At 46.2% G+C, this 57,671-nt stretch carries 55 protein-coding genes and 1 tRNA gene (2 of these 56 only partly in view); 29 read left to right on the top strand and 27 right to left on the bottom strand.

Going from position 1 to position 57,671, the window contains the following annotated elements; all coding sequences use genetic code 11:
* Positions 1 to 379, top strand: the 3' end of a protein-coding gene (aceE, locus tag MY523_RS13035) for a pyruvate dehydrogenase (acetyl-transferring), homodimeric type (protein ID WP_250655131.1). It extends 2,288 nt beyond the left edge of the window; 379 of the gene's 2,667 nt are visible here — the last part of the coding sequence; its start codon lies beyond the left edge, outside the window; the stop codon is at positions 377 to 379.
* 31 nt (positions 380 to 410) lie between these two features.
* Positions 411 to 2,093, top strand: coding sequence for a dihydrolipoyllysine-residue acetyltransferase (aceF, locus tag MY523_RS13030; protein WP_250655130.1), 1,683 nt, complete (start codon positions 411 to 413; stop codon positions 2,091 to 2,093).
* Positions 2,094 to 2,244: 151 nt separating this feature from the next.
* Here the strand turns inward: aceF and MY523_RS13025 are convergent, their stop codons facing one another.
* Positions 2,245 to 3,042, bottom strand: coding sequence for a hypothetical protein (locus MY523_RS13025; protein WP_250655129.1), 798 nt, complete (start codon positions 3,040 to 3,042; stop codon positions 2,245 to 2,247).
* Between the two features lie 271 nt (positions 3,043 to 3,313).
* Positions 3,314 to 4,204 (bottom strand): LysR family transcriptional regulator, encoded by an 891-nt coding sequence (locus tag MY523_RS13020; protein ID WP_250655128.1) that lies wholly within the window; start codon positions 4,202 to 4,204, stop codon positions 3,314 to 3,316.
* A 200-nt stretch (positions 4,205 to 4,404) separates the two neighbouring features.
* On the opposite strand from MY523_RS13020, the gene MY523_RS13015 reads away from it, so the two are divergent.
* The 5 genes from MY523_RS13015 (at position 4,405) to MY523_RS12995 (ending at position 8,619) form a co-directional block, all read left to right on the top strand.
* Complete coding sequence (locus tag MY523_RS13015) at positions 4,405 to 5,286, top strand: glutathione S-transferase C-terminal domain-containing protein (RefSeq protein ID WP_250655127.1); 882 nt, start codon at positions 4,405 to 4,407, stop codon at positions 5,284 to 5,286.
* Between the two features lie 354 nt (positions 5,287 to 5,640).
* Positions 5,641 to 5,925: a BrnT family toxin gene (locus MY523_RS13010; protein WP_250655126.1), complete on the top strand. Its 285-nt coding sequence runs from the start codon at positions 5,641 to 5,643 to the stop codon at positions 5,923 to 5,925.
* A 1-nt stretch (position 5,926) separates the two neighbouring features.
* Positions 5,927 to 6,151: a BrnA antitoxin family protein gene (locus tag MY523_RS13005; RefSeq protein WP_250655125.1), complete on the top strand. Its 225-nt coding sequence runs from the start codon at positions 5,927 to 5,929 to the stop codon at positions 6,149 to 6,151.
* Positions 6,152 to 6,868: 717 nt separating this feature from the next.
* Complete coding sequence (locus MY523_RS13000) at positions 6,869 to 7,825, top strand: abortive infection family protein (protein ID WP_250655124.1); 957 nt, start codon at positions 6,869 to 6,871, stop codon at positions 7,823 to 7,825.
* A 233-nt stretch (positions 7,826 to 8,058) separates the two neighbouring features.
* The gene (locus MY523_RS12995; protein ID WP_250655123.1) at positions 8,059 to 8,619 is read left to right on the top strand and encodes an acyl-CoA thioesterase; all 561 of its coding nucleotides are present in this window, start codon (positions 8,059 to 8,061) and stop codon (positions 8,617 to 8,619) included.
* Between the two features lie 40 nt (positions 8,620 to 8,659).
* On the opposite strand, the gene tnpC is transcribed toward MY523_RS12995, so the two are convergent.
* The 13 genes from tnpC to MY523_RS12930 form a co-directional block, all read right to left on the bottom strand.
* Positions 8,660 to 10,234 carry an IS66 family transposase gene (tnpC, locus tag MY523_RS12990; protein ID WP_250655122.1) on the bottom strand — a complete coding sequence of 525 codons (1,575 nt, stop codon included), beginning with the start codon at positions 10,232 to 10,234 and terminating at the stop codon, positions 8,660 to 8,662.
* A 24-nt stretch (positions 10,235 to 10,258) separates the two neighbouring features.
* Positions 10,259 to 10,618, bottom strand: coding sequence for an IS66 family insertion sequence element accessory protein TnpB (gene tnpB, locus MY523_RS12985; RefSeq protein WP_250655121.1), 360 nt, complete (start codon positions 10,616 to 10,618; stop codon positions 10,259 to 10,261).
* On the bottom strand, positions 10,615 to 10,929 hold the full coding sequence (gene tnpA, locus MY523_RS12980; RefSeq protein ID WP_250655120.1) for an IS66 family insertion sequence element accessory protein TnpA: 315 nt from the start codon (positions 10,927 to 10,929) through the stop codon (positions 10,615 to 10,617). Before tnpA ends, tnpB begins: the two co-directional genes overlap by 4 nt.
* Before the next feature lie 201 nt (positions 10,930 to 11,130).
* On the bottom strand, positions 11,131 to 11,397 hold the full coding sequence (locus MY523_RS12975; protein ID WP_250655119.1) for a hypothetical protein: 267 nt from the start codon (positions 11,395 to 11,397) through the stop codon (positions 11,131 to 11,133).
* A 734-nt stretch (positions 11,398 to 12,131) separates the two neighbouring features.
* On the bottom strand, positions 12,132 to 12,773 hold the full coding sequence (locus tag MY523_RS12970) for a hypothetical protein (protein WP_250655118.1): 642 nt from the start codon (positions 12,771 to 12,773) through the stop codon (positions 12,132 to 12,134).
* 176 nt (positions 12,774 to 12,949) lie between these two features.
* A complete protein-coding gene (locus tag MY523_RS12965) occupies positions 12,950 to 14,215 on the bottom strand; it encodes a hypothetical protein (RefSeq protein WP_250655117.1) in 1,266 nt (421 codons plus the stop codon).
* 11 nt (positions 14,216 to 14,226) lie between these two features.
* A complete protein-coding gene (locus MY523_RS12960; protein WP_250655116.1) occupies positions 14,227 to 14,937 on the bottom strand; it encodes an ABC transporter ATP-binding protein in 711 nt (236 codons plus the stop codon).
* Positions 14,938 to 14,946: 9 nt separating this feature from the next.
* Positions 14,947 to 16,194 (bottom strand): ABC transporter permease, encoded by a 1,248-nt coding sequence (locus MY523_RS12955; RefSeq protein ID WP_250655115.1) that lies wholly within the window; start codon positions 16,192 to 16,194, stop codon positions 14,947 to 14,949.
* Position 16,195: 1 nt separating this feature from the next.
* Positions 16,196 to 17,440, bottom strand: coding sequence for an ABC transporter permease (locus MY523_RS12950; RefSeq protein ID WP_250655114.1), 1,245 nt, complete (start codon positions 17,438 to 17,440; stop codon positions 16,196 to 16,198).
* The gene (locus MY523_RS12945; protein WP_250655113.1) at positions 17,440 to 18,186 is read right to left on the bottom strand and encodes an outer membrane lipoprotein-sorting protein; all 747 of its coding nucleotides are present in this window, start codon (positions 18,184 to 18,186) and stop codon (positions 17,440 to 17,442) included. Before MY523_RS12945 ends, MY523_RS12950 begins: the two co-directional genes overlap by 1 nt.
* 39 nt (positions 18,187 to 18,225) lie before the next feature.
* The gene (locus MY523_RS12940; RefSeq protein WP_250655112.1) at positions 18,226 to 18,945 is read right to left on the bottom strand and encodes a substrate-binding periplasmic protein; all 720 of its coding nucleotides are present in this window, start codon (positions 18,943 to 18,945) and stop codon (positions 18,226 to 18,228) included.
* Positions 18,946 to 19,131: 186 nt separating this feature from the next.
* Positions 19,132 to 20,190 carry a hypothetical protein gene (locus tag MY523_RS12935; RefSeq protein ID WP_250655111.1) on the bottom strand — a complete coding sequence of 353 codons (1,059 nt, stop codon included), beginning with the start codon at positions 20,188 to 20,190 and terminating at the stop codon, positions 19,132 to 19,134.
* Between the two features lie 153 nt (positions 20,191 to 20,343).
* The gene (locus MY523_RS12930; RefSeq protein WP_250655110.1) at positions 20,344 to 21,126 is read right to left on the bottom strand and encodes an SGNH/GDSL hydrolase family protein; all 783 of its coding nucleotides are present in this window, start codon (positions 21,124 to 21,126) and stop codon (positions 20,344 to 20,346) included.
* Between the two features lie 316 nt (positions 21,127 to 21,442).
* On the opposite strand from MY523_RS12930, the gene MY523_RS12925 reads away from it, so the two are divergent.
* The 4 genes from MY523_RS12925 to MY523_RS12910 all read left to right on the top strand — a co-directional run bounded on the left by MY523_RS12925 (position 21,443) and on the right by MY523_RS12910 (position 26,574).
* Positions 21,443 to 21,913, top strand: a complete 471-nt coding sequence (locus tag MY523_RS12925) for a hypothetical protein (protein ID WP_250655109.1) — start codon at positions 21,443 to 21,445, stop codon at positions 21,911 to 21,913.
* A 25-nt stretch (positions 21,914 to 21,938) separates the two neighbouring features.
* Positions 21,939 to 23,366 (top strand): exonuclease domain-containing protein, encoded by a 1,428-nt coding sequence (locus MY523_RS12920; RefSeq protein WP_250655108.1) that lies wholly within the window; start codon positions 21,939 to 21,941, stop codon positions 23,364 to 23,366.
* 221 nt (positions 23,367 to 23,587) lie between these two features.
* On the top strand, positions 23,588 to 26,251 hold the full coding sequence (locus tag MY523_RS12915) for an EAL domain-containing protein (RefSeq protein WP_250655107.1): 2,664 nt from the start codon (positions 23,588 to 23,590) through the stop codon (positions 26,249 to 26,251).
* A gap of 59 nt (positions 26,252 to 26,310) precedes the next feature.
* Positions 26,311 to 26,574 carry a DUF5062 family protein gene (locus MY523_RS12910; RefSeq protein WP_250655106.1) on the top strand — a complete coding sequence of 88 codons (264 nt, stop codon included), beginning with the start codon at positions 26,311 to 26,313 and terminating at the stop codon, positions 26,572 to 26,574.
* Positions 26,575 to 26,611: 37 nt separating this feature from the next.
* Here the strand turns inward: MY523_RS12910 and MY523_RS12905 are convergent, their stop codons facing one another.
* Positions 26,612 to 27,079 (bottom strand): hypothetical protein, encoded by a 468-nt coding sequence (locus tag MY523_RS12905; protein ID WP_250655105.1) that lies wholly within the window; start codon positions 27,077 to 27,079, stop codon positions 26,612 to 26,614.
* A 42-nt stretch (positions 27,080 to 27,121) separates the two neighbouring features.
* Between MY523_RS12905 and MY523_RS12900 the strand changes: the two genes are divergently transcribed.
* The 4 genes from MY523_RS12900 to MY523_RS12885 all read left to right on the top strand — a co-directional run bounded on the left by MY523_RS12900 (position 27,122) and on the right by MY523_RS12885 (position 31,171).
* Positions 27,122 to 27,262, top strand: a complete 141-nt coding sequence (locus MY523_RS12900) for a hypothetical protein (RefSeq protein WP_250655104.1) — start codon at positions 27,122 to 27,124, stop codon at positions 27,260 to 27,262.
* A 124-nt stretch (positions 27,263 to 27,386) separates the two neighbouring features.
* On the top strand, positions 27,387 to 27,848 hold the full coding sequence (locus MY523_RS12895; RefSeq protein ID WP_250655103.1) for a (2Fe-2S)-binding protein: 462 nt from the start codon (positions 27,387 to 27,389) through the stop codon (positions 27,846 to 27,848).
* Positions 27,849 to 27,863: 15 nt separating this feature from the next.
* On the top strand, positions 27,864 to 30,089 hold the full coding sequence (locus MY523_RS12890) for a xanthine dehydrogenase family protein molybdopterin-binding subunit (RefSeq protein ID WP_250655102.1): 2,226 nt from the start codon (positions 27,864 to 27,866) through the stop codon (positions 30,087 to 30,089).
* Positions 30,089 to 31,171, top strand: coding sequence for an XdhC family protein (locus tag MY523_RS12885; protein ID WP_250655101.1), 1,083 nt, complete (start codon positions 30,089 to 30,091; stop codon positions 31,169 to 31,171). Before MY523_RS12890 ends, MY523_RS12885 begins: the two co-directional genes overlap by 1 nt.
* Here MY523_RS12885 and MY523_RS12880 read toward each other — a convergent pair whose 3' ends face one another.
* On the bottom strand, positions 31,172 to 31,747 hold the full coding sequence (locus MY523_RS12880; RefSeq protein ID WP_250655100.1) for a nucleotidyltransferase family protein: 576 nt from the start codon (positions 31,745 to 31,747) through the stop codon (positions 31,172 to 31,174).
* A 149-nt stretch (positions 31,748 to 31,896) separates the two neighbouring features.
* Here MY523_RS12880 and MY523_RS12875 point away from each other — a divergent pair, with 149 nt between their 5' ends.
* Together MY523_RS12875 and creD are read left to right on the top strand one after the other, a co-directional pair.
* Positions 31,897 to 32,937, top strand: coding sequence for an endonuclease/exonuclease/phosphatase family protein (locus MY523_RS12875; protein WP_250655099.1), 1,041 nt, complete (start codon positions 31,897 to 31,899; stop codon positions 32,935 to 32,937).
* 116 nt (positions 32,938 to 33,053) lie between these two features.
* On the top strand, positions 33,054 to 34,406 hold the full coding sequence (gene creD / locus MY523_RS12870) for a cell envelope integrity protein CreD (protein WP_250655098.1): 1,353 nt from the start codon (positions 33,054 to 33,056) through the stop codon (positions 34,404 to 34,406).
* Positions 34,407 to 34,436: 30 nt separating this feature from the next.
* On the opposite strand, the gene MY523_RS12865 is transcribed toward creD, so the two are convergent.
* The 4 genes from MY523_RS12865 to MY523_RS12850 form a co-directional block, all read right to left on the bottom strand.
* Positions 34,437 to 34,820, bottom strand: coding sequence for a DoxX-like family protein (locus MY523_RS12865; protein WP_250655097.1), 384 nt, complete (start codon positions 34,818 to 34,820; stop codon positions 34,437 to 34,439).
* A gap of 3 nt (positions 34,821 to 34,823) precedes the next feature.
* Positions 34,824 to 35,297 (bottom strand): DUF2269 family protein, encoded by a 474-nt coding sequence (locus MY523_RS12860; protein WP_250655096.1) that lies wholly within the window; start codon positions 35,295 to 35,297, stop codon positions 34,824 to 34,826.
* Positions 35,290 to 36,417, bottom strand: a complete 1,128-nt coding sequence (locus MY523_RS12855; RefSeq protein ID WP_250655095.1) for a saccharopine dehydrogenase family protein — start codon at positions 36,415 to 36,417, stop codon at positions 35,290 to 35,292. The genes MY523_RS12860 and MY523_RS12855 overlap by 8 nt, the downstream gene beginning before the upstream one ends.
* Before the next feature lie 129 nt (positions 36,418 to 36,546).
* A tRNA-Leu gene (locus MY523_RS12850) sits at positions 36,547 to 36,633 on the bottom strand.
* A 241-nt stretch (positions 36,634 to 36,874) separates the two neighbouring features.
* Between MY523_RS12850 and rnr the strand changes: the two genes are divergently transcribed.
* The 9 genes from rnr to MY523_RS12805 all read left to right on the top strand — a co-directional run bounded on the left by rnr (position 36,875) and on the right by MY523_RS12805 (position 45,784).
* Positions 36,875 to 39,361, top strand: coding sequence for a ribonuclease R (rnr, locus tag MY523_RS12845; protein ID WP_250655094.1), 2,487 nt, complete (start codon positions 36,875 to 36,877; stop codon positions 39,359 to 39,361).
* Between the two features lie 152 nt (positions 39,362 to 39,513).
* The gene (rlmB, locus tag MY523_RS12840) at positions 39,514 to 40,260 is read left to right on the top strand and encodes a 23S rRNA (guanosine(2251)-2'-O)-methyltransferase RlmB (RefSeq protein WP_370300998.1); all 747 of its coding nucleotides are present in this window, start codon (positions 39,514 to 39,516) and stop codon (positions 40,258 to 40,260) included.
* Between the two features lie 181 nt (positions 40,261 to 40,441).
* Complete coding sequence (gene rpsF / locus MY523_RS12835) at positions 40,442 to 40,882, top strand: 30S ribosomal protein S6 (RefSeq protein WP_250655093.1); 441 nt, start codon at positions 40,442 to 40,444, stop codon at positions 40,880 to 40,882.
* Positions 40,883 to 40,942: 60 nt separating this feature from the next.
* Positions 40,943 to 41,173 (top strand): 30S ribosomal protein S18, encoded by a 231-nt coding sequence (gene rpsR / locus MY523_RS12830; RefSeq protein ID WP_250655092.1) that lies wholly within the window; start codon positions 40,943 to 40,945, stop codon positions 41,171 to 41,173.
* Between the two features lie 48 nt (positions 41,174 to 41,221).
* Positions 41,222 to 42,064, top strand: coding sequence for a hypothetical protein (locus tag MY523_RS12825; RefSeq protein ID WP_250655091.1), 843 nt, complete (start codon positions 41,222 to 41,224; stop codon positions 42,062 to 42,064).
* Between the two features lie 41 nt (positions 42,065 to 42,105).
* Complete coding sequence (rplI, locus tag MY523_RS12820; protein ID WP_250655090.1) at positions 42,106 to 42,552, top strand: 50S ribosomal protein L9; 447 nt, start codon at positions 42,106 to 42,108, stop codon at positions 42,550 to 42,552.
* A 261-nt stretch (positions 42,553 to 42,813) separates the two neighbouring features.
* Positions 42,814 to 44,193 (top strand): replicative DNA helicase, encoded by a 1,380-nt coding sequence (gene dnaB / locus MY523_RS12815; protein WP_250655089.1) that lies wholly within the window; start codon positions 42,814 to 42,816, stop codon positions 44,191 to 44,193.
* A complete protein-coding gene (gene alr, locus MY523_RS12810) occupies positions 44,193 to 45,287 on the top strand; it encodes an alanine racemase (RefSeq protein ID WP_250655088.1) in 1,095 nt (364 codons plus the stop codon). Before dnaB ends, alr begins: the two co-directional genes overlap by 1 nt.
* A gap of 98 nt (positions 45,288 to 45,385) precedes the next feature.
* A complete protein-coding gene (locus MY523_RS12805; RefSeq protein ID WP_250655087.1) occupies positions 45,386 to 45,784 on the top strand; it encodes a hypothetical protein in 399 nt (132 codons plus the stop codon).
* A 103-nt stretch (positions 45,785 to 45,887) separates the two neighbouring features.
* Here the strand turns inward: MY523_RS12805 and MY523_RS12800 are convergent, their stop codons facing one another.
* The 4 genes from MY523_RS12800 to fabB all read right to left on the bottom strand — a co-directional run bounded on the left by MY523_RS12800 (position 45,888) and on the right by fabB (position 50,438).
* A complete protein-coding gene (locus MY523_RS12800) occupies positions 45,888 to 46,625 on the bottom strand; it encodes an OmpW/AlkL family protein (RefSeq protein WP_250655086.1) in 738 nt (245 codons plus the stop codon).
* 265 nt (positions 46,626 to 46,890) lie between these two features.
* The gene (gene fnr, locus MY523_RS12795; RefSeq protein ID WP_250655085.1) at positions 46,891 to 47,652 is read right to left on the bottom strand and encodes a fumarate/nitrate reduction transcriptional regulator Fnr; all 762 of its coding nucleotides are present in this window, start codon (positions 47,650 to 47,652) and stop codon (positions 46,891 to 46,893) included.
* 155 nt (positions 47,653 to 47,807) lie between these two features.
* A complete protein-coding gene (locus tag MY523_RS12790; protein WP_250655084.1) occupies positions 47,808 to 48,920 on the bottom strand; it encodes a hypothetical protein in 1,113 nt (370 codons plus the stop codon).
* Between the two features lie 300 nt (positions 48,921 to 49,220).
* Positions 49,221 to 50,438 carry a beta-ketoacyl-ACP synthase I gene (gene fabB, locus MY523_RS12785; RefSeq protein WP_250655083.1) on the bottom strand — a complete coding sequence of 406 codons (1,218 nt, stop codon included), beginning with the start codon at positions 50,436 to 50,438 and terminating at the stop codon, positions 49,221 to 49,223.
* Positions 50,439 to 50,692: 254 nt separating this feature from the next.
* Here fabB and MY523_RS12780 point away from each other — a divergent pair, with 254 nt between their 5' ends.
* Together MY523_RS12780 and MY523_RS12775 are read left to right on the top strand one after the other, a co-directional pair.
* On the top strand, positions 50,693 to 54,052 hold the full coding sequence (locus MY523_RS12780; protein WP_250655082.1) for an efflux RND transporter permease subunit: 3,360 nt from the start codon (positions 50,693 to 50,695) through the stop codon (positions 54,050 to 54,052).
* Positions 54,039 to 55,148, top strand: a complete 1,110-nt coding sequence (locus MY523_RS12775; protein ID WP_250655081.1) for an efflux RND transporter periplasmic adaptor subunit — start codon at positions 54,039 to 54,041, stop codon at positions 55,146 to 55,148. The genes MY523_RS12780 and MY523_RS12775 overlap by 14 nt, the downstream gene beginning before the upstream one ends.
* A gap of 71 nt (positions 55,149 to 55,219) precedes the next feature.
* Here MY523_RS12775 and MY523_RS12770 read toward each other — a convergent pair whose 3' ends face one another.
* Both MY523_RS12770 and MY523_RS12765 read right to left on the bottom strand, forming a co-directional pair.
* Positions 55,220 to 55,723 (bottom strand): DUF302 domain-containing protein, encoded by a 504-nt coding sequence (locus tag MY523_RS12770; RefSeq protein WP_250655080.1) that lies wholly within the window; start codon positions 55,721 to 55,723, stop codon positions 55,220 to 55,222.
* Between the two features lie 9 nt (positions 55,724 to 55,732).
* Positions 55,733 to 57,121: a PilZ domain-containing protein gene (locus MY523_RS12765; RefSeq protein ID WP_250655079.1), complete on the bottom strand. Its 1,389-nt coding sequence runs from the start codon at positions 57,119 to 57,121 to the stop codon at positions 55,733 to 55,735.
* 214 nt (positions 57,122 to 57,335) lie between these two features.
* Between MY523_RS12765 and MY523_RS12760 the strand changes: the two genes are divergently transcribed.
* Positions 57,336 to 57,671 carry the start of an EAL domain-containing protein gene (locus MY523_RS12760; RefSeq protein WP_250655078.1) on the top strand. Its footprint extends 2,283 nt past the window's final position, so the window shows 336 of its 2,619 coding nt (coding positions 1-336); its start codon is at positions 57,336 to 57,338; its stop codon lies off the right edge, out of view.

Raw genomic sequence — 57,671 nt, 5'->3', positions numbered from 1 at the left:
TGAGCTGGCTAGAGAAGGGCAGCATATTCGCAGATGGAACATGCTACACCCGGAAGAGAAAGCAAAAGAGAGCTATGTTGCAAGCTGTTTGAAGGACAGGAAAGGCCCAGTGATTGCTTCCAGTGACTATATCAAACTGTACGGCGAACAAATCAGGGCGATGGTGCCGACCGACTACACCGTGTTGGGGACTGATGGTTTCGGGCGCAGTGATACGCGCGAAAAACTGCGGCACTTCTTTGAAGTGGATCGGTTCTTTGTTGTCGTCGCTGCTCTGGAAGCGCTGTCTAAACGCGGCGAGATTGAACAGAAGCATGTGATTGAGGCGATGAGAAAATATAACATCGATCGAAACCTGCCTAACCCGGCAACACGCTAATGAGTACTGACCCTATATTGAGGAGCTTGAGATGAGTAAGAGTGATATCAAGGTTCCCGACATTGGTGGCAGTACCGATGTCGAGGTAATTGAATTATGTGTCGCCCCGGGTGACACGATAGCTGTCGATGATGTGCTTATCGTACTGGAATCAGATAAAGCCACGATGGAAATTCCTGCGCCAGAAGCGGGAGACGTGCTGGAAATGAAACTGGCAGTGGGAGATAAAGTCTCTGAAGGCGATGTGATTTTGTTGATTGAATCGGCAGATTCATCAAACCAGACTGAATCTGCACCGGACAATGACGCCGCAGAAGAAGCGAAAGCAGAGACCAAAGCAGAGGCAGAAAGTGTAGAGGGAGAAACCGAGTCACCTGACGCCTCTTCGGGGGAAGCGTCGGAAGCAAAAACTGAAACCGTGACTGTGCCCGATACCGGAGGTTCAGACAAAGTCACGGTAGTGGAAGTATCCGTGAAGGCCGGTGACAACGTGGCCGAAGAAGACACGTTGATAGTGTTGGAATCAGACAAGGCTACAATGGAAATACCATCACCATTCGCCGGAATCATCGAAAAACTGCTGGTTAAAGAAGGGGACACCGTTGGGACAGGTGACCCGATTGCCGAACTCGCTACCGAGGCAGGCCAAGTCACACAGGCCTCAGCGCAATCAACTCCATCGACAGAGCCACCCGCAGCAGAGTCTAAAGCGGCAGCAGCTAAAAAGAGTGCACCTAAAGCGGCAGCGAGCAACTCAAATGCAGAGCTTCGAAAAGAGCCAAGCCCTGCTGTAGAGCCGGGTATTGATCATAAGGTTCATGCCGGGCCAGCCGTTCGTAAAGTGGCTAGAGAGTTTGGCGTTGAGCTGACTCAAGTGCAGGGTAGTGGGCCTAAAGGGCGCATTTTAAAAGAGGATGTTCAGTCATTTGTTAAAGCCCGGCTGAAGCAAGGCCCGGTTACAGCCGGTTCGGTTGGACATGGTATACCGACCGTCACACTGCCTGACTTTAGCCAATTTGGACCTGTTGAGCGCTCGCCATTAAGCCGCATTCATAAGCTGACCGCAGAGAACATGCACACCAGTTGGTTGAATGTACCTCATGTGACCCAGTTCGATGAGGCTGATATCACCGATATGGAGGCATTCAGAAAGTCACAGAAATCGGTGGCAGAAGCCAAAGGTACCAAACTGACACCGCTACCGTTTATTCTAAAAGCCTGTGCCTATGCAATGAACCGTTATCCGCAGTTCAATGTGTCGATTGATATGGATTCTCATGAGCTGATTCAGAAGCGCTATGTCAATATCGGCATGGCGGTCGATACACCGGCGGGGCTTGTGGTGCCGGTGATTCGAGATGTTGATAAAAAGAGTCTGTGGGAGTTGGCGGAAGAGTGCATCGAGCTGGCGGGCAAGGCAAAAGATAAAAAGCTAAAACCGGCAGAGATGCAGGGCGGTTGCTTTACCATTTCGAGCTTGGGTAGCGTGGGTGGTACCGCGTTTACACCGATCGTCAATACACCAGAGGTGGCGATCTTGGGGGTGTCGAAAGCATCGATGAAACCGGTATGGGATGGACGTGAATTCATCCCTCGGTTGATGCTCCCGTTATCACTCTCTTATGACCATCGAGCGGTAAATGGTGCAGATGCTGCCCGGTTTACCTCGCTGCTGGGGGTGTTGCTCGGAGACCTGAGGCAGTTGCTGTTATAGCACGGCTTTATAACGGCTGTTGTAAATGTGTTTAAAGGCGTTGTATGGGCATTGCAGCGATGCCAAACTAATAAAAAGGCGCAACCAAATGGCTGCGCCTTTTTGTTTACTGTGTAAGTAACGCTTAAAATATTCCAATACAGAGAATAAATTAATCCAGTAGTTTGGGTGTTTTACCGGTAAAATCTATCCAAGAGTTTGTTCCCAAAAGCTCAGCGCCATTAACGCTGGGCTCTTCATAGCGCATCACAAAGTGTTCAGGCCCGTGGGCATAAGCGACGACTAAACCATAATCGGCGTCTAAATATCCTCCATGTGGCACTAACCCCGGGTAACTTATACGCCAAGCCTGGCCGCCAACATCAACGTGCCCCAACGTTAACTTACCAATAACGTTATCCTCCAATAAGAAAAACCACGTCCATGATCCACCAGAAACAATCGTCATGACTTCATCAATACCTACACCATTATCGGCGCTATTGACATGTAACTTGCCAAATTTGTCTTGAAGAAAGGCTTTCACTTCAGGTGTCATCGCCTGCATGTCATAAACCTTGGGGTAGGGGGCTACACCTACTTCAGAGGTCGATAAAAAGCCGCCTCGGTGAGCTTCAGGTTTGCGACCAGCCAGACTTATTTGCTCTAGCAACTGCCCTCGATGTAAAGAAAACATCGAGATGAGTTGAGCGCTTTCATCGGGGGTAATGGCCCTAACTTTAGACGCTTCAAGTATCGGTGTGGCAACTTCAGGCAGTGGTACAGTACTGACTCGAACCCCTACCGAACGTAGTACTTTATTCACTTCGGTGACGCCTGTTGTTACGGCCCTTCCGTCGCTATACGAAAGGGTTAGCTTACCCGCGTCCTCTTCGGGGCTGGCATGGCTGTGTGTTGCTGATAATGCTAATAGCACTGCATACAGTGCCAAGTTTAACCACTTAGTCATAACGTGTTCTCCTCATTTGGCAATCAACGTGGTGCAACTGCTTACAAGGCCAAGTCTAAGACAGGCGACATAGTGGAAAAACAGCATTTCAGTGAATTAGCTATTTACTATGGGTAAACTTAGCCGGGTTTTTGTTGTGATGATTTTACTTTAGGTTAACTGTTTGCGGTGCAAAGGGGGGGGAATTCGTCCAGTAACGAGAGATGGTTTTATCAGCAGTCAGGCTAAGTGATAGTAAATATTAAGTCGCTTATCTGGTGCTTGCTAGCAATCACTTTCTGAAATAATCAATCAAAAAATCGATAAAGGAGCGTACCTTCTGAGACTGTTCTTTGTGATAGGGGTAAATGGCATAAAGCGCGTGTTTATCGGCCTCCCAGCAGGGTAATAGTTTTGTGAGCTGCCCCGACTTTAGCTCCTTATCTATAAACAGTTCTGGCATAAGCATGACTCCTAACCCTGCGAGAGCCGCTTGCTTTACCGCCAAGCCATTGTTTACGGCGTAAGAGCCAGGCGGCAGGTCAACGGCATGTGTCTGACCATTATTGTGAAACACCCAGTGCCGGGGAGATGAAGACAAGGTATAGGTCAGGCAGTTGTGGTAAATCAGATCGCTTGGGGCCGTGAGTGGTTTGGCACGCTCAATATACTCAGGCGAAGCACAAAGGATACGATTTAACTCCAGTAGCTTGCGGGACTTAAAGCTGGAGCTTTTTAGCTCTCCACCTCCTCGAATGGCGATATCTATGCCTTTTTCAACGAGATCTACATATTGATCACTCATGATCACTTCGATAGATATTTCAGGATTAAGGCGCATAAACGCGCAGACAGCAGGGTTTATCTCAAGCAGCCCGACAGACATCGGGACGCTAACCTTAATTGTGCCCCTCAGGTGATTAGAAGACTCAATGATGGATAAGTCCGCATGTGATAAGTCATCCAAAATAGCGCATACGTGGTTGTAGTAGGTCTGCCCATGTTCCGTAATGTGCATTTTTCTGGTTGTGCGGTTGATTAATGGGCTTTTAAGGTAGTCCTCCAGTTCATTGATATTTTTGCTTATAGCCGCTTTGGACAAATCTAAATCTTCGGCGGCTGCTTTAAAACTCCCTAACTCTATAACGCGCCTAAATACTGTAATTGCCCTTAGTTTGTCCATTTTTGAAATGCCCACGTGTTTACTGTTGGTAAATTATCATATCACCAGAATGATGTTTATTCACTTTGATGGTGTGGCTATATTGCTATTCAGTCAAACAGGAGCAGCTTGGTTTCTGACCGTATGAGAGTTCATGAAAAACGGCTTGGGTGCTTTGATCAATGCTTTAACTATTTAGCAGGTATTTGCGGGAGCATAGTATGGCGATATTAGACAATGGGATATGGTATCCCGACGGTGATATAAACCAGATATCGAAACCAGACCGCTTTGAATTTCCGAACACACCTGAAGCGGGTCGATATCACTTGTATATGTCTCTGGCTTGCCCGTTCGCCCATCGACCCTATTTGGTCATTAATTATTTAGGGTTGGAGCATACGGTCTCAGTTTCTACTGTTGCCTCAAAACGCGGCTCAGATGGCTGGGTATTTGACGATGAACACCCTGATACCGTAAACGGAACTCAGGGTTTGGTAGACCTATATCTAAAATCAAATCCGCACTACTCGGGAAGGGTTACCGTGCCTGTTCTCTGGGATAAACATAAGAACGTTATTGTAGGGGATGACTCATCATTTATGGCAATGGCGCTTGCTACAAAATGGCTACCGTTGGCAAAGAATCCGGTTGAGCTAGTACCTGCGCATTTGGCCGCTGAAATATCAACGCTAAATGATTGGCTGCACCAGCAGGTTAATCGAAAGGTATATCATGTTGGTTTTGCTTCCGAACAGGATGCGTACAATATCGCGAGCGATGAGCTGTTTACGGCATTAGAACAGCTTAATGACCGGTTGGGTCAATCATCTTATTTGCACGGAGATGAAATCACGCTATCCGACCTCTTTTTATTACCAACATTGGTGCGTTTTGAAGCCGTGTATGCGCTTCATTTTAAGGCCAACAAGAGAGCCCTTTGTTCGTTAGTTCATTTGTATGAGTATATGTTAAGGCTAGTTCGCTTGCCTCGCATCAGGGAGACAATCGATCTGGGCTACATGAAACTTCACTATTACTTCTCCCATAAACAGATCAACCCAACGGGGATTGTGCCAGCAGGGCCTGAAATTATCTGGTAGTTTGTAATACGCTGTTTTGGCAGTTTAGTTAAGCTAAACATATCCTGCTACACGAAGAAGAGCTGTGTTACGCAGCTCATCCCACAGAATGTCGTAGTAGCCATCTTCATTGTTGGTAAAAAGAACGCTTAATATGGCGTTAAGTAAATATGGCTATATTGCTGTTTAATAAAGGTTTATTTGCTCCGAGTTGCAGAACCTGGGTTATACAAACCCTCTTTGAGTTAGTGCGAATTATGGTAGTAGTTGAATATGTAATACAGCAGCTGTCTAATACGGTAAATTACAGTAGCTGGATAAGACACTGTTAAGACTAAAAATTGACATCTCGCCATATGTACATACAATGTACATATGATTAAGTTCGAATGGGATGAAGCCAAGGCTAAATTCAATATTAAAAAACATGGCATAAACTTCGAAGAAGCTAAATCTGTTTTCTTTGATGAGTACGCCATCCAGTTTTACGATGACGAAAGCTCACAGCTTGAAGAAGACCGCTTTTTAATGCTTGGTACAAGCAATGAGGCAAATGTTCTTCTGGTTTGTCATTGTGAACGCGAAGACGGTGAAACCATTCGAATAATATCCGCAAGGAAAGCTACTAAATCAGAACGTAAATATTATGAAGGTGGCTAACATGAAAGCAGAATACGACCTTTCAAAAATGAAGTCGCGTAAAAACCCTTACGCTTCAAAGCTTAAAAAGCCTGTGACTATTAGGTTAAGCGAAGATGTCGTGGCATATTTTAAAGATATGTCAGAAGAAAATGGCGTTCCATATCAGAGCCTTATCAATCTATATCTAAGAGATTGTGTTGCTCAACATCGAACTCTCAATTTAACCTGGAACAAAAGACCTTAACCAACAGCTCAAACGGACTCCGTACAAGTCGCACCTTTTTTGTTCCAAAAAAGTCGCCACTTGTACTCCGCCGTTTAGCAGGGCGTTGAGGCTGTAGAATAACTAAATTGGATTTTGTTCAAGTGATATTGAACATAAAATAGACAAAAAATGGCGCGGTTACGTGAAAAGTAGATAGGTTTTACCTCTACTTTTCATTTTAAATTAACGTACGCGCGCTTCATTGAAAGCCGGGCAGGTTTTTCTACAAGCTCGTTAGAAGTTTTCATCATCACAAGGAATTACAGTGAGTTATCAAAAGAAAAAGTTATTATTTCTTATCGCAGTACTTGTCATACTTGGTGCAACTCATAAATTATTGAGTGTACCGTCAACATCAATTGAAGCTGCTTTTGACGATGCAGGTTGGCACTACTGGTTGTTCATGGCTTACATGATTTACCTCTTATACTATGTAGTAACACTTAAGTGTAAGTATTGCGGCAAAAAACAAATAATAAGAGGCTTGTTTATACATGAGTGGTACTGGCCAAAAGATAAGTGCTGGAACTGCCTTCACGAACTCAAAAAATAACAGTGACTTCTAACCAGCAGCTGCAACGGATTCCGTATTTTTGCTCTTTTATTGCAAAAGACCCGCAATAAGGTGGGCCAAAATACTCCACCGTTGAGCCGGACGTTAAATGGCCAACGAGCTTGAGAGTATGAGCCAGACTTATGGAAAAGATTCTTAAAGATTTGAAAAATCTGGATATTGATCTCAATTGGTATTTTGAAGATTCAAAATATCAGCATCTAATCGACTCTCAATTTTCTTCAATCTTAGAGAGGTTGAAGTTTCTACTTCGTAAAGACGGACTTGACTCGATTGGCTTTGAGATAGATGCTTCCTTAAAAAACATAGATAATATAACTGGTCAGGCATCTTACTTAGTGAACGTACTTGAGTACGAACTAGGTACTTCGCTTAAAGCAAGCCTAACCCCCAGCGAGAGAGTTTCAGCAATAAATGATATAGCTTATCACCTTCAAGATATGATGGTCACATCTGAGATAAATGCCTATTTGTCTGCATTTGGAATTCAAACTGACGATGTATCAATTGTTCCGAGTAAGAGAGTCTATGTTCAAGACCTCCTGAAGCAGGTTAACTCGAATGTTATATCGCAAATAATTTGCGACCTAAAGCTCGATAAACAAGGGACTGTATGTTCTAAAACACTTATCGAAATGATCAAAGGCAATGATCTATATTCAGTCATCTCTGATTTTGATAGAGCAATAAAATCTATTGATTCGGACCCAGATCAGGCAATTGCAAGTTCTTCCTCAACACTTGAAAGCATTTGCAAATGCATACTTGAACTAGAAGGTGAGCAGATCCCAAAAAAGCAGAATATTTCTAATCTACTGAGCACTACTTCTAAGGTGCTTAACCTGTCTCCAGAAGACTATGATAACGCCGAAATTAAAAGGGTGCTCGGAGGGATTCACAATGTAATAGTTGGTATCGGGGCGCTCAGAACGGGCTATAGTTCAGCTCATGGTCACGGGGTAAAAAGGTACGCCTTGTCGGCAAGGCATGTAAGGATGTTGGTAAACAGCATGGTTACGTATGGTACGTTTATGCTAGAAACTTACTTGGAACAAGTAGAGCGTGCAAAAAATATTTAACATCTATATGACCGGTGCTTGTCAAGGGCACAAATGCCTGAAGGCCCGCAAGGATAGGGACTCGAAAATTTAAATTTTCCCTATTTTTCGTTTGGTTCACCACTGCCGATTTTTTCATCTACGTAGTCGGTTCAGAAGAACAACTGTTAATATGGGTGTCTTGTTTATCGGCAGTCTTCAGTTAAACTATCGGCCTTTTAACCCCCCCCTTGAAGTTTAACAAGAGTGAAACTATGGCCGATACACAATTTGGTTCAAACGAGCCCGTCATTTTTACCATGCTAATGACGCCAGATATGGCTAACTTCTCAGGTAATGTACACGGCGGTAACCTTTTAAAATTATTGGATCAAGTGGCTTATACCTGTGCAGCACGCTACAGCGGTAAATATGCAGTCACCCTGTCAGTCGATCAGGTTGTCTTTAAACAGGCGATTAAAATAGGCGAGGTCGTGACGTTTTATAGTTCGGTTAACTATGTCGGCAACACGTCTATGGAGGTCGGCGTGAAGGTTGTCGCGGAAGATATTCATACACACGAGAAAAGACACACAAATAGCTGCTATTTCACGATGGTCGCTGTTGATGAGACGGGAAAACCCTGCACAGTACCGCCGTTAGATTTCCAAGGGGATCGCCAAAAGGGTCGTTATATAGCAGCAAAGCTACGCAAAGAGCTTAGAAAAGAGCACGACAAAAGGCTCAAAGAGGTTCATGACACATGGATTGGAAACTACGATACGATGACTGAAGAAGAAATTGACGCCGAGTTTCAAAAGTACCGAAACTCCTGATTATTTTCTCATCTCAGGTCTGCATCATTGTAAGCGGTAATTAATTCACACCTTGCGGTAACGTTTCGTTCATGAGCAAAGTCGTTAGGTCCTGATTCCATGGCAGCAGTGCCTCCACGTCATTGACGTTTGCGACTAACGGTAACTGGGTAAACAGCTGCTTGAGATAAGCATAAGGCTCCAGTCCATTCGCTTTGGCTGTTTCGATAACACTATAAATTCGGGCGCTGGTATGGGCTCCTTTCGGGGTATCACTAAACAACCAGTTTTTACGCCCCACTACGAACGGGCGAATAGCATTTTCCGCAACATTGTTATCGATCTGTAGTTGGCCATCGTCTAAATATATGGTCAAGCGCGACCAGTATTTATCCATATAATGCAGGGCCTTTCCCAGTAAAGTGGTCGGTGGCACCGTCGAGACAGTTTTGTCTAACCATTTTCGAAGCTTGTCTATTACCGGTTTCGCTTTTTCCTGTCGCATTTGATAGCGGGTTTCCGGTTTCGCACTTTTATAAGCCCGTTCAAGTCCATACAGTTTACCGATCATGTCGATGGCAACATCAGCTTTTCCTCTGGTCTTGACTTTATTTTTAGGTTGCGCTTTTTTTGCTTCCATAAACTTGCGCCTAGCATGCGCCATACAGCAGAGCTGGGTAATACCTGGTTGTGACGCGACGGCATTATAGCCCTCATAACCATCGGTATGCAGGTAGCCTTGATAGCCGGACAACAGGCGCAGAGGTACCTGACCGGAACGACTCTGATCATAATCAAACAGGACAATACGTTGTTGTGGTGGCCCCGCAACCTGGACCCACATATAGGATTGACTACTGGCAGGTTTGTCCGGTTCTTTAAGAACCTTAACCACCGTTTCATCGCAATGAATGACGGGGCTCTCAAGCAATCGGTCACGCATTAGATTGATCAGTGGTTGCAGTAACTCACTGACACGGGTCATCCAGTTCGCTAGTGTCTGCCGAGGAAGGTGAATGCCTACACGATTGAACATGCCTTCTTGTCTGTAAAGCGGTAACGCATCCTGATACTTTGAGACCGCAACATGAGCCAACAATCCCGCACTGGCGTTGCTCTTTGGGATTGGTTGAGCTGGCTTGGTGGCTATTTTGATATTCCCCTCGCAGGCCTTGCAGGCATACTTTTTCTGAATATGCTGCAGTACGCGGATTTTGGCAGGAATGATATCAAGCTGTTCCGATGTTTCTTCACCCATTTCCGTGAGTTGACAGCCACAAGGACATTGAAGCTCAGATTCAGGAAGATCATAGATTACTTTAACGCGAGGCAGTTCAGACGGTAATGGTTTACGGCCACGAGTCTTGGCTTTAGTTTTAGTTTCAGAACTTGGGGTAGCTTCCGCATCGAGTTCAATAATAGGATCTTCTGCGGCTGCTTCAGCCTCATCAAAGAGTTCACCCTGACCCGGCGCTTTCTCGCTTTGCGAGGCAAATTTACGATGTAGGAACAGACGCCACTGCTCCTCTAGATGCTCCACACGAGCCTGCTTTTTATCCAACAGCACTTGTTGCTCTTGTACTAAAGCCTTAAGGCTTTCAACGTCGTCAGGTAGGTTGTCCGGGGTGATTTTCATGCCTGGTATTATACCCAAAATCGCTTAGATAACCGACTGATAATTCAGGGTTTGGTGAGGTCTATTGTTCCAAAGATCAAAGCCGTCCAGCAGCCAATTTAGCTCCTGGCCTGTCAGGTTAATAACATCTTCCCCCAGTTTTTTAGGCCACTTAAATCGCTCTTTATCCAAGCGCTTGTACCAGAGACAGAATCCATTACGCTCCCAGTACAGTATCTTAATTTTATCTCGCTGACGATTGCAGAACACAAATAGGGCTTCCTCGAATGGGTTCAGGTTCATCTCAGCCTCCACCAAAACTGCCAACCCATTGATTGATTTACGGAAGTCCACTGGCTCTCTATGCAGATAGACGGTAACCGACGAGTTATCAGGTCTCATCATAACAGCGGGCTACCCATCGTCATTTGTAATCTGAACTTGCCCCAGACAACAGAGCAAGAAAAAACGGGGGGTGGTTGCTTGCGAGGGACAGACTTTTGCGGAAGCGTGACGGTGGCTTTTGCAAAAGCAGCTGATGACGGCTCTGTTCGAATAACGCCCTTGCGTCGAAGCTCGTGTTTATAGCTATGAAACTGTGATACTTTTAAGTCATGTTGATCACAGTAGACCGGAGCTGTTAGTTTCTGCTGCTCACATTGTTGGATGTGATTGAGCCAGTAAGTTTGTTTCTCTGTTAATGCTGGTTTGCTCATGGTTTACCCCATCATTGGTGAGGTTTGAGCGTAATTGAACATCTGAGCTGATGTTAGATGGGGTTTATTGATCGCTTACGCATCATTCTGCACAAAAATTAAGAAGTATTGGTATAAGTTAGGCAGTGATATTGGCTTGGCAACAAAAAGGCGCGACTCAATAGTCACGCCTTTGTTGTTTGATGAAGAATAACCCTTAACTTATACAATATGGTCAGTAGAGAAGTAGTTAGTCTTGCTCCACTTGCGGCTGTGGTGCTTACGAATCTTGGAGCGAAGCTTACCGTTTTTGTATACATACCCTAAAAAGGTGGTGCCGCGGAATTTGTACTGGGTTGACCAGCCTGTCCAGTAGCTATAACCCCCTGCGATAGCTTTAAGGGCTTTGCTGTCTAATTCGTTGCTCGTGGCAAGGTCTGCAATGTTCAGGTTTGTGATATTCGAAGTGTTAAGGGCTAACGTTGTCATAGTCGTATCCTCTGAGTCGTGCTTTTAAGTGTTTTGAGTTTAAGTAGTAGAACCTTTTGTATTACTTTGTTGGTTCGTACTTAAGGTATTGCAGAGGGCGTGCCAACCGTTTCAAATGAACAGTTAATTCGTTTTAACGTGTTGATAGTTAAGCGTTTAAAATTATAGTGATTGGTTTTTAGTTATTTTATGTCGCATTGACTCTGCGAAAAATGTTGCGTATTAAACAACTAAAAATGAACAGCTGTTAGGCGAGGTAAAACTTTTCTGGTTCCGCCTAATACCGTGAAATACGGAATCGTTTTAATAAACGGTTAGACTAAAACAAAGAACCACTAACAGACACTCAAGCTATAAAAATCAACAACTGTTAATATGGGTGTCTTGTTTATCGGCGCGAAGATTGTCGCGGAAGATAGAATCGGGCGCGGGGCACCTACAAAGACCTTGGAAATGTGTGGCTACAAAGAAGTATGAGGGTGCCCCGCGCCCGATAAAATGAACGTTAATAAGCAGATGAGTAATATTAAGCTCGTAGCGGGAGAGTGCTTACTTGAGAAGTAGTTTATTGGAATAAATGATGTTCTATAGGATGGGGGCTTGCTAAAGATTGCAATTATGGCAGTAACGTGGAATGAGCATCCGTCCGAGCCATAGTCGCAGTGTTTTAAGTGATAACGACAAACGAATAAACACCAGAGGAAATTAGCTTCCTCTGGTGATGAAAGATAAAACTACATAAACGACAAGTAGCTGTTTAGCTTTTGAGAGGATGCATTATTCGGGTTTAGCTTGTCTGCGATTTTTAGTGTCAGGCTTAACTCATCCATCATTTTTTTCTCTGCGTCTGCTAACTTGTCTGCATCGCTACTCCCCATATAGGCATTCAATTCAGCACTCACCGTTTTTATGTCGCCTGTTAAAGGCGACGGTTTTGAACCATCCAGGTTATTAATGATTGCGTCTGCTCGGGTCAGGATACCTATCAGACTGTCATCGGGGGATTCGCTTGTTAAACGATCACTCAGGCTGTCAATTTTTTTCGATAGTTCGCCTAACGTGCCGGAAGGTTTCTGCTCTTCTGACTTTGCGACATCTAACTTTTCTAACTCTGTGTCAGAGATAAAACCATACTCATGAAGGCGTTGGATAAAGCCTGGTGTTATCGCCACACTTGCCGGGCCGCCTGGGAAAAACTCTTCGTTAAGCATCTGAATCTTATGAGCTCGGCTTGAAAGCTTTATATCGCTCTCTTTATTTGCCGCCTTTTCATCCGTTGAGCCCTTATTCTCAACATTAGCGGTGGATTGAACTTTAGTGCTGTCGTTATTTGTCGTGGGCGTAAGTAGGGTTGGGTTGTTTATTTGCATAGACATGAGGTCACTGTTTAGTCTAAATATAAGTAGTACTAGAACTGAGCAAGTTGCACGCCATAGTACTAATAGCTTGTATTATCAACGAGTTATGGGTTTTTATTTTGGTCGGAGGTTTTAGAAAGGCAACTCTGTTCCGGTTATGTTACGCGACATGGTTTAGTGTTTACCGTAGGCCCTCAAAAATAATACCGAAGGCTGGCATAGAGGCTAAGTGGGTAGGCCCCAAACTCAGAGCCAAATTGGGGGCGTTGGGTTAATGCATCGTATTCCAGATTGTCCCCATAGCTAATATATGTGCCGAAGTCAGAGTATAGATTGTCGCTCCAGCTCACTTCGCTGCTCAGGTTAATAAAAACGGATTGATCACTTAAGTTGAAAAAGCCGTTGGCGTTAACAGACACGAGTGGTGTGGCGATCCATGAAATAGCAGGTATCAGATAGTGCTGGCCGAGAAGGAATATACCTGCTTTTTGATAAGGCTCTGCTGAGAGCAATTCAACGTAATTGGACGGGTCATTGCTGCCGGCACCGTTGTAGTGGTACTCAAGCATGACGATGACATTATCATCAACCGCATAGTCTGTACCGATTGATGATCGCCAATAGCTATCCGCTGAGTTGTTACCCAGATGCATATAGGCCGTTTCAAACCAAAAGCCATAGTCACCCAGTGCGCGTTCTACCCCTCCGCCAATCAGCCAGGCATTGTCGAGCTTAATAAACATGCCTTCGATGTCGTTACCCTCGACTGAATTCTTTCCACGTAAGAATAGCGCGCTATTTTCACTTTCCGCATTCTCCCCAATGATCAGGCCGGTGTCTAGCAAGGCAAAATCCCCCAAGTCTGCTTGATAACGAATGGCATCGATACCGACACGGTACTCCTGGTTAAGTGTTGAAATAGTGAACGGGATAAATATATCCGTCGGGTTGATAAAGCGGGCAGAGCCGAACGAAATGACCTGACGCCCAATGGTTGTATCGCCATATTCATTACCGTATTGGTAGTTAAACCTATCTAGGTTTTGCCAGACGATAATATAGTCACTGTCGTCTTTAAGTTTTACATCTAGATCTTTATATCGATACCGGTTTGAGCCCAGAGATAACGTGGAGCTGATGCCACTGGAGTTCGTTATCTGAGGTTCAGAGTAATAGACGGGTTGTAGTTCATAGTGTACTTCTACATTGCCACTGGTTTCTGTGTACGCACTGCCCATCAATCGCATCGCATTTTGTGACTGGAATTGACTGCTTAGGTTGCTGGGTGCCTGTTCTATGTCTATGGTATCTTGCCATAACGCGTAGGATTTCAGATATCCGCTGTAGAAAAAATCGGTGGCATTGAGTGCAGTTGAATTCACCAATAAGAAGATTGCCGCAAGTGCCAGGCCTTTGTGTTGTCTGTGGTCTGATAAATGAGATGCGTGTTGTAAGCTCATCTTCACCGCCATTAATCGCGTCGTTCATCATCAACAATACAACCATCTTCAAGTCTGATAATACGGCGGGCTCGCTCCATTATTTTGGGGTCGTGAGTAGAGAACAGAAACGTCATCTTCTCTGTTTCATTCAGCGTTTTCATCATATCCAGAAGCGAAGCGCCGGTATGAGAGTCAAGATTAGCGGTAGGTTCGTCTGCCAGAATAAGGCTGGGTTGGGAGACCATTGCCCGGGCAACTGCGACGCGTTGCTGTTGACCTCCCGAGAGCTGTGCAGGCCTGCGATTGCCTTTTCCTTCCAGGCCGACGGCTTTTAATATGGCGCTGACGCGACGTTTACGCGTTGCGGCGGGTAATCCTTGAAGGAGCATAATATATTCAATATTTTCTTCCGCAGACAACACCGGGATGAGGTTGTAGGCCTGAAAAATAAAGCCGATATGGTCTCGTCTGAAGTCGGATAACTCAGTGCCCGACATGTGGCTAATATCTTTATTGTCAAGGATCACTTCACCGGAAGAGGGTTTATCCAGCCCCCCAATCAACTGCAGGAGAGTGGATTTTCCAGAGCCGGATGGGCCTATTATCGCCGTGAATTCGCCGGGTTCAATGGTTATGTTTACGTCGTCGAGCGCTTTGACCAGTGTTTCACCTTTTCCAAAGTGGCGACACAAATTTCTGGTTTCAATAACCGTTTGAGTGTTGGTAGCAGAAGCGCTCATTTAGGTTCCTTAAAGTGCTTTTCGCATAGCAAATGATGGTTGTAACCGCGCCGCGTGGAGTGCCGGGTAAATACATGACAATACAGTGATGGCCAAAATAGACAGTGAAATTTTAGCAAATGCCAGATAATTGATGATGAGGTAGATGGGCTCATTCAGCGATATGCCTGACATTTCGGTTCCTGAATAGTCGATGCCGCTGACCGATTTCCAGTAGCTTAGTAATGCCCCTGAAATCAAACCGACTATCAGGCTGAGTAAGCCGATCAGCAGGCCTTCCAATAGTATCTGCCAGAAAAGCTGTTGTGGTCGGGTGCCTATCGCTAATAAGATGCCGAACTCGTTATGGCGCTCGTAAATAGACATAAACATTGAGTTGATCAGCCCGAGGGCAACCAGGATGAACATGATGATAGACACAATGAGTGTACTGTAGCTGCTCATGTCTAACATGCTGCTCAACTGAGGCACTAGCTCCCGCCAACTGAGCGTTTCTAAGTCTTTGTTATTAAGAGTCTCCCATAGTGCCAGGCTTTCATCATCGGCCAGTGACACATCCTGTAGGCGAATCGCTACTTCATGAATGCCGTTAATCGCTAACATTGACTGCCCCTGCGCCAGATTTATAAACGCCATGCCCTTGTCCATATGGCGGTCATTGAAGTGGAATATGCCGGATAATCTGAATAGCTCCTGAGATAGCTCACCGCCATGGGCTTGCGAAAGCGTCACGACGATTCGGTCACCAAGATCGACTTCCAACAGGTCTGCTAGATCGTCGCCAATTAATATTTCGTGACTGGTACTACTGTTTTTGTGGTCATCGCTGGTGCCGCTTAGGTACTGACCCTTGATTATTGCCTGTTTGAGTTTGCTGACCTGAGCTTCTTTTGCTGCATCAATGCCGTAAATAACCGCTGCTGAAACGTTTTCAGATGATGAAATCATGCCGCCTGTTATGGTACGAGGGGCGTAGGCCTTGATGGGAGGCATATTGTCCAGCTGCAGATAAAGGGAGGGGATATTCTGAATATAGACATCGATATCATTGGCTTCGCGGAACTCGCGTTGGTGGATTTGCGCATCGCCCAAAAATGTCTCAGTACTGATTTTAATCATTGATGCGGCCATCCCCCTGATAAAGGCATCAGTAAATAACAGTGCAGCCAACCCGCAGGCAATAAGGAGCACGGTCAGTAGGGTACGGCGAGTGTTTCTAAATATATTTCGTTTGGCTAAGCGGGCAACCAAGTTCATATTAAGCCGCCTGTAGCGCTTTGAGTGGCGATATGCGTGATGCTCTGATTCCCGGAACTAAGCTTACGAGTAGAGTGCTCCCTATCACGACCAAAGCGGGCACGCCCATACTGAACATGGTGATCTCGCCCAACATGGTTTCAAACAGAATTCCGCCCATATCGATAGGTTCAGGCAGGGTGATACCGACAACGGTTAGCCAGTAGTTTGCCGGTAAGGCGAAGATTAATCCGAATATGCAGCTGGCAGCCGCCAGTATGAGTGACTCAAGCATGATAAGCCTGAATACCGCTGCCGGTCTGGTGCCTATGGCTTTTAACACGCCAAATTCACGGGTTCGCTCCAGAATGCCCATGAGAACGGTGTTTAACACACCAATAGAGACGATAAAAATCAGAATGCCCATTGAAATGTAGTTGCCTTTTTTGTCGGCCTGCATGCTATTGAAAAATGTAGACTCAACGACTTGCCAAGGGGCGGCTGTAAGGGCGCGGTAAGGTTCATGTTCTTGTAGCTTAAACCACTGCTGGAGCTGGTTGGCAAACGGTGCGGCATAGGTTTGATGAGTTAAACTGATCGCCAGCTCATGCACTTGATCGCCCATACTTAAAAATTGCTGCATGGCACTGAGGCTTAAATAGACGTTCATTCGCTCGTAAGAGTCTTGGGTTCCAACGATGCCGGTGATTTCATAAATATCATTAGCGATGGAACCGTCGATCCCCTGAGAGATAAGGACGAGTTCATCCCCGATGGTTAAATGCAGGTTTTTAGCCAGTGCCTGACCTACCATGGCGGGGTAATAACCATGGCTGGTCATGCCGTTTGACAGGTAATGCCCTTGCTGTACCTTGTTCTTTAAGTAGGTGGTGCTGGCCTCTGCTATTGGGTCTATGCCAATAACATTGGCCGGAAATGTTTTATCTTTTCCATAAGCGAGGGATGGGCCATAAATTCGGGGGGTAATGCCAGTCACTTGATTGTCTTTTTTGAGTTGAGTGATGAGTGGGGCAGCATGGTCGATTGTTTTGTAGAGCGACGGGCGCTCAAGATAGTTGCCTTGATGAATCTGAATATGGCCTGTGTGATCACGGGTGAACACGTCAATAATATGGTTGTAGCTGCCTTCGGTCATGGCCAACATAAACGAGAGTAAAAGATACCCACCGCCCATGCTGAGTATGGTCAGAATACTCCTGCGGCGATTCCGCAGAATGTTACGCAATGCAAGCTTGGCCGTTAGCATTATCGGTAACGCTTTTTCAGGTTTCGGAGGGTGAAAATATCATCATCGATACCTGTATCAAACTCCAGTTCAACATACTCAATGACTGTTTTATGGTTTTTTTTGTGATGCGGAACCATACTCATTTTTGATGGCAGCCGTTTACCGGAAAATTCCTTAATGTCACTGAAATACATACTGCGAACGTTATCTCCTTTTTCATTAAAATAGCGCTGCTCGACAGGTAGCAGGGTTTCTTTTGCTACCAGTATTTCAATACGGGCCCAAACCGTTACGGTGCTCTCCTTCGGAACTAACCTGAGCAGATATTTGTCTTCCTGGTCTTCTTTATCAACGTGATACTCTTTAACGAGCGAGACTTCGCGCACCAAATCGTCGTTGGTAAAATCAGACCCCATCCAAGACCCCATCATCATAGATGGTGGAACTTTGATTACCTTATTAATTTTAGGGAAGTAGTTCCACATCTCACGACCTTTCTTAAGTGTTGATACACCCTGGTCTTTTTTGGGAGATAAAATGCGTATAAAGGTATCGTCCATGCCGACTGTCCAACCTTTCATCTCAAGCGTTCGCTCCCAGTTTGGAGTGACGATCTGCATTTTTATGGTCGATATTGAACTCTCTGAACGGTAAAGCTCATCTATTTTTTTAAGCAGTTTGACGGCTTCATCGTTGGCTTGAGCACACGTTGATAGCAGTGTTATTAAGATGAGTGCGCAGTATAAGTGTGCATGTTTTAGCATATTGAACTCATTTACTTCTGTATGCTCATTACCGGGAGGTCATTTAAATCGTTGCGAGCGTTCCATGACCATCGTTCTGAGCAGCTCCTCGTAGCGGCCACTTTCTTTTAATTCCTTAAGGCCACGATTAAATGCTTTAACCAGTATGGTTGTTTCGGGGTGTGCTCTAGAAAAAAGTAGGTGCCCGGTCGTTTTTAGTAGCGGTTTTGGGTGGAAATCAATCAGATAAGCCATGTGAGGCTGAAAGTGGGTGGTGGCGAGGGCAAACCCCAAGTGCTTTTCCACCGGGAACAGGTCAATTCGCCCTCTGATAAGTTTGGCCATATTGAGTTCGTCGCGATTCGCCAACTCAACATTAATGATGCCCAGTTGAGCGGCCTTCCAAAACTCATCGGTGTAGGTATAGCCATCGGTTGCACCGATTTTAAAGTCGCCTAGATCAGCCAGCTTATTCCACTGCTTTAAAGGCTTATCTTTGTTATAGAAAAAGTGGGTGGTTTCTTTGTTAATGGCATCACTATATATAAAATGTTCTTCTCTTTTTTTTGACGGATACCAGTAGGCGCTGGCGGCATAGTTGCCAGCCTTAGCTTGATCGTAGCCTCGTTTCCAGGGAAGAAATTTGATTTTTGTCTGGTAGCCGGAATGCTCAAAACTTTCAGATATCACTTGCGCGATAAAGCCGCCCCCAGGTAAGTCTTTAGATAACCATGGGCGATACTCGCCAGCGGAGATGTTAACCGTTTGCGCAATGCTCATGCCTGGGCACAGCAGTAGTGTTAGCAGCAGCTGAGCAAGCAGTGAGCGTTTATCTGCGTTTATTGTGTTAATGAGGTAGCTCCATTCTATCTATGCCTATGAGCGTTATCTCATGGCTCCTTTACCTCTAAGGATAGCAGTTGATGTTAAGAATATTAGTCCTTAGCCAAACATCGCGTAAATAGTCTAATTTCGACCATAAATTCTAGGTCTCGCGTAGCGATAGAAACCCGATATCTCTTCTTGCTCGATCGTATAGGCTTCTCGTTTGAAGTATGCTTCCCTGAGCGATGAAAGGGCTGTTTCAAGAGCAGTGCCTTCGAGTGTATCAACCAGCTGCTGCCGTTCTGCCATGTAGGCTAACCCGTTTTCCCAGCGTTGATTGCGGACTTCATCTTTCTTTTGCGCTTGTTCTATCTGCTCTTCACTGTAACCCAACTGTTTTCGGGCTCTGTTTATTTCTGCCTGCCGCGCTTGAGGCGAGAGGTTTTGGAGCGTTTGCTGAACAGAGTCAAAATTAAAAAATACTGCGGCGACCATCCCCGGATCAATCACAAGTCCCTGAGCGGCATCGCCGTAGTTTTCAGATAGCGTTGTTTGTAACTGGTAGAGCTTTTCGTCGCTGCTCAGGCTGGTTTCTGCGCCGAGTCGATGTATTTCTTCCTGAACCGCTCGTTGTTTCTGAGCCATTAGCTGGCGTTCATCTGACCATATAATATCTGCATCGTTTCCAAATAACGCTCTTCTTTTTTTCCATAAATGACCGTCCCGTTCGAGTGGGCTCATATCATTTAACTGGGTGTAGTTTTGGGCTAACCACTGGGTGTACTGATCCATAAGTGTGATGATTTGAATAATGGACTCTGCGTAATTGGGGAAGGCGAGATAGATGATTTCGTTAAATCGTGATTGCCCATCTTCCGGGTATCGGTTGATCACGAAATCGCGCACTTTGAACAGATTTGCCTGAACGGCTAAGTGGTCTATTTTATCGCCATATTTTGTGACCAGTTCTTGTGCCAATTGCGCGTTAAAGGAGTCAATGGCTTGGTTTGAAGGTTCTTCACTTCTCGTGCCAGTTTCAGTGACTGGCTCAGCGGTTAAGGCCTGCTTGGCTGCTGTTTTCAGTGGCAAGGGGTTATCGATACTCGCACGTGGCTCCACGCCGCTGTATAAGTACCATGGAATAACGCCCAGCATAACGGTTGTCGTAGCAACAATGATAAGTTTGGTTGGTCGAGTCATGGTGTCTTTCTATTCTTCTAATGGGCCAATCCAATTCCTGCCCGGGGTCGGGCAGGGTGGGCATCCTAACTATTCAGTTCTTGTGCCGCTTAAATCGTACGTTTTAAGTCTTGCGCGTTAAGCCGCACTCATGAATACGTACCGGTTGCGCTGCTATAGCAGAGGTTGCAGCACCGGCCATATTTTATTCGCCAGTTTGTAAGAGCCTGAGCTATTCGGGTGAATGCCATCAATGATGATGTCGCTGTCCCGAATGGTCGAACGAGGGTCAACAAACGTGCAGTTTGCCGTTGAATATCGACATGCTTGAGACAGCCTCATATCACCATAATCTACGGCTTCTTCCATGCTGTCTAAAAACAATAGCCCGTTTTTGGTGTAGTAATATCCGAGGTAAATAATGTTATCGACGCCGTCTGCATTCATGGCATTCAACAGGTTCACGCCATCAACATAAAGGTCGTCAATAAAGTTCTTGCAGCTTGAACTGAGTCGCCCCCATTGCCACCAGTCGGTTTTGCAATTGTATGGATCAAAAAGAATGGCTGGAATCAGTATGTCGTTACCGCCTCCGTCCATGACGATGGTATCAATGTTGCCGTTATCATTTTTGGCTATCTGATACTGCTGGTCTATGGGAGTCGCAATGACACCGCCCGTTAACTCAGCGCCTGACAAGGTATATCTCCGAAAAGTCTCACCTGCATAAGACTCCAGATAATCTTGTAGATCACCTGATAATGCAAATATTGAGTCGCCTAGAAAGACGACTTGGTCGTTATCTGCATCAGATACCCGCGGGTTGCTGGCAAGACTACCTGCTCCGCCGCAGCCTGTTAGGCTGGCTGCGATGAGCAATGTTATGGCCAGTTTTGCGGGAGGTGTGAATCGGTAGTTTGTTACATGCTTACAGAAATGCTTTATTATTTTTTTCACTCTGTGTTCCTCTTTTTTGTTTTTATAGTTAGGTGCAAAACAACAATATCAGAGCAAATTAGCTAAAATTGGTACGTGGGTCACACTTTTTATTGTGCGGTATTTAATCGGTTTGTATTTTATTTGAACTATTTGTATTTAATTTGATCGTTTTTGGTGCTTTGACATGGGCTGAATCAAGGGCCGAATGAGTGCAATTATTACGGTCATGTTGAGCGAAAAAAGGCGCTGGGTATTGATAGATAAAACTGACGCTAAGTAATATCCTATAGTGTGGTTATTTTAAATGCGTAATAAAAATCAAAGAGATCGATATATGAAAATAGTAAATATTCTGCTGGCCTTTTGGGTGCTCTGTTTTTTCTCTGGAACAGCCGCATCAGACGCACACAAGCAATATGGTAAAGGTCATCAAGGAAAAGGACAGAGCACCGAGCAACTGGATAGCCGTATTGAGCAATGGGTGAAGAAAACCTGTGCAGGAGATACGGCCTGTGCTGAGAAGAAGCGCGCTGAATACATCGAGCGCATGGCGAAATACAAGCAGCATGTTCAGGAAAAGTGTGGCGCGGATGAGGCGTGCAGGCAGAATATGCGAGCAAAGTATATGCAGCGCAGAGCAAAGCGCGAGCAACGAATTGCCGAACATTGCGGGGATGATGAGGCATGCCGGGACGAATTGCGTGAGAAATATAGCAGCAAGATGAAGCATGCCCGTAAAAAATGTGGCGATGACAAGGCATGCTGGAATGAGTTCTACAAAGAGAATAAACCTAAAAAGAACTGACACACGTCGACTTGGCAGGGCTTAAATGATGGCGGGATTGTTAAGCCAACCGTTTGTTTTTATTGATCTTGAGACCACTGGTGGCAGCGCCCCAGTGGATCGGATTATTGAAATTGGCCTAAAAACGGTGGTCGACGGAGACGTTGTTGACGAGTGGGAGTCGCTGGTTAACCCTGAAAAAACCATACCTCCTTTCATTGAAGACTATACCGGCATATCGAATAGCATGGTGCAGGACGCACCTCTATTTGCCGATATTTCAGAGGTCTTTAAAAGTAAACTGGAAGGAGCGGTGTTTGTTGCTCATAATGCGCGGTTTGACTACAGCTTTGTAAAGAGCGAGTTTCGCCGACTTAGTGTCCCTTTTTCGGCTAAAGTCCTTTGCACCGTAAAGCTCTCCAGGCAGCTCTATCCGCAATATACCAAACACAACATGGACGCACTCATCGCCAGGCATAATCTGCCAGCCGGGCCCCGGCATCGTGCAATGGGGGATGTTGATTCAATGCTGGCATTCTTTCGTCATTCGATAGAAGAGCTGGGCAGTGATCTGGTCGAAGATGTCATCGGGAAAATACTAAAACGTCCCAGCTTACCCTCATACTTGCCTGCCGATGTACTTGATGAACTGCCTCAAACTTATGGTGTTTATCGATTCTATGGCGAGAATGACGTGCTGCTTTATGTGGGAAAGGCCAATAATATCTACCAGCGTGTGATGTCTCACTTCATGTCTGACCATAGCACTGCGAAAGGTGTCGTTATGTCTCAGAGCGTGAGACGGATTGAATGGACAGAAACAGCCGGTGAGCTAGGTGCCCTGTTACTCGAACTACAACAGATTAAGACCTTAAAGCCGCTGCACAACAAACGGTCTCGGTCAGTAAGCAGCCCTTTCTCCTACACTTTGGAGGCTGATAAATATGGCTACTTTTCGCTTAAGCTGGTTCAAGACGTCGACCCCAGCTGTTTGGATCAGTATTACGGTCTTTTCAAATCTCATAAAATTGCTGAAAAGGCGATTCAGGGTATCAATGGTGCCAATGAACTCTGTGCCAAGTTATTAGGGCTCGATAGAGGGAAAGGGCCATGCTTTCAATACAAGTTAGGGCGATGCAAAGGCGCTTGTCTGGCTGAAGAAGACGTAACCCGCTACAACTTGCGTATGCAGATCGCGATGCACTCTTTGCAGCTTAAAAAGTGGCCTTATGCCGGAGCTATTGCGGTTAAGGAACGTAATGATTTTAGTGGTAAGGAAGCGATTCATCTAATCTATGCCTGGGTTCATCTGGGCACGGTAAACAATGATCAAGAGCTGGATGAATTTAACGTGAGTGATCATGTGCAACTGCGGCAAAGCGCCAGTCGACTGTTTGATGCCGATGCTTACAGAGTGATGGTGCGGTTTCTTCTTACCCCCAAGCGCCACTTCGAAGTGATTGAAGTCGGTTGAAGCACAGTCGAATGATCCCTGCTAGCAGGTTTGCCTCCTGGCGAGACCTTGAAGCGCCTGATTAATCTCCCCACCTGCTGCTGATACCTGCCGTTACAGAAAAAAATGGTAATCCGCCTGACTAGCAGCTTTAATTATAGAATACTTCAATTATAAATTGGGTTCTAAAGCGCGCGTACGTGCAGGTGGACAATTAAACGTGTCCTTTGGTATAGAAACCAATGACAGAGGGTTTTGTGGATTTTATTCGTTTTAAAGCACTGACTTTTCTATTAGTGTTTTGTGGCGTATTAACCTCGACTGTTAGCGCAGAGGAGCAGGTACGCCTGAGCAAAACCTTTGAGCTTGGTCAAAGCAACTTAGAACAGGGGCTTGGTCTATACCTTGAATATTTGGAAGACCCAACCAGTGAATTAAACATTGGCTCAGTCCTGAAAACGCCCCCCTCATCCTGGACAGAAAACAGGGCTGAAACACCCAATTTTGGCTACTCTCGCAGCACCTACTGGTTCCGCCTCTCAACTCACAATAGTTCTACCGGTGAACCGTTATCGCGATTGTTGGTTGTCGATTACCCACTGATCGATCAGCTTGAGTTCTTTCGTGTTGAAGATGGTCAGGTGATTGACCGTCAGTTAACAGGGGATAAGTTCTCGTTTTACCAACGACCGCTACTACACAGGAACTTTGTTTTCCCAATTAATGTTGGTGCGGGTGAGCGAAATGAAATTTACTTGCGGGTAAAGAGCGAGGGGGCGGTTCAGCTGCCGCTTTCCGTTTGGGAGCCGCAACAGTTCTTTTTGATTGATCAGTCAGAGCTTGTACGCAAAAGTGTTTTTTATGGCGTATTGTCGGTCATGATTCTGTTTAACCTATTTTTGTTTTTCTCACTGAAAGAAGCCCCTTATCTATATTACGTCATGTTTGTTTTTTCGTTTTTGCTCACTCAGGCAAGCATGCATGGCGTTACGTTTCAGTACTTTTGGCCATCGTCCCCCACGGCTCACGAGATGGCGGTACTCTTGGGGGTGCCTGGTTGTGTGATGTTTGCTTCGCTATTTAGTCGCAGTTTTTTGTCGCTGGCCTATTACGCCCCGAAGATGGACGTTTTTTTCAAAGTGACCACGGCGCTGGGCGCGTTAAATATGCTCGCTGCGTTTGTGCTGCCGTATAGAATGGCGACAACATCAGCTGTATTTATGGTTGCGGTTGTTAGCTTGGGGTGTATTTTTATTGGTCCCTATCTTTGGTTTAAGGGGCATAAAATTGCGCGCTTTTTTACCATTGCCTGGATGTGCATGGTTGTTTCAACAACGGTACTGGCGCTTAATAAATTTGGTGTTATCCCCTACAACTTCTTTACCGAAAACGGGCTTCAATTTGGTTCGGCCTTGGAAGCGGTATTGTTATCGTTTGCCTTGGCGGATCGCCTTAACCGTGAACGACAAGACCGCTGGAAAGCACAGCAGAAGATGTTGTTGGAAGTTAGGCAACGGCGTCATATTGAAGAGACGATGGTATACGATGCAACCCATCATTCATTAACAGGGCTGCCAAACAGAACATTTTTGGAAAACCGCTTTACTGAGCTGCTGAAAAATGGCGTGTTTGAAGAAAAGGGGATTGCGCTTGTATTGGTTCACTTTGACCGGTTTAACGAAATAAACAAAACCCTGGGGCACTTAAGAGCGGATCAGTTACTTAAAAAAGTGTGCCTGAAAATTAATAACAGAGTGCAGCAGATCCCTGGCCTGATTGAAGTAGAGCTAAGTGAGCAAACGCTTCTAGGGGTTGCGGTTGTTGAAGGGGTTTCTGTTGCGATGCTTATTGATCGACGAAAAAACGAGAATATTATTCGAACAGCCAATGGTTTGGTTGAAATGCTTTCGACGCCCATTGAGTACGATGGGTTGGCCATTGATGTCGGGGCGTCAGTGGGTATTGCCTATTACCCTCAGCATGGCCGCGATGCTGATACGCTGCTAAGTAATGGCATGATTGCGATAGATGTGGGTGTTAATGCCAGTGACCGTATCACCCAGTACTCTGAAGAGATTAACCCCTACAACGCTCGCCGTCTAACGTTGATGGGCGATTTAAGAAACGCCGTTAATAATGATCTTCTTGATCTTTACTTCCAGCCACAGGTTTGTTGCAGAGAGAACAGTGTGACCGGTATTGAAGCACTGCTGCGCTGGAATCACCCGTTGCATGGCTTTATCCCCCCCGATGAATTTATCCCTATTGCGGAGAAAACAGGCACCATTAATCTGGTGACTGAATGGGTGTTAGACAAGGCGCTGGAAAGGGTTTCTGAGTTAAATCAGCAGGGGCTCCAGATTGCAGTGGCCGTCAACATCTCAGCGGTTAATCTGAGGGAGAAGAAATTTCCGCGATTGGTTAAATCACTGCTTAAAAAATACGCTGTTGATGCCCACCTGCTGGTATTAGAGGTGACCGAAACGGCGATGATGCAAGACCCCGAAAACGCGCTACTGGTATTGACGACGCTGAACCACATTGGAGTCAAGCTGTCTATTGATGACTTTGGTACAGGGCACTCTTCGCTAGCCTATATCAAGAAACTGCCAGTGCATGAAATCAAGATTGATCGCTCGTTTGTGATGGAAATGGATCAAGATAAAGACGGCTCTATTATTGTAAAAACCACGGTTAATATGTGTCACGACCTTGGCTATGAGGTGGTTGCAGAGGGCGTTGAGACGCTAACCAGTTGCGATAATTTAAAAGCCATGGGGTGTGACTACTTGCAGGGGTATTACCTTGCCCGGCCACTGCCTTTTAGCGAGCTGTTGGCTTGGTTAACAGATGCGACCAGTCATCAGAGTTGGGCTGGTGGTGTGGTCTCTGATACAGCTAAATGAGAGTGAGCATTATCGAGCCAATGTGTAATGTTTGGCCAAATAAAATACAGGATATGATCATGAAAAAGCTGAAGAATGAAGCGCAACTGGTTAAGGAAGCGATCCGCATCGGGTCAATCTATGTTGAAAAAAGAGGTGTTTGTCAATTTGAGCCAACCGACTCATCGAAAAAGAAATCAGAGTACATCTACCGCCTTTTAGTACATGACAAGCAAATACAAGCGCTTCCGAAAGAACAGGAAAACGAGCCCAATATTAAACATAAGCTTGCGATCTGGCTGCATAAGCAGTTACCCGAAGGGCACGCTCTGCTTAATGATTGATACTGACTTACCTGCTACTTGCTGACCTATCTATTGCTTACTCTCGAAGCTCAATATTCATGTTGATGTCGATAGTGACATCTCTTACTTCAATATCAAATGCGTCCGGTGCAATGGCAGCGCCTACACCAATAGGGAAGCCAAGTAGTGGAAACAGGCTGGACAGCGTAACGGTAGATGCTAACTGGGTAGAAAACATGACTAATGACATCTCTATCTGTTCCGCCAGCCGCTGATTATCTACGAATGTTGAATTACTTGTATCAATAAAATATAGGTTTCTCTCAGTCAGGTTTTTATTGACCAAGTAAAGGTTTTCAAGCCTCGCCCTTTCGATATAGATGCTTTGCGAGAAGGGGACGGAGCCAAGGCTATTTGATATCAGGCCATTTTGAGCGGTTGTTTGAGAGAGTTCAGCATCAGAGAGCAATCTCAAATCGGCAACCCCTTGTGATGTAATGAATAAACCACAGAGAGCGCAGAATAGAAGGCATCGCTTAAACATATCAACCTCCTTATCGGGGTGTACTATGGTTGGAGTGATGATATGACTAAAGATTCCAGAACACTTGGCTTTAATGAAGGCCTTGCTCATGCAGAAATAAGATATAGCCTTGGTATGATTTATTACTTGGTGTGGCAGTCGGTGATGTGGCAGGTAATCTGGAATTACAGCGCGGGATTTTAAAACGGAATTGATAAAGCACTTGTACAAATGGCCGGTGGTCACTTATGATGCTTTTAGTATACAGCTAGCAGCAATGTAAATGTCGTGAATACAAACAACAGAACTAATTTGTCAGAGGCAGACAATGAAAATTTCGGTCAATGGTGTAGATCAGGCGGTTGAGTTTGAACCAGATACCCCCCTGTTGTGGGTTATCAGAGATGAGCTAAAACTCAAAGGTACAAAATTTGGCTGCGGCAAAGGGCTTTGCGGTGCCTGTACGGTGCACATGAATGGCGTCGCTATCCGCTCTTGTATCACGCCTGTCAGTGCGGTTGAAGGGCAAAATATCACCACTATTGAGGGCATCGGCTCTGATGACTCCCCTCATCAGCTACAAAAGAGCTGGCTTGAGTTTAATGTGCCACAGTGTGGCTACTGCCAATCTGGCCAGCTGATGTCTGCCAGCGCGCTCTTAGCTAATAAACCCAGCCCCAGTGATGCTGATATTGATGAGGCGATGTCTGGAAATGCCTGTCGATGCGGGACTTACCCAAGAATTAAAGCGGCAATACATCATGCTGCTGATAACCTCAAAAACAGCTAATCAGGGAGACTTATAATGACTGATCAAACTCATGGCGTTAATGTCTCTCGACGTCAATTCATCAAGGCAACGGCAACAGCAACAGGCGGTTTTTCATTAAGTACCTTTTTGCCAGGTTGTGCAACGTTTGGTGCCAAAGGGCTTACTGATGATAACCGTTGGAAAGCCAATGCCTGGCTGGAGATTACACCTGATTCAGAGGTTATCTTTACCCTGGATAGGGTAGAAATGGGGCAGGGGACAACCACGGGGCTAACAACGCTATTAGCAGAAGAGCTGGATGTAGAACCCGCGACTGTTTCCGTTAAATATGCGCCGGTTGCCAACGTGTACAGAAACCCGGACTATGGTTTGCAGATGACGGGGGGCAGTAACAGCCTCTCTTCAAGTTGGGGGCAAATAAGAGAAGCAGGCGCAACAGCTAGGGAGATGCTCGTCGCGGCGGCAGCCGAGGTTTATAAGGTGCCGGTCGATCAGTGCCAAGCAAAAGATGGCCAGGTCGTACTGCTTGGACGTGGCAATGCTTTAAGCTACGGAGAACTAGCGCCACTGGCCGCCTCCCAATCGATACCTTCAAACCCAACCCTGAAACCGGCCTCCGAGTTTCGTTTTATCGGTAAGCAGAATAAACGACTTGATATAACTGGCAAGGTTAATGGTCAAACGGCATACGGCATTGATACTGAAGTGGAAGGCATGGCCTACGCTGTGGTTAGCCGTTGCCCCGTGTTGGGTGGCAAGGTCAAACAGTTTGATGCCACAAAAGCGCTGGCGTCCAACGGCGTTGTTGGCGTGTTTGAAATCTATAACGGGGTCGCCGTGGTCGCAGAGCAATACTGGCAGGCCAGAAAAGCGCAAAGCATACTTGATATCGAGTGGGATGAAGGCCCGCTTTCTACGCTGTCTTCAGACGAGATGTTCCGCACGTTTAAGCAGGCGGCGATCGAAGAAGAAGGCGAGCGGGTTCGCGATGATGGTGATTTTGAAGAGGCAGAAAATGATGCTGAAAAGGTTTTTGAAGCCGAGTACCAGACGCCCTTTTTAGCACATGCAACGCTGGAACCCATGAATTGTGTGGTTGACATTCGTGATGATAACGCGGTTGTTTGGGCGCCCACTCAGGCACCAGATCTGGCCCGTATTGCCGTGGCGCGTGTCACTGATCTTTCTCCGAGTGATGTTGATGTGAACGTTACAGCCATTGGTGGTGGCTTTGGTCGACGTCTGACTCAGGACTTTATTGAAGAGGCAGCGGCGGTCGCCTATCAGGCGAAACGCCCGATTAAACTAATGTGGTCAAGGGAAGAAGATACTCAACATGATTGGTATCGACCAGCGACTTACCACAAGCTAAAGGCCACATTTAATTCATCCGGTGATGTGACAGGGTGGGATCACCAGATTGTCGCGCCAAACCTTCTTGATTGGTATATCCGTGATGCGGCTCCGGCGCAATATCCATGGGCACCCAAGTTTATGTACGGCACCCTCGGCTCTATTGGGTTGGCGATGCAGGGCATTGCGGTGCCGGAGGATAAAACCGCCATAGAAGGCGCTGTAGAAATGCCTTACAACATCGCCAATATCCAGGTACGTCATACTCATGCCGATATTGGTGTCCCTGTTTCGTTCTGGCGCTCAGTCGGACACTCCCAAAATGCATTTTATGTTGAAAGTTTTATTGACGAGCTAGCTCATGAAACGGCAACTGACCCATACGCGTTCAGGCGCAGCCTGTTACAGGGGCATCCGCGTCAACTGAAGGTGTTGGAGTTGGCTGCTGAGCAGTCAGGGTGGGGCGAACCTCTTCCAGAAGGGCATTATCGAGGTATTGCGGTACACGAAAGCTTTAAGAGTTATGCAGCCCAAGTGGTAGAGCTTTCCGTTAACAATGGAGAGATTAAGGTTCACCGGATTATTTGTGCGATTGACTGCGGTATTGTGGTCAACCCTGATATTGTGAAAGCGCAAATGGAAGGAGGCATTATCTTCGCATTGACTGCGGCTCTTTACGGTGAAATAAGTGTTAAGAACGGGCGGGTTGCGCAATCAAACTTTGATGATTACCCGTTGCTGCGAATGAATGAAACGCCAGAGATAGATGTGCATATTGTTGATAGCAATGAAAGCCCAAGTGGGGTCGGGGAGCCAGGGGTACCGCCATTAGCGCCTGCGGTTGCTAATGCAATATTTGCCGCTACAGGCCAACGATTGAGGTCACTCCCATTACGACCGGCATAGTGAACAACCCCGTGCAATCTACTGGTCACCGTACCGAACAGCTGGCGGGCAGTAGTGCTGAGCGGCAGGCGGGCAGTAGCACCGAGCAGCGGGTTATTGATTCGCTATGCCAATGGTTGGGTGATGGCGAGTCGGCCTGGTTGTGCACCATTGTGAGTACCTGGGGCTCGTCGCCCCGGCCTGCGGGGTCTATTTTAGCTTTTCATCCAGACTATGGCATTGTCGGGTCACTGTCAGGCGGCTGCATAGAAGAAGCACTGATTCGCAAATTGTCATCCGCTTCACAAGAAAATGAGACTGATGTTGCGCCTTACCTATACCAGTATGCGATAACCGACGATGACCGAACTCAGTATTCGCTACCTTGTGGTGGCCAGTTAACGGTTCTGGTTGAGCATCTGGTACCAACCGCTGAGACTATTCAGCACGTTAGAATCATCTGTAATGTACTGAACAACAGGCAGAGCGTTCGTCGGCAGGTCTCACTCAAAGGCGAGGGGGCAAATATAATAACGGAGCCGGGCGCGGTTGCAGGGCCCGCAGTAATGACCTCGCCTGACTATGTGGCCACGCGATTTGGGCCAACGTTTAAAATGCTTTTATTGGGTGCCGGTGAGGTTTCATATCATGTGGCAAAGATCGCTGGCACAGTCGACTTTTCGGTGACTCTTTGTGACCCTCGACCAACGTTTTTACAAGGTTGGCAATGCGAGGGGGTTGAGGTTATCCAGTGCCTGCCGGATGACTTGGTGAAAGCGCGGTTTTCTGACCCATACTGTGCCATATTGGCTTTGGCCCATGACCCAAGAGTGGATGATATGGCGCTGATGGAAGCGTTGAAAACAAATGCATTTTATATTGGTGCGATGGGCTCACTGAAAACGACCAAAGACCGTCTTAACCGACTGGCCGAGCTAGACTGCTCGTCCTCTGAAATAGAAAAGCTTCATGCACCTGTCGGAGTGAACATTGGCAGCAAAACACCAGCAGAAATTGCCATTTCGATTATGGCGCAAGTCATTGCCGAGCGGCACAGGTTTTTGAACGGTGACCGCAATAAACTGGCGGCAGATGTTGAGTAGTTAGCGTACTTGTTCTGGCCTATCGATATCATATAGCACCATTTCATCTGTCACGTTTATTTTCTGCAATGCGTCAGCAGAGGCTTTAATGACAGACTTTGCTCCATCGTCACCTGTTAATGCTGTTAGTGCTGTAAAGTATCTCTGGCCAAACAGCACCGGGTGGCCCGGTTTGCCGTTAAAGAACGGGCGAACAATGCCTGAGCGCGACGCGTGTCGCGACAGCTGCACATAGGTTTCTGGTTTAATATAGGGCATGTCACCCAAACAAATGCCGATCCAGTGATACTCTCGTGGTTTCAGGTTTGAGGCAACTTCTGCAATAACACTGGCTAGCCCCTGTATAGCATGGCTGACCTTCATAAGCTCAATATTCAGCGTACTGAGGTGTTTGTATAGTTCCGCATCATCGTCTCGAATAACGACAATAAAACCGCAACCGGATTTAGCTAAGGCGCTTATGGATGTTGCTATGATTGTGTTACCACTTGGCAGCTCATGCAATAGTTTAGGGCTGCCAAAGCGGCGCGAAAACCCTGCGGCTAATAGAACATAGACTCCGGTTTGATGGTGCATAAAACTCCCACTTAGGTATTGATCAACCAACGTTAAAAGCATTATCTTCACGTCTATTATAGTGGCATGAAGTTCTGACAAAATGGACTTTATTGAATGATTTTGTTCAAATCGATAAATCGAAATAACTATCAGATATTGGGCTATTTTTGAACGCTTACACCACCCATTTTAAGGTTTGCACGTTTAACCTGTTTAATTACCTCCTCCCTCCTAATGCTTTTTACGAGTCTGAAAACATATACACTCAACCCAAATGGGAGAAAAAGGAGCGATGGATTGGTGAGCAGTTATCGAGCCTGGCGCCTGATATTATTGGCTTTCAAGAGGTTTTTAGCCCTCAAGCTTTAGAGAAGCTCACCCGTCAACATGATTTGCCGCATTTTGTTACCGTGTCTGAGCCTGGAATAGAGAGCCATCACGTATACGATAAGCCTGTTGTCGCGTTAGCCTCGCGTTTTCCGGTTATTTCAGCTAATGCTGTTGATGTTGATTCTTCGATTATTGATGCATTGAAACTGCAACCGGACTTTAAATTCAGCCGCCCGCCTATCAGGGCTGAAATTCAGATTGAGGGTTTTGGCAGTGTGTTGGTGTATGTTGCGCACTTAAAGTCCAAACGTTCCCGGTTGGAGCCTCAGTTAACCGGGGATGAAGATGCCTTCAGCAGCATCAGCGAAAGTGTTTCGGCGCAGGTTCACGGGAGCTGGGCGTCCACCATTCAAAGAGGCACAGAAGCAACGCTCATCTATCAGGATATTATTGCACAAATGAGGCTTCGGGAAAGACCGGTTATGGTGTTGGGCGACCTGAACGACACCATGGAGTCACCCGTTTTGCAGTCACTGGTGGGCGGGCAGAATATAGACCGGTTGGATGGCAAGTATGTCTCGGGTATGGCTATTGGAGACCAGCGAGCCATTCAGCGTTTTTCGTTATTTGATGCGTTCGAGTTGCAGGACAGAATAAAACCGGCTCAGCGGAAAGCAACGCACTATTTTGCAAATCGTGGCAGTGTGCTCGATTATATATTACTGTCAAAAGACTTTAAGGCTGATTATGACCGCAGCCTTGCTTGTGTTTCCGATTACCGTGTCAACGATGCTCACCTTATCAACCCTCATCATGAAACAGATGCTGAGTGCTCAGATCATGCACCAGTGACGGTAGAGGTTGAAATTAGATATTAACTTCTTGTTTAAAGTCTGAGTCTTCCTGTTGTCATAATTCATCACAATTCACCTCATATATTGCCAATATTCGCTGCTAATTTTGTGGTCATCACTTAATTAAATAGAGGCGAAATATGCAAAAACAGTTGGCGATAAAAATAGCCATCATTTTTGTCATCGGTCTGTTGGTGTTAATTCCGACAACCATGGTGCAGATAAAAATCTACGAACGGCAGGGATATCTGGAAGAAGCTCGGGCCGCTGTTGCGCGCAGTTGGACCGGTGCCCAGTCATTGGTCACCCCTATATTGGTTGTGCCTTATCAGTTGGCTTCCGGTTCCAAGTCTGGCTTTTATACCGAAGAATCAATAAAGGCGTCCGAGAAACAGGCGCTACTGTTGCCTGACCGTATGGAAAACAAGGTAGATGTCGCCAATAAAAGCGTGTTCAAAGGGATCTATGAAGTACCTGTATATAACAGTGATATTCGTCTTAAAGGACTGTTTTCTGCTGAAAAAATCAATAAATTTCTAAACCGAATCAAAAATACCCCTCGATTTGAAGGCTTCGGCGTTCCTTATCTATCCATCCATGTTTCTGATGTGCGCGGGATCAGCGGCGCACCTTCGCTCACGATTGACGATGAACAAACATTACTGACGCCTGGCACTAAACTCAGCGCTTTGGTCGGAGGGCTCCATGGTGAGCTGGAGTCACTCATTGACAATGTGCAGGATATTAACCTCTCACTTGAGCTATCGCTTAGAGGAATGGGCGGGCTATCGTTTATCCAGTTAGCAGATGACTCCCGAACCGAGATGAAATCAGACTGGCCACACCCGGAATTTACCGGAACTGCACTACCGGTCGATAGAAACATTTCTTCATCAGGCTTTACCGCTCGTTGGCTGACGTCCCAATATTCCAGCAACGCTGCTGATTTGCTAACGCGTTGTATCGAGTCATTGAACTGCCACGAATTGCAGGCTTCCGGTTCGGGAGTCAACTTTATTGAGCCGGTTGATGTGTACCTGCAATCAGAACGTTCGGTGAAATATGCCATGCTGTTTATCGGTTTGAGCTTTATTACATTCTTTATTTTTGAGCACATCAAAAAGATTCGTATTCATCCTATTCAATATGCTTTTGTCGGGTTAGCCATCGCAGTGTTTTACCTGCTGCTAATTTCTCTGGCTGAGCACATCGCCTTTCACTGGGCTTATGGCATCGCTGTTACCTGCTGTTCAGGGCTAATACTCTTCTACGCAAAAGTGATGCTCAAGAGTTTTAAATCTGCGCTGTTGTTCTCGCTGATGATTGTTGTGCTCTATGGTCTTCTCTACGTGATTGTTCAGGCCGAAGACTTCGCCTTGCTGATGGGGTCTATATTGGTGTTCCTTGTGCTGACAGTATTGATGACCGTCACTCGAAAAATTGACTGGTACAACCTAGAAGCGATAGAGGGGGTTACATTAGGGAGGAAGTAGGTGGTAGTAGGAAGTGATGGGGTTGGTGGATTAGTTTTTAGTGGCCGAACTGCTGTAGATCATCAGTATTAATACTACTATTGGTAAGTTTTTGGTCAATGGCCCAAATGGATGTAGCCAAAAAGAAGGGTCTAATATTGATAGTAGTATCGTATAAATTGAAATAACACATATTTGTGCGATACAGCAGGCACGAGTCCATTTTGAAGTAAGAAGCCATGCCCCTATAAGAATATCTAAGCTACCTCCAGCGTATATAAGCAAGTCAGCCAGCTCTCCGGTGATTCCTGAGTTAGCGAGAGTTTGGTAACCGAACGCTTTATCAAAAAAGATGGAAGTAAGGCCTGTGAAAATCCATAAGAAAGACAGAGAGTAAATGGCTATTTTGTGTAATGGCGTTTGTGCTTTCTGCATAGCTTAAATAACTGGAAAGGGCTTAAATACCATAAGCCAGAATATGACGATAATCGCTGTAAATGCCGGAATTCCAAGCAGCGTCCAAATGCGCATTAGACGTTTGAACTCGGGTGTTACTTCGTTTTCATCTATAGAGTCTGTTGCCAGCGCATGTAATCGATATTGAATCCGTAAGACGGGCAACCAACATAACCCAATAAAAACAAATAGAGCCGCTACGGAGTAGAACCACTCTGAGTGAATAGAGTAATTTAGTTCTCTCATAAGCAAAGCCCCCGTAATAAGCTGAGTGATTACAGCTGGCGCAGTAAACAACCAGTCGCCTAAGATCACATGCTTGGCGGTAATATGTATTGCTTGAGCATTGTTTGACCTGTTGGCCATAAACATAAAGAAGGCGATACCTGCTCCTGTTCCGGTAACGATCACGGCTCCCAAGATATGCAGTAGTTTTAATAGCAGGTAACTATCCAATTATTTGCTCCTTGAAATATATCTCTTTTTCTTTTGCTACGCTGGCGAACTCGTCTAGTTCGTATAGGCCTAAGCAGGGTGTTGCCCCCATCAGGCTCGGTTGTTCTTTAAGCAGCTTCCTAGCGATAATAGTCGCTGACATCGTGGGGATATATGGACCAACGCCGTCATGGGCGTAAAGAGACCATATTACGTGCTTTGCTTTTCCTGCACTATCAACCCCTTTGATATGAATATGCATTGCCCCTTTATCTGTTCCGAAAGGAAGAAACAGTTCGCTCATTCTAACGATAAGCTTTGAAAGAGGAGCCCAGCTTTTAACGAGCTTTATTTTGGCTAAATACGCCATTGCGACCATCGGCAGATGCAAACTCCACAGCTCAAGCCCGGCTTGAAAGCGAACAAAATCCTTAACCGAATAACGCTCTGGAAAAAGTTCCAATTCAGGTACATCGACATTGGCAAGCCAGCGCTGGCCCACATTGTCGCCAAAATCAACTTTTCTTGGGTTCATCCAACCATAGACATTTCCCCAACGGCCTTTAGAAAAAACTTTAAAAGGACGGCCAGTATAAGAAAGAATAGCTTTAACGGTTGCCTCGCCTCGTTCAGCTTTGTTTCCTGGCGCAATGGCAATATCAATTGAATTGATACTAGAGAAGAGGTGTTGATAGTGCTCAACAACGGTGGAGGATAACCCTGGCACTGAGCTGGCACCACTTACCAATAACACACCTTTGCGTTTAGCACTGGCGTCAAGTGTCTTGATATCACATACAAATCGGCGGTCATCAGCCAGATCAATATAGTGTGCGCCGATATTGATGCACGATTGAGGAACTCGGTAGTCTTGCCCCTGGAACGGGCCGCCAGTATGGATAACTATGTGAGGGGCTATCGCTTTTAGTCGCTCTTCAAAGTCTTCTTTGTTGATGTCTAACGCAATGGGTTTTATGGTTGCTCTTGACTCTTGCTGCAACTGCTCTGCAAGCTGAGTCGCCTTGTCTAAGCTTCTGCCTGCTATAAGTAGCTTGGCATCTGCGACATCCTTCAGATTTTCGGCGATACGCTTGCCAAAGTTTCCGTAGCCACCGAGTATCAATACTGTTTTTGCTTTCAATTGAGGGCCTTTGAGACTGGTTTATCAAGTCGTAAGCTTTATCATAGCGAATGATTGTAAATGATATTGTGCTGGGTTTGGTGTTGTGAGAGATAAGATAGAGAGGTTTGACAGAATAAAAGAATCAAATGGTGCCGAGAGCCGGACTTGAACCGGCACGCCCCGAAGAGCACTAGCACCTGAAGCTAGCGTGTCTACCAATTTCACCACCTCGGCAGAGGGTATACATATGATCGTAACAATAGATGTGTATTGATCTGTGGGGGTTGGTAGCCCCAAATGTGAGGCGAACTTTAACCAGCCCCTATTTTTTTGTCAACGAATTTTTGGGGGATCGTTATCAATAGTTGAGCTTGTGTGGGGCTTTGCCGCTATAATGAGTGCAATTGCTAAATGAACCCCCAGATATTTTTGAAACCAGAGTTTATAACAACGCAGCAGAGCTGCAGGAAATTGAATGTCAAAGAAAAAAGTACGTGATCCTTATGCCCAGAGAGAGGCGGAGAAGTACGATAATCCAGTGCCTAGCCGAGAGTTTATTCTAGCGCATTTGGAAAAAACAAAAGCACCGGCGACTCACCCAGAGTTGTGCAAGGCGCTAAATTTGAAAGATGAAGATTCTATCGAGGCGATTAGGCGACGCCTGATCGCCATGAGCCGTGATGGGCAACTTATATGTAACCGGCGTGGGCAGTATGTGCCGACTAGCAGCATTAGTTTAATTAAAGGCCGGGTGCAGGGGCATAAAGATGGCTTTGGCTTTGTCATACCCGAAGACGGCACAGATGATCTGTTCCTAACGGCCAGACAAATGCGCTCAGTGGTTCATGGTGACCAAGTGCTGGTACGTGTTGATGATGTTGATCAGCGCGGACGGCGAATGGCTATTATTGTTGAGGTGCTGGAGCGAAATACAGCGCAGGTGGTCGGACGTCTTTGCCTTGAAAGTGGCATTGCGTTTGTGACCCCGGAGAATACCAAAATAGCGAACGATGTCATGATTCCGCTTGATGCCTGTATGGACGCCAAGCATGGCCAGTATGTTGTGGTAGAAATTACTCAGCATCCGACTGTGCGCACCAGTGCCGTCGGTAAAGTGGTTGAGGTCATGGGCGATCACATGGCACCGGGAATGGAGATTGATGTTGCCATTCGTTCCCATAGTATTCCCTTTGTTTGGCCTGCTGAAGTTACTCAGGCGGTAAAGGCTTTTTCAGGCGAAGTGGCAGAAGCCGATAAGCAACACCGAATCGATATTCGTCATCTTCCTCTGGTGACGATTGATGGCGAAGATGCTCGAGACTTCGATGATGCGGTCTATTGTGAACCTAAAAAATCGGGTGGCTGGCGACTGTACGTGGCGATAGCCGATGTGGCTCACTACGTTAAGAGGGGGCAACCTCTTGACCAGGAAGCGTATAACAGAGGGAACTCGGTATATTTCCCTGACCATGTTGTTCCAATGCTCCCTGAAGTCTTGTCAAACGGCCTGTGCTCATTAAACCCGGAAGTAGATCGGCTCTGTATGGTTTGTGAAATGACCATTAGTGCCAATGGTGCGTTAAGCGGCTACAAATTTTACGAAGGCGTTATGCACTCTCATGCGCGACTGACCTACACCAAGGTGAGTTCGATGCTGGAGCACCCTGAGAGCGAAGAAGGTCAGCAGTTATGCGAACGTTATTCGAATATCCTGCCTCATTTGCATCACCTTTTTGACCTTTACCATGCCTTGAGGTGGGCGCGGGATGCGCGTGGTGCGATTGATTTTGAAACAGTCGAAACCCGAATACTATTTGGTGAAGGACGTAAGATTGAGCAAATTGTGCCAACACAGCGTAATGAAGCACACAAGATTATTGAAGAGTGTATGTTGTCAGCTAACGTTGCGACGGCTCGTTTTCTTAAGAAGAACAAAATGCACACGCTATACCGTGTGCATGAAGGCCCCGGCGCTGAAAAACTTGAAAATTTGAGAGAGTTTTTAGGCGAGCTTGGCTTGCAGTTACAAGGTGATCGAGATAAGCCAAAACCTTCAGATTATCAGACACTACTTGGGCAGATAAAAGAGCGCCCGGATTTTAGTGTGATCCAAACGGTAATGCTGCGCTCTTTGAGCCAGGCTGTTTACAGCCCCGAAGAGGAAGGCCACTTTGGACTGGGTTACCCTCACTATGCTCATTTCACGTCGCCTATCAGGCGTTATCCTGACCTTACGGTACACCGTGCCATTAAATCGCTGATTCATAGCGAAGTGCCTTGCCCTCAGGTGCTACGAACTGACGTGATTAAGCCAAGTGAAAACCCATATCACTATGACTTGCCGCAGATGTTGCAGTTGGGCGAGCATTGCTCAATGACAGAGCGACGAGCAGACGAAGCGACTCGTGATGTGGTGAGCTGGCTCAAATGTGAGTTCTTGCAGCAGCACTTGGGTGAAACGTTTGAAGGTATTATCTCAGGCGTGACATCGTTTGGCTTTTTTGTTGAACTCAAAGACCTGTATATCGACGGGTTGGTGCATGTTTCTTCGTTAAAGAGTGATTACTATCACTTCGATCAGGCGAAGCATCGACTGGTAGGAGAGCGCACTGGTGCCAGTTATCGCCTGGGCGATACCGTTAGTGTTCAGGTCGTCAGGATAGACCTTGATGATCGAAAGATTGACTTTGAGATTCTGGGTCAGCCCCGTCGCAGAAATGGAAAAAGTAGGGCGGGCGCACCTGCGGGTAGACGCGGGCCAACCGCTGAAAAAGGAAAAGCCAAGTCTGGCCCAAAGAGTAAACGGAAGGCCTTGCTGGATAAAATGCCAGAGAAGGGGAAGGGTAAAAAGAAAAAAATAACAAAGAAGAAAGGCAAAAAGAGCGCTTCAGCTAAAAAATCGACGCCACGAACCGCAAAGGCAGGGAGCGCACAGCCCCGTAAGAGAAAGGTTCAGAAGTAGTGAACATTAATATAATTGTAAAATGGCAATGATAAAGGAAACCCTGACCTACTCACTTTCCGTCATCCTCGCGAAGGCGGGGATCCAATGTCTTCGGTATGTTATAGATTCCCGCCTTCGCGGGAATGACATTAATAAGAGGTTCCTTAATAATGTCTGAGCTTCAAAATGTTTTTGGTCTGCATGCAGTGAATGCGCTGCTTGAAAAAGAGCCCGAGAAAATCAAACGCTTGCTGATTTTAAAAGGGCGAAAAGATAAAAGGCTTGAAAGCCTGCTTGTCAGTGCTAGAAAACGTGGTGTGAGCATAGCAAGTGTTGATCGCCACCAGCTCGACAAAATAGTAAATGGTAGCCATCAAGGCGTTGTTGCTGAGTGCGACACAGCAGCTGAGCTGGAAGAGGGGGATTTGGAAGCGTTGCTGCAATCCCTCAATGAAAAACCGTTTTTGTTAGTGTTGGATGGTGTGACTGACCCTCATAATCTGGGGGCTTGCTTGCGTTCTGCGGATGCGGCGGGTGTGCAGGCTGTTATTGCACCTAAAGATAAGTCTGCACCGCTAAACGGTGTTGCCCGGAAAGTCGCCTGCGGTGCCGCTGAGAATGTGCCGTATATAAAAGTCACTAACCTTGCACGCACGTTGCGGTGGTTAAAACAGTATGGTGTTTGGTTAGTGGGGGCTGCCGGAGAGACCGATAAAACGATTTATGAAAACGACTTTAACGGTGCGGTTGCCCTGATTATGGGGGCAGAAGGGAAAGGGCTTCGCCGTTTGACCAAAGAGCATTGTGATGATTTGGTGAAAATTCCCATGGCCGGATCGGTGAGTAGTTTAAATGTTTCAGTGGCAACCGGGGTATGCCTGTTTGAGGCGGTGAGACAAAGGAATAGCTTAAAATAGTACCAACATGCTACAGGTGAGTGAGACCTTACCTGTATCGTCTGTTTTTTGTTCAAATTCTGCTTGCAACCCCCCTGCTTAAACACTAAAATGCGCGGTTCTTAAAACACATCAATTCAACTCCTTGCTTCTCAAAGTGATTTACCGCTTATGGGAGGCTTATAACCCGTAGGGAGATACAATGCGTCATTACGAAATCGTAATTCTGGTGCACCCGGATCAAAGCGAGCAAGTTCCAGCAATGGTTGAGCGTTACACAGGCATCATCGCTGATGCTGGTGGTGAAGTTCATCGCTTGGAAGATTGGGGCCGTCGCCACATGGCTTATCCTATTAACAAAATTCACAAGGCGCACTATGTTCTTATGAACATCGAATGCACAAGTGAAGCGTTGGATGAGTTATCCCACAACTTCCGTTTCAACGATGCGATCATTCGTGACATGATCATCCGTCGTAAAGAAGCGATCACTGAAGTTTCTCTAATTAAAGCATCTGAAGGTCGCGAAGAGCGTCGATATGATCGTGAAGATCGTCGTCCTGCTCCTGAAGCTGCTGAACAGACTGCTCCTGAAGCTGCCGATGCTACTGATACTGAAGGCCAGGCAGAAGGCGAAGAGTAATCTTCCTTTTGCATTGATTGGTTAAATATTAGTTAAAATTCTTAATTTGGAGAAATTACAATGGCTCGTTTTTTTCGTCGTCGTAAGTTTTGCCGCTTCACTGCTGAAGGGGTTAAAGAAATAGATTACAAAGATATCGAAACTTTAAAAGGTTACGTATCTGAAACCGGTAAAATCGTTCCTAGCCGTATTACTGGTACTAAAGCTCGTTATCAGCGTCAGTTGGCAACAGCTATCAAGCGTGCACGTTACGTGGCTCTGTTACCTTTTACAGATAACCACCACGAGTAAGTTAAAAAGTAGCGATTACCCTGTATGCGTGCATTAGCGGAATATTTGATGCGCGGCCCGAAACAGGCCGTAATCGTGGCGGTGATTGCCGCAGCGCTGCCATTGATGTTTTGGTTAAGTGCGGCTGTTCTAACTCTGGTTACTTTGCGTAAAGGAGTGGGACAAGGAACAAATATTTTGGTTTGGGCTTCATTACCTGCAATAGCATGGTGGATTAAGCTCGGCGATCCGGGAATAGTGTTAGTGTTAATTCTTTCTTGGGTTATGGCTGTCGCTCTAAGGCAGACTGTTTCCTGGGAAAAGATGTTAATTGCAGGTGTGCTGGTTGCATTTACAACGGGGCTTTTATTGCCTGTTATGCTGCCGGAAGTCGTACAGCAATTAATCGATATGGCCAAAGACGTTTATAGGCAGATCGACCCTGAGATGGTTAAACAGCTCAGTGGGGAGTTAGAACCCGCGTTCACTTCTCTAATGGTCGGTAGTTTGGCGACGACATATCTGGCAATAGCATTAGGGGCAGTGATGTTGGCGAGAAGCTGGCAGTCTTCGCTCTACAACCCGGGAGGTTTTCGTCAGGAGTTTCATGGCTTTAAGCTATCACCAGTGTTTTCACTGAGTGCTGTTGGTTTAACGCTTTTTGGTCCGGCGATAAGTTTAAATATTGTTCTGTTGGTGCTGATTATTTTGGTACCGCTGACACTGGCTGGCATTGCATTGGTTCATGGTAGTGTGGCTAAACGGAATTTGGGCGGGCACTGGTTATTTGTGTTTTATATGAGCGCATTATTATTAGGGCCTAGCTTGTTTTTGCTGATTATTTTTATGGCGATACTGGACAGTTGGTTTGACTTTAGAGGTCGAATTAACAACAGCGAAATCGACCAGTAGAACTAGTTGGCTATCACAGACGGTTTAAAGAGGTTTGCGAGATGGAAGTTATCCTGCTCGAGAAAGTCGGTAAACTCGGCGGCCTTGGTGACAAGGTTGGCGTAAAATCAGGTTACGGTCGTAACTACCTTATCCCTTACGGTAAGGCAGTTCCTGCGACTGCAGCAAATGTTGCAGAGTTTGATGTTCGTCGTGCTGAACTTGAAAAAGCAGCAGCAGAGAAGCTAGCTGCTGCACAAGCACGTGCAGAACAAGTAAATTCAAAAGAAGTCACTATCGTTTCTAAAGCGGGTGATGAAGGTAAGTTGTTCGGTTCAATTGGCGTTCGTGATATTGCAGATGCAATCACAGCGGCTGGAGTTGAAGTGAACAAGAGCGAAGTTCGCCTTCCAGAAGGACCACTTCGTGCAGTGGGTGAGTATGAAATTACTGTTCACCTTCACAGCGATGTGGATGCAGTCGTTAGCTTGACAGTTGTTGCTGAGTAATACTTACTAGCTACAACGTTCCCGGGCTTGCCATAGAGATAACTTATATCTTTAAGGTTATCCGGGAACAGGTTGATGAATTGCGAATACGGCCCAAGGGTTGTTAAAGTGATAAGCTTTAGCGAACCCTTGGGCCGTATTTGTTTCAGCGGTATGTTTTTGTTTTTAATTCTCTTACTGACGCATTAAAATAGCCTGATGTGTTTTGTCACGCTTAAATGTTCTCCCTATCTATGCTCCAGGAAGTTGTTGCGGTAAATCATGAATAATATGAATTCTGATACAGAGCTGAGTCAGCTTAAAGTCCCCCCTCACTCAATCGAAGCTGAGCAGTCTGTTTTAGGCGGTCTTATGCTTGATAACAGTAAATGGGATGTAGTGGCTGATAAGGTGGTTGAGGACGACTTTTATCGACATGAACACCGTCTTATTTTCAGGGTTGTTGCAAGGCTGGCTGGCGAAGGACAGCCACTTGATGTTGTTACGCTGTCTGAGGCGCTGGAAAAGCTCGGAGAACTAACCAATGCTGGCGGACTCTCTTATTTGGGTGATTTGGCTAAGAATACGCCCAGTGCATCAAATATAAGAGCCTACGCTGAAATTGTTAGTGAGCGGGCTATTCTCAGAAAACTGATCTCAGCCTCTGGAGAAATAACCGACTCTGCATTTAACACTCAGGGACGAACGAGTTCCGAATTGTTAGATGAAGCAGAGCGTAAAGTCTTTCAGATATCAGAGTCTAGAGCATCTGAGGGGGGGCCTCAAAATGTTAACCCAATTCTGACACAAACACTTGAGCGCATCGATGAGTTGTTCAATACCGATGATCCGCTGACGGGAACGACGACCGGGTTTAGAGATCTAGACGCCAATACTGGCGGGCTACAGCCATCAGATCTGGTTATCGTGGCTGCAAGGCCGTCTATGGGTAAGACGGCCTTTGCGATGAACCTGGTTGAAAATGCCTTGTTTGGAGCGGGTAAACCTGTACTGGTATTCAGTATGGAGATGCCATCAGATGCGATTGTTATGCGTATGTTGTCGTCTATGGGGCGTATCCATCAAGGGCGTGTAAGAAGTGGTAAGTTGGAGGAGGATGATTGGCCTCGTTTGACGTCAGCGGTTAGCTTGCTAAAAGACAAACCGCTCTATATTGATGACACTGCTGGCTTGAGCCCGACTGAGGTACGTTCAAGGGCGCGGAGGATTGCCCGTGAAACAAAAAGAGAGTTTGGCCTGATCATGATCGATTACCTGCAACTTATGCAGGTTCCTGGGAATACCGAGGGGCGAACCTCTGAAATATCTGAGATCTCTCGCTCGCTTAAAGCGCTGGCTAAAGAGTTGAAATGCCCGGTTGTGGCACTGTCTCAGCTTAACCGAAGTTTGGAGCAGCGACCCAATAAGCGTCCTATCAACTCGGATTTGCGAGAGTCAGGCGCAATTGAGCAGGATGCCGATATTATTATGTTTATCTATCGTGATGACTACTATAACGAAGATAGCCCTGATAAGGGGATTGCCGAGATTATTATCGGTAAGCAACGAAACGGGCCTACAGGAACCATCAAACTCGCCTTTCAGGGGCAGTTTACCAAGTTTGAGGATCTTGCCCACACTGATTACGATGGCGAGTTCTAATGACCCGACCCACCTTTGCCAAGATAGACCTTAACGCTTTTAAAGCAAATTACCAGCTGGCTTCAACGCTGGCCGGAGACGCGTTATGTGTTGCGGTTATTAAAGCCAACGGTTATGGTCATGGTATCTGTCAAATCGCACGAGCAATCCCTGATGCGCCTCTAGCTGTCGCCTGTGTCGATGAGGCAATAGCAATGAGGAAAAACGGAATTGATAACCCTGTGGTAGTGCTGGAGGGGGCCTTTTCGATTGAAGAGGTGTTATTAGCTGCGGAGCACAAACTGCAGTTGATTATTCACTCTGAATATCAGCTTGAGCAACTAAACGCGCTTACAGAGGTTAATCAACCTGTCGCTGTCTGGCTCAAGTTGAATACCGGCATGAACAGGTTGGGGTTCAAGCCCGCCTTGGCGCGCGAGTTGGTCTACAGGCTTAAGCAGACCCCGTTGGTTAAGCTTGTAGGGCTTATGACCCATTTCTCTAGCGCCGATGAGTTAGAGACTACAGAAACAGAGCGACAACTGGCGCTGTTTAGTTCGGTGGTTAATAATCTGGGCTCAATGTCTGAGGGGTTATTGTTGACTGCTGCCAATTCCGCAGCGTTGCTCGCCCATAAGTCTGCACATTTTGATTGCGTCAGGCCCGGAATCATACTGTATGGTTCTTCACCTATGCCGCACTTATCCTCAGAAGCCCTTGGGTTAGCCGCAGTCATGTCGCTTGAGTCACGTATTATGGCGATACATGAAGTGAATGCAGGGGATTGCGTGGGCTACGGTGGGACGTGGCGTGCGAGTCGCGAAACCAAAGTGGGTACCATTGCGGTGGGGTATGGTGATGGCTACCCGCGTCATGCCGAAACAGGTACGCCTGTATGGGTGGGGGACCGCGTTGTACCGCTAATAGGTCGTGTTTCAATGGATATGCTGACGGTTGACCTTACTTATCACCCCGATGCCAAAGTGGGGGATGCCGTCGAGCTTTGGGGCAAGAACGTTTCAGTCGACGAGGTTGCTATGTCTGCCGGAACGATTGGCTATGAGCTGCTAACGGGTGTTACATCAAGAGTGCCAAGGTTATATTCCGAAGAGTGACATCTTAACTTGAGTGATCTGTAGTAAGTCAATTCCTTCCAGCACTCGCTAATATACACTTCAGCTTTACAATAATTCCCATTTTCAGGATAAATTCAATGATCAGTTGGAAAGCGCTTATTATCGGGTTGGTAGTGACGATCTTGGTGGGGCTGTTCGGCCAGGCTATTTATGTGCTGCTAGCGTCATACATAGGCATGGCAGCGAGTGACTATGTATTTTTCTCAACCTATAAACAAGAAATTTGGTTTATCTTTGCAATGCTGGTTTATTGCCTGACGATGGCATTTGGAGGGCTTTTAACAGGTACGATTGCAAATCAAAAGCAAGCGTGGCACGCCGCAGCTGTTGGCTTCTTAGCGGGCGTTGCTTCGGTAACTTCCTCGGCAGAAAATAGTAGCATTACATTGATGGCGGTTGTTATGGTTGTACTGGGGGCTTTCTTTGCGTTTCTGGGTGGGTTGTTTGCTCTTCGTGTTATAGAGTCTGAAGATTGAAGACTTTAAGGGTAGACCTTAACCAATATCTCTAAATAAAAAACCTGACCTTGTTAAAGGCCAGGTTCTCTTATTGGTGTTTGGCTTAAAACTTACTGTAGGCTTAAAACTTATAGTATGCGCCTAGCATGTAAACGTAAGGGTCTACTTCAACATCAACATTTGCTTTTACTGTTCCCACATTGGTTTGCGCGGTAATTTCAGCATCGGCATCGATGTTGATCCACCAAACAGCTGCGGTTAGCCCGGCATTTTCTGTGATTTCATAGTTAAAACCCGCTTGTAGCGAAGCGCCAATTGAGTCATCAATATCAAGCTTGGTGCTTGTGGCTACCACACCTGGCGTACCAGTCAGGCCTGCCAATGCACCAATTGAGTTTGTTAGTGTATCTGTAGTTCCTTCGTCAAAGAAAATAGTGTAGTTGATACCGGCTCCAACATAAGGTTGGAACTTTGCGTCTGGCTCTGCCAGGTAATACTGCACACTGAGCGTTGGTGGAAGGTGCTTGGTGTCACCCAGTTTTCCAACGCCTGAGATTGCGCCAGCGCCAGAAATGTCGTGCTTGAATGGTGTTGCAGCAAGTAGCTCAATACCGATTCTGTCGGTCGCCATATAGCTGAATACTAATCCTAATTGGGTATCAGAATTCAGGCCTACTTTTGCACCAGTGGCAGGGCCCAGAGCCGGGGTATTTATAACAATGTCTGAGCTGGATTCTTGGGGATCGACAGTTGCGATACCGCCTTTAATGAAAATATCTCCTGCTTCATAAGCAAAAGCAGATTGGCTAATTAATAGTGAACCAGCAACAAGAGATGAAGTTAATGCATTTTTTAACATATAGCTACCCTGATTGAGTTTCGAAGTGATTAAGTTGTGATGGGCGCAGTGTAGCTATGGTGAATTTTGTTAAATTGACATATCGCAATAAAATAATATCGGCTATTGGTGGCAAGTGTGAGAAATGAAAATAAAATGAGATAAATCAAGTTAACTAAAGATACCTATAAGGAGGTATTTTTTTGTTGTGTTGTTTTGAGTAACTAATAAGTAGATATAAAAAAAGAGGCATTAAGCCTCTTTTTCGGGGAGGGGAGGTGTGAATTTATTCGCCTTTCATACACTTGCCGTGATTTTTAACGATATCTACAAGTGCATCCATATCTTCAAGAATGACCTCTCGCCCCTGAACTGAAATAAGCCCACTTTTTTGGAAACGGGTAAATACCCGGCTTACTGTTTCTACAGCAAGTCCCAAATAGTTGCCAATATCATTTCGGGGCATAGGGAGTCGGAACTGTGTGCCGGACAGCTTGCGTAGCTTGAATCGGCTGGAAAGGCTTAGTAACAGGGAGGCTATTCTCTCTTCAGCGGTGTTTTTACTAAGCAGCATGGTGAGTTGCCGACTGCCCTGAATCTCTTTGCTCATCAGCGAAAAAAAGTGGTGCTGGAGTGTTGGGATTTTAGCAGCCAGTGTTTCGAGTTGGCCGAAAGGAATTTCGCAGACGCTGGCGCGTTCAAGTGCTTTTGCTGAACAGCTGTACGAATCTGTATTGGTGCTATCGAGACCAATTATCTCTCCAGGGAGGTAAAAACCGGTTACCTGTTCTTCACCATCTTCGGTAACTGAGTAGGTTTTAATTGCGCCGCTACGAACTGCAAATAAAGATTTAAAGGGGGAGTGCTCCTTGAAAATATGATCTCCCCGGTTGATCGTCTTCCCTTGTTTTATGAGGTCTTCAAGGCGATCAATGTCATCTTTGTTAACTGCAATTGGAATGCACAGGTTGCTCAGACTGCACTGTAAGCAGGACTGATGGATACCTGTTGCTGGTTGCGGATCAATAGCTGCTATTTTCTCACTCATCTTCGCTTTACTCGGTTAATAGCTTTTATTCCATCAGGATAATCAATTTTTATGCTTTTTGGAACATAGATGAGGCAATTCTAGCATATAAACTTACTAGATATAGAAGGATAAGGAGGCAAATTGCAGGAACTAATACTTTAGTCTAATAAGGGTTAGTACTTGGGGCGGATATAACCTCCATAACCAAAAGGCAGCTGACCACTTTGTAGTTTCTGGTAGTACTGATCAAGCTGGTCGACGTTATGAGAAAACGAGTTTTCAATTAGGCTGGTCGCGCCTAAACCTATGCCAACTAAATCACCGGATATACCCTTGGACACTGAATTGTCCCTTGAGAATTTAACATGATTCAGTTTCTGGAACCCTGCTTCAATAAGCCTGTTTTCAAACTCTTTATGACAGTCACAGGTGGTTGTCTCTTCGGCTTCGACGCCTGAAAGGACTGATTGACGCTCTTCTTCGTCTATTAAGTAAATGGTATCCGGGTCGATACCAATTAACCCTTCCAGTTTTTCACTGAGCTGTTCGCATGACTCATGTTGTCTGGTAAGAAATCGTACGTTGACCGTTTTGAAGCCATACTGCTTGAATATTTTTACCTGGTCGGCTAAAAAATCAAAATCAATAGGGCCTTGATCCCTGTTCTGGGTGCCGAGGCAAATATGGTTAAAGCCCAAGCCTTTTATCAGCGCAATAATTGCATCATCCGCAGGCACTTTCTCCAGTTCAATGACATAGGTGCCTTCTTGTTCATTTTGTAGCGTAAAGGCTTTATTGAGCGAATACATAATCTCTGTCATTTCTGCCGGGCTTAGCAGTTGAGCAATCTCCCCCTGCCAGTGAATATAATTAATGCGGCGAGTTCTGGGGATTAGGTCACTCAGTAAACGAACTTCATGGAGCAGGTGGTCGATATAATTTCTAACCGGGGTGATTTTGCTTGTGGTGCTGTTATTTTGCTTAGGAAAACTGCACAACGTATTTTGCAGCGGCATAGACAAGCTTAATGCAAGTTCAGAGTTTGTTCTGTTGCTGTTGGTAATGATGTCAGTATAGCTCTGAAGACTAAACCCTCTGTCTTCAACGAATAGACCTGGCTTGTCCGGAGAGTCATATCGGAAACTATTTGTGCAAAATAGCCAGTCTTTGTGTGAAAAAATTTGTCTCATAGTGCGGCTTGTTGGGTATGCATTATCCCCAAAAACATCCTGTAGTGTTCGGTGGTCAGCTATTATTGGGGTAATCTTCTCAAATGGAGATCCCATTATTATTCCTAAATTTGTTCAACGCCCGAGGGTGGCATACTCACTAACATCTAATCTGGAAACTGTAGTCTACTCAACGACGTAATAGGGGTGTTGATTTGCATCAATAGACCTATTGATGTGCTATTTTTGGAAACCTTTGCATGACTACTTCGCTCATAACGTCGTGCAAAGGTCTCTTTCGGAAAAAGAATGTGTGGTAAGTGGTTGGTAAATCAATGGGGGGCAGGAATGGGCGCGTAGTCAGGGGAGGGAATAGCATCCATAGGGGATGTCTTGCCCCCTATGGATGAATAAAGCCTAGTGGCTTACTTTTCTAAATACCAACGTTGCATTGGTGCCGCCAAAGCCAAAGCTGTTTGACATGACAGTATTTAGTTTTTGCTCTATCGCGTTGCCGGTAATCACCGGTATTCCCTCTGATTCCTCTGTCAATTTTGTCACATTGGCGGTGGCTGCAATAAACCCATGCTCAAGCATTAACAGGGAATAAATCGCCTCATGAACGCCAGCCGCACCCAGCGAGTGGCCGGAGAGTGACTTGGTAGAAGATACCGGGGGAACATTGCTGTCAAAAACGGCCTTTACCGCCCGCAGTTCTGATACGTCTCCAACCGGGGTACTGGTGCCATGCGCGTTAATATAATCAACGGGGCTATCGACGGTCGCCAATGCTTCTTGCATGCAGCGTATTGCGCCTTCTCCAGAAGGTGCCACCATGTCGTATCCATCTGACGAGGCACCATAGCCTACTAACTCTGCATAAATAGGCGCGCCTCGTTTTTTAGCATGTTCCAGTTCTTCGAGCACCAGCATTCCACCCCCGCCAGCAATAACAAAGCCGTCACGGCTTTCATCGAATGGGCGCGAAGCCGTTTCAGGTGCATCGTTGTATTTAGTTGAGAGTGCGCCCATTGCGTCGAACAGCATGGATTGAGTCCAGTGTTCTTCTTCGCCGCCGCCAGCAAAAATAATATCGTGCTTGCCAGACTGTATCTGCTCCATACCATGCCCAATACAGTGGGAGCTTGTTGCACACGCCGACGATATTGAGTAGTTAACCCCTTTTATTTTGAATGCGGTAGCCAAACAGGCCGAGACTGTACTGGCCATAACTCTGGGAACCATATAAGGGCCGATTCGCTTAACCCCTTTTGCTTCCATTATTTGAGCCGCATTTACCTGGTTCTCACAGGATGCCCCGCCAGACCCGGCTATTAATCCGACTCTCGGGTTGGATATCTGATCTGCTGACAAGCCGGAATCCTGAATTGCCTGCTGCATGGCGATATACGCAAACGCAGAAGAGTCGCCCATAAACCGCAGCAACTTCCGGTCAATTAATGATGCCTTATCAATGTCAACAGAGCCTGAAATCTGGCTCTTGAACCCTTTCTCATGATACGACTCATTAAAACGAATGCCTGATCTGCCTTCTTTCAGGCTCTTTAGGACGTCTTCTTTAGTGTTTCCAAGGCATGAAACAATTCCCATGCCTGTAACGACAACTCTTCGCATTGGTTTTCTCAAGATCAATGAAGTGATTCGCCTATTTTAGCCAAATTTACTGCTATTAATAAATATGACAAAAGTCTATTTAGCAGGCTAAGTGCAATATGTATTGGTATGGCAGTGTCTATCGGGCGACTCTAATAGGGGAGAGGCGGATATTTAAGTCCGTTGATTAAGGAAGTGCTTGAATATTAGTATATCTATATGGTTATATATGGTTGTTTGTGATTATATATGGTTTTTATTAGTGTATTGGTCTTATGAAGCATCCAGTTGACGAGTTGGTCAGGTCTACATTAACGGGCGCGGCTCCGCTCTTTATTTTTGTGATATCTCTGGTTATGGGGAGTTTGGCGCTTACCTTCATGCCAAGAGAAGAGGAACCCCAGATAGTGGTTCCGATGGTTGATGTTCTTGTCGATGTGCCCGGACTGAGTGCAAAACAAGTTGAACGGCAAGTGACCACGCCTTTGGAAAAGCTGCTGGCTCAGATTCCAGGTGTTGAAAATGTCTACTCTAGCTCTATGACGGGCAAGTCTGCGGTAACACTTCGCTTTTTTGTTGGGCAAGATCGTGAAAAATCAATATTAAATACCTATAACAAGCTCTATTCAAATCAGGGAGATATCCCTGGTGTTGTTAAAAATTGGCAGGTGAAGCCTATAGAAGTAGATGATGTGCCGATTATGGTTCTTGCTTTATGGAGCCGAGACTCGTCACTGTACTCTGACTACGAATTGAGGCGAGTTGCGGAAGATGTATCTACGTTTCTACAAGGAATCCCTTCTACAAGTGAAGTAAAAGTGGTTGGTGGCCGACCACGAAACATCAGGGTGTTAATTAAACCTGAAAGTCTTGCCGCAAGAAAAACAACCCCTATCGACATAGTCAGTGCGATTGAGGCGTCCAACGTGCTTCAAAGTGCAGGCCTGTGGGTTTATAACAATCGATCAATTGTGCTTGAAAGTGGCGACGTTGTTGCGACGGCAGAAGAGCTGGAAAACCTGGTGGTCAATGTGATTGATAGCACGCCAATTTTGTTAAAAGACGTTGCAGACATTGTTGATGGGCCAGCAGAAGCAGATGGCTATACGTGGATTGACTTCGCCCCCGCACATGTTCATTTCGAAGCAGCGCATAGCGGATTTCCAATGGTGAGCATCAGTGTCGCCAAGCAGCAAGGCAGTAATGCTGTTCAGGTCGCGTCGGATGTGCATCAGGCAATAGCCGATCTCAAAAGCACGCTGTTACCCGCAGAGATCGATATCGAAGTGATGAGAGATTATGGCGACACAGCGAACGATAAAGTCAACAATCTCGTATCGAGTCTCGGTTTTGCTGTTGCTACCGTTGTGATCTTTATTGGCATTTTCCTTGGCTGGCGCTCTGCACTGGTCGTCGGGTTGGCTGTCCCTATCTGCTATGGCATCACCCTTGCGCTTGATATGGCATTTGGTTACACCATTAACCGCGTGACACTGTTTGCACTGATCCTTTCGTTGGGCTTACTGGTCGATGACCCTATTACCGGCGTTGATAATATCTCTCGTTTTATGAAAACAGGGGAGGGAGATATTAAGTCTCGTATTGTAGCCGCTGTCTCTGAAATACGTTCTCCCCTGTTGATGTCTACGTTAACGATTATTTTAGCATTTGTACCATTGGCGTTTATTACCGGGATGATGGGGCCTTATATGGCACCCATGGCGTTTAATGTTCCCGTTAGTGTGCTGGCCAGCACATTGGTGGCGTTTTTTGTTACACCTTGGCTGGCCAGCAAGTTCCTGTCAACGAGCAGTGCTGATACAGCTCCCCCGGTCGCTGCTGACAAGCCTGATTCAGTGCTTTTGAAGGGGTATCGGTGGTGTGTCATGCCGCTATTGAATAGCCGACGAAAAGCAAAATGGGCGCTTTGGCTGGTATTGGTGTTATTCATTTTGGCCGCTTTGCTACCGGTTCTGAGAATGGTTCCTCTTAAACTTCTTCCGTTTGATAATAAAAATGAGATACAGATTCTTATTGATATGCCGGAGAGCAGCAGCCTTGAGAGTACCGCAGATATGGCTCGGCGAGTCTCTGCACAGGTGAGTCGGGTCTCTGAGGTTAGTGCCATTGCCGCGTATGTAGGCCACTCATCACCAATGGACTTTAACGGAATGGTCAGGCGTTACTATCAACGGTCTGCCCCTAATCTGGCTGACTTGCGACTAACGCTGGTAGATAAAACTGAGCGTGAGCATCAATCCCATGATGTTGTTCTCAGGTTGCGAGCGCTGCTAGCCCCTTTGATAGAGAATGACGTGCAGATTAAAGTGGTTGAAGTGCCTCCCGGGCCACCTGTGCTTAGCACTATCGTTGCTGAAATATATGGTGATACGTTAACCGCTTATGATACGCAAAAAACAGCCGCCATCGCGCTTATGCAGCGCTTGCAGCGAGAACCCTTTGTTGTTGATGTTGATTCGACCGTTGAGGTGCCTCGTCAACGTTTACGGTTTATAGCTGACAAGCAAAAAGCGGCGCTTTCAGGCGTTTCTACTGACGATATCAGCAACACTTTGGCGATGGCTAACAATGGCCTGTTAGCCGGTTTTCTAGGACAACCTATGGACGCTTCGCCGCTGCCGATCGTCTTGAGGCTGGACCCTCAGGAACGAAGCTCGCTAACTGACTTTGAGCGTTTACAGGTGCGTGGGCGTTCGGGCGTCGTGCAATCCAGTACCGCACAAGGCCTTAAAATTGCCCCACAACCGCTTGTTCCCATCGGTGAGCTGGGGCAGTTTGAACCTGGTAATGCGGATGAGGTTATATTTAGAAAAGACCTTAAACCGGTCGTGTATGTGACGGCAGAGCTATCGGGGCGAACGCCTGCCGAAGTTATTGCTGATGTTAATGCAGATCAATCTTTTGCTAAACAAGCAACAGATTTTGCTGATCAATCACTCCCCACTTCTGACTGGCAACAGCGCAGCTATCTAACCAGTGGGGCGGGAGACCTATGGACTATACCTGAAGGAACAGATATTAGCTGGCGCGGAGAAGGCGAATGGAAGATTACGGTCGATGTATTTCGAGATATGGGGCTGGCGTTTGCTTTTGCATTGGTGGCCATCTTTTTTGTGCTGCGCGCTCAGACAGCCTCATCAGCCCTTTCACTTATTATTATGTCTGCCATACCGTTGACGGTTATCGGTATTATGCCCGGTTTCTGGTTGCTAAATCAGTTCGGTGAGCGAGAAATAGCCGGCGCACCTGAACCGGTACTTTTCACGGCAACAGCGATGATCGGCATGATTGCATTGGCAGGTATCGTTGTCAGAAACTCGTTGATATTAATTGAATATATCAGCCAGGCGCGAGCTAATGGGTTACCCATGAAAGAGGCGTTAATACTGGCCGTATCTATTCGCATCCGGCCTATTCTTTTGACAGCTGGAACTACAATGTTAGGCAATCTGGTGATTATTCTTGACCCGGTTTTCAGCGGTTTGGCGCTCGCCATAATATTTGGCATTGTCGCGTCTACAGTGTTTACCCTGCTTGTTGTACCTGTGGTTTATCTACTGGTATTTGATAAACCCGTTAAAAAAGAAGGGGAGTTACTTTATGCCCGAAAATGATAAAAAAGCACCTGAACAAAAGGCTTTAATCAAAACTGGCCGTATTAAAGCATGGTTGGCTCCTTTGGGGGCGGTCAGTGTCTTATTGCTGATAGTGACCTGGATGGCGGGGTTGTTTGGCGAAAAAATTAGTCCAGGGTTGAACGACCTGGAAGATGCTCGCAGTCAACACCAAAATGTGATGTTGGTTCGAGAGCAGAGTCTTACGGTTTTTGAGCCTGTTCCTGGTTCGGTCGAGGCCAAGTTTGCGACGTTGGTATCATCCCGGCTATTGGCAAGAATTACCCATGTTCATGCGCGGGCGGGCGATAGCGTCAAAAAGGGTCAAGTCTTGGTGTCACTAGAGAAAACAGATCTGGAAGCCAAGGCAGAGCAAGCAAAAGAGCATAGTAGGGCGATTAAAGCGCGTTTGACTGAAGCGGAGCAAAGCCTGGTTCGAGTAGAGAAGTTGAGTAATCAACGCTTGGTCGCCATGGCTGATTTAGACCGGGCTCGGGCAAACCATAAGGCTTTAGTCGCGGAATTGGCGAGAGCCAGTCAGCTGGAGCAGGAAGCCGCTATTGCACTTGGCTACACTGATATTCGCGCACCGATAGATGGTCGACTGGTGGAGCGTTTTGCCGAGCCGGGCGATACGGCTACACCAGGCACTCCATTGTTGTCGCTATACAACCCATTATCTTTGAGGGTTGAGGCTCATGTTAGAGAGCAACTGGCGCTATCGCTCAATGTGGGCCAGTCGCTTCAAGTAAGCATTCCGTCGCTTAAGAAAAAACTTGCAGCGGTGATTGAAGAGATTGTGCCAGCGGCAGATACCGGGTCACGTAGCTTTATGGTTAAGGTTAGAATCGAATACGAAAAATCATTGTTACCGGGTATGTACGCTCGCATGTTAATTCCGTCGAGCGTTGAGAAAATGGTTGTTATTCCTGAGAGTTGGGTGGTTCAGGTGGGTCAACTGAATCTGGTATGGGTGGAGAGAGATGGCCAACGCGTCCGTCGCTTTATAAGGTTGGGTAAACCCTTGGAGGGCGGGCGTGTACAGGTATTAGCTGGGCTCTCGGAAGGCGAGCGGTTGCTGACGCCAACGCTGTAATTGAGCGCCCCGCTTATTGAAAAAAAAGAGGCTGGTTCTTTGTGAACAAATAAGAGTGGCCGAGCCTTTTATCAAGGTTTAGTGGCTGCCTGAGCAAAGTTTGCAAGGGCTTTGGTTATTTTATTGATAATCTCACTGCACCCATCAATGCTATGCCCATCAATGCGATGCCTATCAATGCTATGGCGTTTCGCGATATAAGCGGGATCATTGTAGGTAAACCAGACCTGCTTTTTGTCGTCTTCCCAGATTAGTGCTTTTTGCGGCAGGTCGATTGCTGAACTCTGGCCACACTGCATAAGCGGCGTTCCAACTTTGGGATTGCCAAATAACACGAGCTCTGTTGGTGGCAAAACCAAGCCAACTTTCTGCGCACCCTCTGAATGATTTATTCGACCAAAAATAGTCATGCCTTTCTTTTCTAAAACGTCAACAAGCCTATCTGCCGTGGCATTTACGTCATGATGGCTTTTGATATTTATGAGTCCCCGGTCACTGTCTGGTGCTTGCGGAGCCGCCAGAACAGATGAAGAGAAGACGAGAGCTGAGATCAAACAAAGCAAAAGGGTGCGCATAGAGGCTCCTTAAGAGTCATCCGGGTGGCGAATTAATAGTGTCTTATAGCCGCACTTCTTCGCTTCGTCAAAGAATGTCTGGGGAGAGCTGAGTGCCTGGTCTCCTGTTGCGTTTAATACCAGCGCTTCAAGCAAGCAGCCCGGTATGTTGTTGTTATGGAAATTAGGCATTCTTGGATACATATTGTAATCATCACTGGTGACGACGGTTTTCCATAGTTCAACACCCTGTTTTTTAAGCTGTGCCCGGGCAGGGCGCTTAATGCATGGGTGGGTATCGTCTGCCACAATGGTGCCTGGTGTCATATGGTTGATCATCGGCAGTATATCGTTACCCCTTGCGGTCAGCACCAGTATTAATTTGGTTTCACGCAGCCGCTCGCCTCGTTTGGTGTAGAGTACTTTTGACCCGTTAATAATGGTGGTTTTTTCTTCCGTATAACGGGGGTCTATTGCGATTACTGACTGAAAATTGTGGCATAAATCCTCAATCAGGCTGGCTCCAATTCTTCCTGCCCCTCCGAGTATCGCAATTGATTGAGTTTTGCTATTCACGCCGAGTTTGTGTGCAATTTGATTGGCAGACTCGTTCATAGCAAAACGGGTACCATAGGAGCCATCAACAAGTGGCGGAACAATGTCTATTCCTGCCTTCATGCTGAAGCCCGGGAGCCTTCCGACGAGTGCAAAACGTTTAACGTTTGGAAACTCTCGTTGCAAATCTGAAATATATTTTCGAACTTTATCAGAGTCAGATGCGAGCTCTTCTTCTGAATAGACTGAAGAGACCATCACGCCCCGCGAGGATCTGTCTTTTATGTAAGCGGCAACCGCGATGGGAGGGAAAAAGCGGCGAAACCAGTCAGGAACATAGGCCCGTTGATCACCTCGGGTTCCATATACGGCGAAAACAACTTCTGGGTTTACGACCTTTTTAAGAATTGGCCAGAATAAATTGGCGGTGAGAATCGAAGTTATTCTCAGTAAAATCCAGCTGCGGCGCTTCAAATTGCCCCAAGGTGTTCTAAGCGCTTCAGGTTTTTCATCTTCATTGGAGGCCAGCACAACAGGATCACCTATTGGCTTGTCATTTAAAGAGTGGTTGATTGCTTCAATGTTTGGCGTTGAAATATCAGAAAAACGAATACCTATAGTATTTTCTTTCCGATAGGTGATCTCATACGAGGTCTTTATATTGCCAGTTCGCGTTCTGATGGTTACCGAGCCCTGTACATCAATATCTTCAGTATTAACCGGGTCAACCAAAGAGATGCTTGCGCCGCCGGTAGACAGGTTTCGGGAGCGTGCCACGATACGAGACCCGTTAGACTCCAGCACCAATGGCAAATAAATGTTATGCCGCTCTTCTTTTCTTTCTTCTTTCCTTAGACTATTCATGGGATACATCTTCTACTTTGGAATAATTGTTACTGCGTTCCGTCTCAAAAAAGAGGCCATCCGTGACACTGTTTCTATTTTTTCATTAATTAGGGCATCTTTTCTAGAAAATAGCTCTATAATTCAGTGTAACAGATTGAATATTCGCCTGAATTGTTTTTTTTTCTACAGGCGTGAACTAATAACACACTAAAATGTAACCTATACCCCAAACATGAATGTATTGTTGCGTAACCTGTGCTTAGGATGGGTTATCTGTTTTGTTTCATTTCCTGCGTACGCCTTTGTTGTTTCAACTGCCGACCAGCGAGTACCCCTCAATGTTCATCTTTCCTATTACGAAGACGCGACAGGCACGTTAACATTTGATGAGTTGACTGAACTGCACCGCCAAGGACAGATGAAAGAAAACGCAGAGGGGACGCTGAACTTTGGTTTTAGTGATTCGGTGTACTGGGTTAGAGCGTCGTTCGTGTTTTCCGACGCCATTGCAGACGTTGAGAACTGGGTTGTCTCGCTAGACTACGCTCCACTCGAGCATATTGATTTT

It is taken from the genome of Alkalimarinus coralli (assembly GCF_023650515.1).
GTDB classification, from domain to species: domain Bacteria; phylum Pseudomonadota; class Gammaproteobacteria; order Pseudomonadales; family Oleiphilaceae; genus Alkalimarinus; species Alkalimarinus coralli.
The sequence above is the reverse complement of the archived record's forward strand: the minus strand, read 5'-3'. Positions and strand labels throughout refer to the sequence as shown.

Excerpts from the sequence above, each read along its gene's own strand:
- aceF (WP_250655130.1), top strand. The coding sequence starts at position 411 with ATGAGTAAGAGTGATATCAAGGTTCCCGACATTGGTGGCAGTACCGAT.
- MY523_RS13025 (WP_250655129.1), bottom strand. The coding sequence starts at position 3,042 with ATGACTAAGTGGTTAAACTTGGCACTGTATGCAGTGCTATTAGCATTA.
- MY523_RS13020 (WP_250655128.1), bottom strand. The coding sequence starts at position 4,204 with ATGGACAAACTAAGGGCAATTACAGTATTTAGGCGCGTTATAGAGTTA.
- MY523_RS13015 (WP_250655127.1), top strand. The coding sequence starts at position 4,405 with ATGGCGATATTAGACAATGGGATATGGTATCCCGACGGTGATATAAAC.
- MY523_RS13010 (WP_250655126.1), top strand. The coding sequence starts at position 5,641 with ATGATTAAGTTCGAATGGGATGAAGCCAAGGCTAAATTCAATATTAAA.
- MY523_RS13005 (WP_250655125.1), top strand. The coding sequence starts at position 5,927 with ATGAAAGCAGAATACGACCTTTCAAAAATGAAGTCGCGTAAAAACCCT.
- MY523_RS13000 (WP_250655124.1), top strand. The coding sequence starts at position 6,869 with ATGGAAAAGATTCTTAAAGATTTGAAAAATCTGGATATTGATCTCAAT.
- MY523_RS12995 (WP_250655123.1), top strand. The coding sequence starts at position 8,059 with ATGGCCGATACACAATTTGGTTCAAACGAGCCCGTCATTTTTACCATG.
- tnpC (WP_250655122.1), bottom strand. The coding sequence starts at position 10,234 with ATGAAAATCACCCCGGACAACCTACCTGACGACGTTGAAAGCCTTAAG.
- tnpB (WP_250655121.1), bottom strand. The coding sequence starts at position 10,618 with ATGATGAGACCTGATAACTCGTCGGTTACCGTCTATCTGCATAGAGAG.
- tnpA (WP_250655120.1), bottom strand. The coding sequence starts at position 10,929 with ATGAGCAAACCAGCATTAACAGAGAAACAAACTTACTGGCTCAATCAC.
- MY523_RS12975 (WP_250655119.1), bottom strand. The coding sequence starts at position 11,397 with ATGACAACGTTAGCCCTTAACACTTCGAATATCACAAACCTGAACATT.
- MY523_RS12970 (WP_250655118.1), bottom strand. The coding sequence starts at position 12,773 with ATGTCTATGCAAATAAACAACCCAACCCTACTTACGCCCACGACAAAT.
- MY523_RS12965 (WP_250655117.1), bottom strand. The coding sequence starts at position 14,215 with ATGAGCTTACAACACGCATCTCATTTATCAGACCACAGACAACACAAA.
- MY523_RS12960 (WP_250655116.1), bottom strand. The coding sequence starts at position 14,937 with ATGAGCGCTTCTGCTACCAACACTCAAACGGTTATTGAAACCAGAAAT.
- MY523_RS12955 (WP_250655115.1), bottom strand. The coding sequence starts at position 16,194 with ATGAACTTGGTTGCCCGCTTAGCCAAACGAAATATATTTAGAAACACT.
- MY523_RS12950 (WP_250655114.1), bottom strand. The coding sequence starts at position 17,440 with ATGCTAACGGCCAAGCTTGCATTGCGTAACATTCTGCGGAATCGCCGC.
- MY523_RS12945 (WP_250655113.1), bottom strand. The coding sequence starts at position 18,186 with ATGCTAAAACATGCACACTTATACTGCGCACTCATCTTAATAACACTG.
- MY523_RS12940 (WP_250655112.1), bottom strand. The coding sequence starts at position 18,945 with ATGAGCATTGCGCAAACGGTTAACATCTCCGCTGGCGAGTATCGCCCA.
- MY523_RS12935 (WP_250655111.1), bottom strand. The coding sequence starts at position 20,190 with ATGACTCGACCAACCAAACTTATCATTGTTGCTACGACAACCGTTATG.
- MY523_RS12925 (WP_250655109.1), top strand. The coding sequence starts at position 21,443 with ATGAAAATAGTAAATATTCTGCTGGCCTTTTGGGTGCTCTGTTTTTTC.
- MY523_RS12920 (WP_250655108.1), top strand. The coding sequence starts at position 21,939 with ATGATGGCGGGATTGTTAAGCCAACCGTTTGTTTTTATTGATCTTGAG.
- MY523_RS12915 (WP_250655107.1), top strand. The coding sequence starts at position 23,588 with ATGACAGAGGGTTTTGTGGATTTTATTCGTTTTAAAGCACTGACTTTT.
- MY523_RS12910 (WP_250655106.1), top strand. The coding sequence starts at position 26,311 with ATGAAAAAGCTGAAGAATGAAGCGCAACTGGTTAAGGAAGCGATCCGC.
- MY523_RS12905 (WP_250655105.1), bottom strand. The coding sequence starts at position 27,079 with ATGTTTAAGCGATGCCTTCTATTCTGCGCTCTCTGTGGTTTATTCATT.
- MY523_RS12900 (WP_250655104.1), top strand. The coding sequence starts at position 27,122 with ATGACTAAAGATTCCAGAACACTTGGCTTTAATGAAGGCCTTGCTCAT.
- MY523_RS12895 (WP_250655103.1), top strand. The coding sequence starts at position 27,387 with ATGAAAATTTCGGTCAATGGTGTAGATCAGGCGGTTGAGTTTGAACCA.
- MY523_RS12890 (WP_250655102.1), top strand. The coding sequence starts at position 27,864 with ATGACTGATCAAACTCATGGCGTTAATGTCTCTCGACGTCAATTCATC.
- MY523_RS12880 (WP_250655100.1), bottom strand. The coding sequence starts at position 31,747 with ATGCACCATCAAACCGGAGTCTATGTTCTATTAGCCGCAGGGTTTTCG.
- creD (WP_250655098.1), top strand. The coding sequence starts at position 33,054 with ATGCAAAAACAGTTGGCGATAAAAATAGCCATCATTTTTGTCATCGGT.
- MY523_RS12865 (WP_250655097.1), bottom strand. The coding sequence starts at position 34,820 with ATGCAGAAAGCACAAACGCCATTACACAAAATAGCCATTTACTCTCTG.
- rnr (WP_250655094.1), top strand. The coding sequence starts at position 36,875 with ATGTCAAAGAAAAAAGTACGTGATCCTTATGCCCAGAGAGAGGCGGAG.
- rlmB (WP_370300998.1), top strand. The coding sequence starts at position 39,514 with ATGTCTGAGCTTCAAAATGTTTTTGGTCTGCATGCAGTGAATGCGCTG.
- rpsF (WP_250655093.1), top strand. The coding sequence starts at position 40,442 with ATGCGTCATTACGAAATCGTAATTCTGGTGCACCCGGATCAAAGCGAG.
- rpsR (WP_250655092.1), top strand. The coding sequence starts at position 40,943 with ATGGCTCGTTTTTTTCGTCGTCGTAAGTTTTGCCGCTTCACTGCTGAA.
- MY523_RS12825 (WP_250655091.1), top strand. The coding sequence starts at position 41,222 with ATGCGCGGCCCGAAACAGGCCGTAATCGTGGCGGTGATTGCCGCAGCG.
- rplI (WP_250655090.1), top strand. The coding sequence starts at position 42,106 with ATGGAAGTTATCCTGCTCGAGAAAGTCGGTAAACTCGGCGGCCTTGGT.
- dnaB (WP_250655089.1), top strand. The coding sequence starts at position 42,814 with ATGAATAATATGAATTCTGATACAGAGCTGAGTCAGCTTAAAGTCCCC.
- alr (WP_250655088.1), top strand. The coding sequence starts at position 44,193 with ATGACCCGACCCACCTTTGCCAAGATAGACCTTAACGCTTTTAAAGCA.
- MY523_RS12805 (WP_250655087.1), top strand. The coding sequence starts at position 45,386 with ATGATCAGTTGGAAAGCGCTTATTATCGGGTTGGTAGTGACGATCTTG.
- MY523_RS12800 (WP_250655086.1), bottom strand. The coding sequence starts at position 46,625 with ATGTTAAAAAATGCATTAACTTCATCTCTTGTTGCTGGTTCACTATTA.
- fnr (WP_250655085.1), bottom strand. The coding sequence starts at position 47,652 with ATGAGTGAGAAAATAGCAGCTATTGATCCGCAACCAGCAACAGGTATC.
- MY523_RS12790 (WP_250655084.1), bottom strand. The coding sequence starts at position 48,920 with ATGGGATCTCCATTTGAGAAGATTACCCCAATAATAGCTGACCACCGA.
- fabB (WP_250655083.1), bottom strand. The coding sequence starts at position 50,438 with ATGCGAAGAGTTGTCGTTACAGGCATGGGAATTGTTTCATGCCTTGGA.
- MY523_RS12780 (WP_250655082.1), top strand. The coding sequence starts at position 50,693 with ATGAAGCATCCAGTTGACGAGTTGGTCAGGTCTACATTAACGGGCGCG.
- MY523_RS12775 (WP_250655081.1), top strand. The coding sequence starts at position 54,039 with ATGCCCGAAAATGATAAAAAAGCACCTGAACAAAAGGCTTTAATCAAA.
- MY523_RS12770 (WP_250655080.1), bottom strand. The coding sequence starts at position 55,723 with ATGCGCACCCTTTTGCTTTGTTTGATCTCAGCTCTCGTCTTCTCTTCA.
- MY523_RS12765 (WP_250655079.1), bottom strand. The coding sequence starts at position 57,121 with ATGAATAGTCTAAGGAAAGAAGAAAGAAAAGAAGAGCGGCATAACATT.